A 57,671-nucleotide genomic window follows, 5' to 3' on the forward strand; every position below is an offset into this window, starting at 1 on the left:
AGTTGACTTTTAATCAATTGGTCGCAGGTTCGAATCCTGCACGACCCACCAATGTAGAAAGGCGCCCTAAAGGCGCCTTTTTGCTATCTGCGATTTGCCTAACCTCACAAAACCTTTGCAAACACTTAACGCTTTGTGTGCTCAAGCCGTTTTATCCCCTTGCCGATAACGATAATGGTCTATTGCAAGGAGAAAACCATGTCGACTATCTCAAGTGTTAGCAGTATCAGTACGGCGAGCAGTGGTGGCGGTTCAACATCACAAATTGCCAGCCTGAATAAACAGATTCAAAGCCTGACCCAGCAAGTCAAAGATCTTTCCAACGACGATACCCTGACAGATGAGCAAAAATCTGAACAGGAGCAGATGCTGGAGTCACAAATTCAGATGGTTGAAGCTCAAATTGCACAAATTGAGCAGCAGGCAGCTGAAAAGGCACAGCAGAAGCAGGAAGCCCAGCAACCCACCACGGAAAGTGCCACCAGCGCTCAAAAAGCCGATGGCATCAACCGTCCAACTGACACCAATCAAATCAACGTTTACGTTTAAAACGCCGGTTTGAGAGCACGTTGTTGCGCCAGCAAGCCTGCTTGTTGGCGCACCTCCTGCCAAATCGCTTCCGCGGCTGGCGTCAGGGAACGGTTTTTGCGTTTGATCAGCATGAGATTTCGATGAATTTCCGGATAGAGGCGTCGCACCGTCAGTTTCCGCCCCGCCGGCAGCGGTAACGCCAGAGCAGGTAAAATGCTGATGCCAATCCCTGCTTCCACCATCGGGAACAACGTGGCGGGATGGCCAATTTCCTGTACTACCTGCACCTGAATCGATAACTGCTGCAGCGCTGCATCCACCAGCAGACGGCTTCCTGAAGCATAATCCTGCAAAACCAGGTTGCGCCCCGCCAGCATCGTCCACTCCGCTTGCTCAATCCGGGCCAGTTCATCATCCGCATGGCACAACAGTAAAAACGGCTCCTGCAAAATCGCTTCGTAATCCAGATCGGCATCTCCTAACGGCCCGATGACAATGCCAAAATCGACTTCCGCATTGCGAACGCTTTGTAGTACGGATTGCTGTGCGCGATCGTGCAGAATGACGCGAATATCCGGATAACGTTGCTGGCTACTCGCCAGACATTGCGGCATCAGATTCGCCGAAGGTGTCTGGCTGGCGGCAACACGCACGGTGCCACTGCGCTGCTCGCCGTAACTGCGCACATCCAGCAGCGTGGTGTTTAACTCCTCCAGCAAACGCTCCAGGCGCGATGCCAGCTGATGCCCTGCTTCCGTCAGCATCACTTCGCGCGTGGTGCGGTCCAGCAAACGCACGCCCATCTCCGCTTCCAGCTCTTTAATACTGTGGCTGACCGCCGACTGGCTGAGCCCAATCGCCTGCCCTGCCTGGCTAAAACTGCCCTGCTGCGCCACGGCCACAAAGGTGCGTAACTGACGTAAGGTATAATTCATCGATATCGCTCATAGATTAATGCAATAAATCAATTTTATTTCTAAACCCAGCTGGCGCACAATCAGCACCATCTTTTTTATTTTAACCGGATTGTAACAATGGGCTTTTTACGACTCGACCCGATGATGGTCAAACTCATCATCACTGTGCTGTTGGCCAGCTTCATCCCGGCCAAAGGCGGGTTTGTCGATTTCTTTGAATACCTGACCACTGCCGCCATCGCCCTGCTGTTCTTTATGCACGGCGCTAAGCTGTCACGCGAAAAAATCATAGCCGGCAGCAGCCACTGGCGTTTGCATCTGTGGATTATGTGCAGCACCTTCGTGGTATTCCCGATTCTTGGCTTGCTGCTGGTGTGGTGGCATCCGGTGAACGTTGGCCCAGAGATTTACACTGGCTTCATTTACCTGTGTATTCTGCCTGCCACCGTGCAGTCTGCGATTGCGTTCACCTCCATGGCGGGGGGTAACGTTGCCGCTGCGGTCTGTGCCGCTTCTGCTTCCAGCCTGCTCGGCGTATTCATCTCACCGCTGCTGGTGAATCTGGTGATGAACGTGCACAGCGATGCGCCGAGCAACGGTCTGGAGCAGATTGGCAAAATCATGCTGCAACTGCTGGTGCCTTTTGTGATTGGTCATATGTCACGTCGCTGGATTGGCGGTTGGGTAGAGAAACATCGCAGCCTGATTGGTAAAACCGACCAGACCTCAATTCTGTTAGTGGTTTACTCCGCGTTCAGCGAAGCGGTGGTCAACGGTATCTGGCATCGCGTGGGTGTGGATACGCTGCTGTGGATTCTGGCGGGTAGCGTGCTGATCCTGTTTGTCGCGCTGGCGATTAACCTGGGTGCCTCGCGTCTGTTCGGCTTCAGCCGCGCCGATGAAATCGTGGTGCTGTTCTGTGGTTCGAAAAAGAGTCTCGCCAATGGCGTGCCGATGGCCAATATCCTGTTCCCGGCCAGCTCCGTGGGGATTATCGTGCTGCCGCTGATGATCTTCCATCAGGTGCAGTTGATGGTCTGCTCCTTCATCGCTCAACGCTATAAAGCGGGCAATGAGAAGCGGCTGGCGCAACAGCAAGTTGAAGTGCAGAAATCATAAGTAAAATGGCCCGCGATGGCGGGCCATTTTGTTATTCACTGCGTTTGAGTGGTTTAACTAACCCCTGCAATCCTTCAATTTTGATCGCTAAAGTCAGCTGCATCAGCTCGCCCAACTTCCCTGCCGGAAATTCGTTTTTACGCGCAAACCACAGCAGATACTCTTCTGGTACATCAATCAGCATGCGGCCTTTATACTTGCCGAATGGCATGGCGGTATTGGCGATTTCAACCAGCTGATGTTTGTCCACGTTAGGCTCCCAGAAGGCGAATCATTTCCGCTTCGTCGATCACGGGTATACCGAGCTCCTGCGCTTTCGCCAGTTTGGAACCCGCTGCTTCGCCAGCAATCAGTAAGTCTGTTTTCTTCGACACGCTGCCGCTCACTTTCGCGCCCAGCGCGACTAAACGTTCTTTGGCATCATCGCGGTTCATCTGTGACAGCGATCCGGTCAGCACCACGGTCTTGCCAGCAAACGGACTGTCGATCTCTTCAATATTCACCACTTCCACCTGCGGCCAATGCACGCCCACCTCTTCGGTGAGCTCGCGGATCACTTCGCGATTGCTCTCTTCTTCCATGAAGTTGCGCACATGCGCGGCCACCACTTTACCCACGTCCTGTACCGCAATCAGCGCATCCAGATCGGCGTTCATCACCTTCTCAAGATCGCCAAAATGATTGGCCAGATTGGCCGCAGTGGCTTCACCGACTTCACGGATGCCAAGGGCATACAGGAAACGAGGGAGCGTGGTGAGCTTGGCTTTTTCCAGCGCATCCACCACATTTTGTGCCGATTTCGGCCCCATGCGATCCAGCCCCGTCAGCTTGCCCGCCGTCAGACGGAACAGATCGGCAGGCGTGTGCACATACTCTTTTTCAACCAGCTGATCGATGATTTTGTCGCCCATGCCATCGACATCCATCGCACGTCGGGAAACGAAATGTTTGAGCGCCTCTTTACGCTGGGCACCACAAATCAGTCCACCGGTACAACGAGTAACGGCTTCGCCTTCCACGCGCTCGACATCCGAGCCACACACCGGGCAATGGCTGGGGAAGACGATTTCACGGGTATTATCCGGACGTTCGGATTCCACCACGTTGACCACCTGCGGAATCACATCTCCGGCGCGGCGAATCACCACTTTGTCGCCAATGCGCAGGCCAAGACGCGCAATTTCATCCGCGTTGTGCAAGGTGGCATTACTCACCACCACGCCAGCCACCTGCACCGGTTCCAGACGCGCGACGGGCGTAATCGCGCCAGTACGCCCCACCTGAAACTCAACATCGCGCACAAAGGTCATCTGTTCCTGCGCCGGGAATTTAAAGGCCACGGCCCAGCGCGGGGCGCGAGCAACAAAGCCTAACTGTTCCTGCAGCGCCTGCGAATCGACCTTGATGACCACGCCGTCAATATCGAATCCAAGTGACGGACGGTCTTGCTCAACCTGACGATAAAACTTCAGCACCTCTTCCGCCGTATGCGCGAGGCGAATACGGTCACTGACCGGCAAACCCCAGGCTTTAAATTGCTGCAGACGCTGCCAGTGACTGGCGGGCATATCACCGCCTTCCAGCAGGCCGAAACCGTAACAGAAGAAAGTCAGAGAACGTTTAGCGGTAATGCGCGGATCGAGCTGACGTAGCGATCCTGCCGCGGCGTTGCGCGGGTTGGCAAACACTTTCGCGCCGGTGCGACGTGCATCCTCATTGAGCTTCTCGAAGCCCGCTTCGGTCATAAAGACTTCACCACGTACTTCGACACGCGCAGGAATATTGTCGCCGTGCAGACGCAGCGGAATGGCATGGATAGTGCGCACGTTGGCGGTAATATTCTCGCCCGTTGTGCCATCACCGCGTGTCGCCGCACGCACCAGCAGCCCATCTTCATACAACAGGCTGACCGCCAGACCATCCAGCTTCAGTTCGCAACAGTAGGTCAAATCATCGCTGCTTTTCAGACGATCCTGCACGCGTTTATTAAAGGCCAGGAAACCGGCTTCATCGAAAGTGTTGTCGAGTGACAGCATGGGCACTTCGTGGCGAACTTGTTCGAAAGCGGCCAGCGGTGCTGCGCCCACGCGCTGAGTCGGCGAATCCGGGGTAATGAGATCAGGGTGTGCCGCTTCCAGTTCACGCAGTTGCTGCATCAGTCGGTCATATTCTGCATCCGGAATTTCCGGCGTATCCATCACGTGATAGAGGTACTCATGATGACGTAACGAGGTGCGCAGCGCGGTGATCTGCTCCTGAACCGATTTCATAGTGTTTTATCCGATAAAAAACCCCCGACATGCGGGGGTTGTTTCGTTAATATTTGATTTTGCTCGCAGCTATCAACCGATAACCTCGCGAATGCGTGCTTTGTAGGTTTCCAGCTTCTGCGGCGTCATCATGCGACGCTCATCATCCAGCACAACCCCGCCGACATCGTCCGCAATACGCTGGGCAGATTGCAGCATCAGCTTGAAGTTTTGGTTCGCATCGCCATAAGACGGCACCATCATAAAGATGGATATGCCTGGCGTGCTGAAATCGCCCATGGTGTCGGGATTAAATGACCCCGGTTTCACCATGTTCGCCAGACTGAACAGCACAGGACCGCTGCCCGCTGGACTCAGGTGACGATGGAAAATATTCATCTCACCAAACTGGAAGCCCGCTTGCAGAATACCCTGCAACAGAGCTTCACCGTTCAGTTCGCCACCGGCGTGAGCAGCAACATGCAGCACCAGTACCGCTTCATTTTTTCTCTGGGTAGAAGCAGCAGGCTGTTTTGGTTCATCATGTGCGACCGGCGCTTCTTCTTCGTATTCAGGCTCTTCAGCGGCCTGGAACTCAGGCGCAGGCTGCGTGGCAGAAAGTGGCTCGTTATCCAGTAAGGGATCGGCCTGAACGGATTGAGGTTGCGGTTGTGGCTGCGGCGCAGGTTTAACCACCGGCGGTTGTGGCGCAGGTGCAGGCTGGCGCACTTCCGGCTCATCATCCAGCAGCGGATCGCCCATCAATGGGGTTTCATGACGCGGGAATGGCTGACGTGCAGGTTCAGGCGCACGTGGCGCGCTGACAGGCTTAGTCACAGGTGCGTCGAATTCAGGTTCGACATGCGCGTCACGATTGCGACGGACACGCACTTCGCCGACACCATCATCATCTTCTTCGCTCAGCAGATCTTCATCCGCTTCTTCGCGCTGTTTCAGACGTTTGTGCGGGCGATCGCGAAACACGGAAGAGCGCTCTTTACGGCTGGTCCACAGTCCGTGAAGTAGCAACGCTATTATGGCGATCGCGCCAACAACGATTAATATCAGACGCAAATCCTGCATCATTGTATTCTCTGTTGTTCCAATACCTTGCCACCACGGCAAACTTTATCCTCTAACTGTATTTGCCCAGCTACACAAGTGCAAGTCTGTGCAGTATTTTCTGACAAATAAGATAGCTGCCCCACGCTTTTTTGCTGATTTTTCGCGCAAAGTGCGCCTGCCACCGACAAAAAGCCAGGTTATGATGTTTGCGCCGCCACATAAAGGAGAAAGGCTCGCTATGCCCGTTGAGAAATCGCCCTCATCATTAAATGGTATTCATTACTTTGCCGAAGGCTGGAGACTGGTGCGTCTGCCTGGCATCCGTCGTTACGTCATTATTCCTCTGCTGGTGAACATATTTCTGCTAGGAGGCGCCTTTATCTGGCTGTTTCAACGGCTCGGAGAGTGGATCCCGGCCTTGATGTCGCACATCCCTGATTGGTTGCAGTGGCTGAGTTATTTGCTGTGGCCGCTTTCCGTCATATCGATTGTGCTGGTATTCAGCTACTTCTTCTCCACCATTGCGAACTGGATTGCCGCCCCCTTTTGTGGATTGCTGGCCGAGCAGCTGGAAGGCCGCCTCACCGGTCACCCGCTGCCGGATAGCGGTTGGATGGCGATGTTTAAAGATATCCCGCGCATCATGAAGCGCGAATTACAGAAGCTTGGCTACTATTTACCACGCGCATTGGTGTTGCTGCTGCTTTACTTTATCCCCGGTTTTGGACAAACGGTGGCACCGGTATTATGGTTTCTGTTCAGCGCGTGGATGCTGTCGGTGCAGTACTGCGACTATCCCTTTGATAACCACAAAGTGAGTTTTCAGCAGATGCGCAGTGCGTTACGTCAGCATAAAACGGCGAACATGCAATTTGGCGCGCTGGTCAGTTTGTTCACCATGATTCCGATTCTGAACCTGGTCATCATGCCGGTGGCCGTATGTGGCGCTACCGCGATGTGGGTTGATCGCTACCGCCTACAGCATGCGCGTCATTAAAGCTTCAAAAAGCCTTATGCATTTTTGCGTAAGGCTTATGGTTGTGGGCTATATAGATATGCGATTTCTTTCCTTCCGCACACCGGAAGAACAGGTATGCTCTGAGGGTTCCCAATATTTCATACAGTTAAGGACGAGCTATGAGTAAGATCTATGAAGACAACTCTCTGACAATTGGTCATACGCCGCTGGTTCGACTGAACCGCATCGGTAATGGACGGATCCTGGCGAAGGTCGAATCGCGTAACCCGAGCTTCAGCGTCAAATGCCGTATCGGTGCCAATATGATTTGGGACGCAGAAAAGCGCGGAATTTTGAAGCCAGGCGTTGAACTGGTCGAGCCAACGAGCGGTAACACTGGCATTGCACTGGCTTACGTGGCCGCCGCTCGTGGTTACAAGCTCACGCTGACCATGCCTGAGACCATGTCTGTTGAACGTCGCAAGCTGCTGAAAGCACTGGGCGCGAATCTGGTGCTGACCGAAGGCGCAAAAGGCATGAAAGGTGCCATCGCCAAAGCCGAGGAAATCGTCGCCGGCGATCCGGATAAATTTGTGCTGCTGCAGCAATTCAGTAATCCAGCTAACCCGGAAATCCATGAGAAAACCACCGGCCCGGAAATCTGGGAAGACACAGACGGTGAAGTAGATGTGTTCATTGCGGGTGTAGGTACCGGCGGCACGCTGACAGGCGTAAGCCGTTACATCAAGAACACCAAAGGCAAAAAAGACTTAATTACCGTAGCGGTAGAGCCGACTGACTCTCCGGTCATCGCTCAGGCTATCGCTGGTGAAGAGATCAAACCGGGCCCGCATAAGATTCAAGGCATCGGCGCAGGTTTTATCCCCGGCAACCTTGACCTGAAACTGGTAGATCGGGTTGTCGCCATCACCAACGAAGAAGCCATCAGCACTGCGCGTCAGTTGATGGAAGAAGAAGGCATTCTGGCCGGTATCTCTTCAGGTGCGGCAGTGGCTGCTGCGCTGAAGCTGCAGGAAGATGAGGCATTCGCCAACAAGAATATCGTGGTGATTCTGCCCTCCTCTGGCGAGCGTTATTTGAGTACCGCTTTATTCGCCGACCTGTTCACTGAAAAAGAGCTGCAGCAGTAAACGCCTTAGTCTGAAAACGACGAAAAAAGCACCCGAATGGGTGCTTTTTTGTGGCGCAGATCTCACTTTTATCACCAGACAGATTGATTTCAATGACGCGGCTCTGGTATTTAAGCTCCCAATTATTTCGGTGCCTGAAATTAATCTGGCTTTGAAGTGGATCAAGCTGAATGGAATTACTGATTTGGCGAAACGGCGAATCACGGCATACTTAGCAAGGTGACCTTTTCGCACAGTTTTTGATCTGCTGCTGAAAGACACACATTATTCAGCGCATTTTTTGGTCAGCTTAATGCCATACCAGCGCACCTATACAGGCTAAAGTGACGGCTCCAGGCTAGACTTTAGATCCATAACACCAAACCTGATAAAGTTGGGGAAATAGAATGTTCCAGCAAGAAGTTACCATTACCGCACCTAACGGCCTTCATACCCGTCCTGCAGCTCAGTTCGTTAAAGAAGCTAAGGCTTTCCAGTCAGAAATCACTGTGACCTCTAATGGCAAATCTGCCAGCGCGAAAAGCCTGTTCAAACTGCAGACTCTGGGTCTGACTCAGGGTACGGTTGTTACACTGTCTGCTGAAGGTGAAGATGAGCAGCAAGCGGTTGAGCACCTGGTGAAACTGATGGCTGAGCTGGAGTAATTCCGCTCAGGCAAGCAACTAAACCGACTCCTTTGCCCCATTGAGTGCAAATATCTTGATCGCGGACAACCTGTCCGCGTTATTGCTTCCTTAGAGTACTGTTCCGCGACAGTGGCAACGCATTGGGTCAATGAGCCATCGTGATTAAAAGGTAGGGTTATGATTTCAGGCATTTTAGCATCACCGGGTATCGCTTTCGGCAAAGCACTTCTGCTGAAGGAAGATGAGATCGTCATCAGCCGTAAAAAAATTACTGACGATCAGGTTGAGCAAGAAGTTCAACGCTTCCTTGATGGACGTGGCAAAGCGGCAGTACAGCTCGAAGCCATCCGTGTCAAAGCCGGTGAAACCCTCGGTGAAGAGAAAGCGGCGATCTTTGAAGGTCACATCATGCTGCTCGAAGACGAAGAGCTGGAGCAGGAAATCATCGACCTGATTAAGAAAGATCACGCAACGGCTGACGCTGCGGCGTACTCTGTCATTGATGGCCAGGCCAAGGCGTTGGAAGAACTCGACGACGAATACCTGAAAGAACGTGCGGCTGACGTACGTGACATCGGTAAGCGTCTGCTGCAAAACATCCTCGGTCTGCATATTGTCGACCTGGGTGCTATCGCAGAAGAATCTATTCTGGTGGCGAAAGATTTAACGCCTTCAGAAACCGCACAGCTGAACCTGAAGAAGGTGCTGGGCTTTATCACCGATATCGGTGGCCGTACCTCGCATACGTCCATCATGGCGCGTTCTCTGGAGATCCCAGCGATTGTCGGTACCGGTAATGTCACCACGCAAATCAAAAACGGTGACTTCCTGATCCTTGATGGCGTGAATAACAAGATTTACGTTAATCCTACCGATGCAGAACAAGAAGAACTGAAAGCGATTCAGACGCAATACCTGTCTGAAAAGCACGAACTGGCGAAACTGAAAGATCTGCCCGCCATCACCCTGGACGGCCATCAGGTGGAAGTGTGCGCCAACATTGGTACCGTACGCGATGTCGCCGGTGCAGAGCGCAACGGTGCGGAAGGCGTGGGCCTGTATCGTACCGAATTCCTGTTTATGGATCGTGATTCACTGCCCACCGAAGAAGAGCAGTTCCAGGCTTACAAAGCGGTGGCGGAAGCCATGGGTTCTCAGGCTGTTATCGTGCGTACCATGGACATCGGCGGCGATAAAGACCTGCCGTACATGAACCTGCCGAAAGAGGACAACCCGTTCCTCGGCTGGCGTGCGATTCGTATCGCCATGGACCGCAAAGAGATTCTGCATGCTCAGCTGCGCGCTATCCTGCGTGCCTCTTCCTTCGGCAAACTGCGCATCATGTTCCCGATGATCATTTCGGTGGAAGAAGTGCGTGCACTGAAGGCCGAACTGGAGCTGCTGAAAACCCAGCTGCGCGAAGAAGGCAAAGCCTTTGATGAGACCATTGAAGTGGGCATTATGGTGGAAACACCGGCTTCAGCGGTGATTGCGCGCCATCTGGCGAAAGAAGTCGACTTCTTTAGTATTGGGACAAATGACCTGACGCAGTATACTCTGGCGGTCGATCGTGGTAATGATTTGATTTCACACCTCTATAACCCAATGACGCCATCTGTTTTGGGCCTCATCAAGCAAGTGATCGACGCATCACATGCCGAAGGGAAATGGACCGGCATGTGTGGTGAGCTGGCTGGTGATGAACGTGCTACACTACTGTTACTGGGAATGGGGCTGGACGAATTCAGCATGAGTGCCATTTCAATCCCGAGCATCAAGAAGATTATTCGTAATACTAATTTCGAAGATGCTAAGGCATTGGCGGAGCAGGCTCTGGCTCAACCCACAGCGGAAGATTTAATGAACCTGGTGAACAAGTTCATTAAAGAAAAAACGCTCTGCTGATCCACGAGACGCTGGCCCCAAATTACTGCTTAGGAGAAGATCATGGGTTTGTTTTCTAAACTTTTTGGCGAAAAATCAGAGAGCGCGTCAGGGACTATTGATATCGTTGCGCCTCTGTCAGGCGAAATCGTGAATATCGAAGACGTACCTGATGTGGTATTTGCTGAGAAAATCGTGGGTGATGGTATCGCCATTAAACCGACTGGCAACAAAATGGTTGCACCGGTTGATGGTACCATTGGCAAGATTTTTGAGACCAACCACGCCTTTTCAATCGAATCTGACAACGGCATCGAGCTGTTCGTCCACTTCGGTATCGATACGGTTGAACTGAAAGGTGAAGGCTTTAAACGCATCGCCGAAGAAGGCCAGAAAGTGAAAAAAGGCGACGTGGTGATCGAGTTTGATCTGCCATTGCTGGAAGAGAAAGCAAAATCTACGCTGACGCCGGTTGTGATCTCGAACATGGACGAGATCAAAGACCTGATCAAACTCTCCGGTCAGGTGACTGTGGGCGAAACCCCGGTTATCCGTATCAAGAAGTAAGCAGCGTTTTGATAGTAAAAACGGCACCCACTGGGTGCCGTTTTTGTTTGTGTCGCTGCCTGGAACCAAAGGGTGCGGTGGCGGTTAGTGCTAGATCGGTTGAATTGGGACGCGTGGCGGTGACGTCGGGCTAGTGTGGTGGTGTTGGGGCTGGTGCTGTGGTGTTGGGGCTGGTGCGGCGGAGTTGGGGCTGGTGCTGTGGCGTTGGGGCTGGTGCTGTGGCACTGGGGCTGGTGCGGCGGCGTTGGGGCTGGTGCGGCGGCGTTGGGGCTCGTTCTGTGGCACTGGGGCTGGTGCGGCGGAGTTGGGGATGGTGCGGTGGCGTTAGGGATGGTGCGGTCGGTCAGGACAACCGGGCAGATCGCAAAGACGGCATAAACCATCCCTGGGCCTCGGCCCTCGCCATCCATGGCGAGGGACGCTTTGCTCCTCTGCCCGGTCGTCCTGCCCTACTCCACATTGTGCGTGCTGCTTTTTGACTGTGTTAGATGTACGGCTTCGTGCGAACAGTTTCGTTGTATGGGTCGCAATGCATTGCGCGCTTGCCTGTGCCAACCGTACTGCATGGGCGCCCTGCTCTGGATTCACAAGAACGGGGGTAGATTGTGAGCGCTTTAAACCTTCAGTCTTGTTTCCAGCGCGGCAGCTTCAAGGTCAGCTCCAGACCACCTTCAGGGCGATTGACCGCCTGTACCTCACCGTGATGCGCCAGAATCACCTTACGCACGATGGAGAGTCCTAAGCCGTATCCCTTGCCCATCAGTGGCGAATTAACGCGTACGAAGGGATCGAAGATGCTGGAGAGCTTCTCTTCGTCAACGCCCGGCCCCTGATCGCGCACGCGAATCGCCAGCCACTGGTTCTCCGCCTGTAGCCTCACGCTGATATGCTGGCCTTTGTGCGAGAAACGCAGTGCATTACGCAGCACATTTTCCACACCACGACGAATCAACTCAGCATTGCCGTGCACGGTGTAATCGGCGTTCTCGTCCACCTGAAAATCGACTTTTACCCCCGGAATCTGAGCCTCATAGCGCACGTCCGTGACCACTGCGTGCAGCAGACCGGTGAGATCGAAATACTGCTCGCCCGGCATACTTTCGTGTTCCGCACGCGACAGCGTTAACAGCTCGCCAATCATCTTATCGAGACGGCGCGCTTCTTCATCAATGCGATTCAGGGAGGATTCGACGGACTCCGGCGTTTGCCGCGCCAGACCGGTCGCCAGTTGCAGGCGCGCCAGCGGTGAGCGCAGTTCGTGGGAGATGTCGTGCAGCAACTCCTCACGCGCCTTTACCAGCGTATCAAGACGCTCCACCATGGCATCGAAATCCTGCGCCACAATCGAAAGCTCATCGTGGCGCTTGCGCATTACAGGATAGAGCCGCACTGACAAATCACCACTGGAGACTCGCGCAAAACCTTCACGCAGCTGCCGCATCGGACGCGTCAGGTTCCATGCCAGCAATAGGCTGAACAGCAGACCGAGCGCGCCGGCAAAGGTAAACATCGGCTCCGGGATATTCAGAATCCGACGCGGCCCACCGCCGCCCATCGAGCTATCTTCTCGCAGCCCCTTCACGTCATAACGCAGCTCGTACTCTTTACCGTCCTGCCCTTTAACCCAGCGCACAATGACGTCGGGGAAAGGCCCATGGAACGGCTCATTGATGCTCTCGGGCGGCGCATTATTGGGGGTAGCCATAGGCCTGGAATGTTGAATCACGGAGAAGAACTGACGATCGTTGGGCTCCCAGTCAGCCATCATGTCATCCAATGAACTGGGACCACCACGTTCCAACACCGACACCGCAGAGGCCATCTGCAAATTCACAATACGCCGAATCGCCATCAGCTCTGGCGGTTCATGATGACTGCCGGAGAGCGTAAACCCCAGCCACAACATCTGGCTAATGATGACAAAAACGATCCAGAAGCCCAGCAATATCTTCCAGAACATGCGGCCACGGTAGCTGTATTTCATCGAATGCGGTAACCAATACTGCGCACAGTTTCAATGTTGATGCTGTCGGCGGTCAATGCGGCCAGCTTCTGACGAATGTTGCTGATATGCACATCCACGCTGCGATCGTAAGCTTCACGCGGGCGACCCAGCCCTTTCTCTGACAATTCGTCCTTCGACACCACGCGATCGGGCGCACGCAGCAGCAGATCCAGCAGGTTGAATTCAGACGCCGTCAGATCAAAGGCTTTGCCCTGCCATTCGGTGATGCGTGTGGCCGGATTCAGGCTCAACTCGCCCCAACGCAGTACTTCTTTTTTGTCCTGCACCGGTGCCTGATCTTCAAAACGACGCAGTACAGCACGCAGACGCGCCACCAGCTCACGCGGATAGCACGGTTTTGGCACATAGTCGTCCGCACCCATTTCCAGGCCAATCACGCGATCGATATTGTCGCCTTTCGCCGTCAGCATGATCACCGGTAAGCGGCTGTTCTGACGCACCTGCCGCAGCACATCAATACCGCTCATATCCGGCAGCATAATGTCGAGAATCATCGCGGTATAGTTGCCCGACAGCGCCCCTTCAATCCCGGCGCTTCCGGTTAAAACCAATTGCGTTTCAAAACCTTCCGCAATCAGGTACTGGCTCAGCATGGTGCCAAGTTCTACATCGTCATCAACAAGCAGAATTTTCATCTTTATCTCTCGTACAAAATTGCCGCTATTTTGGCCTGAGTTGGCAATGAGCGCAGCCGATTTTACTCGATCCTTACAGTGCCAACACCAGAGGATTATCAGGGAGACTATAGACAAAAATGGCCCGGTCGCACCACAACAGCGCAAGCAGGCCAGATAAAATGCGGGGAAGAGGAGATCAGTGGAACACGCCGGTTGAGAGATAACGGTCACCGCGATCGCACACTATCGCCACCACGATGCTGCCGGGATGGGCAGTGGCGATGCGCAGCGCGCCTGCCACAGCACCACCGGAACTCACGCCGCAGAAAATCCCTTCACGTTGCGCTAGCGCACGCATGGTTTTTTCGGCTTCCAGCTGTGCCATATCGATGACCTCATCCACTAACTCAGGACGGAAAATCCCCGGCAGATAAGCTTCAGGCCAGCGGCGAATGCCCGGAATGCTGCTGCCCTCCTGCGGCTGTAAACCAATGACTTTCACGGCGGGTGCAAACTCTTTCAGATAGCGTCCTACGCCGGTGATGGTGCCCGTGGTGCCCATACTGGAGACAAAGTGAGTCATGCGTCCCTGCGTCTGCTGCCAGATTTCCGGGCCGGTAGTGAGATAGTGGCCGAGTGGATTGTCGGGATTATTGAACTGATCCAACACCCTGCCCTCACCGCGATCGGCCATCTCTTGCGCTAAATCGCGGGCGCCTTCCATACCCTGTTCGCGCGTCACCAGGATCAATTCCGCGCCGTAGGCACGCATCGCGTCCTGCCGCTCCTGGCTCATGTTATCGGGCATCAGCAGGCGTAACTTATAGCCTTTCATCGCCGCGATCATCGCCAGGGCGATGCCCGTATTCCCACTGGTGGCTTCAATCAGAGTATCGCCGGGTTGAATGTCACCGCGCTGTTCCGCCTGATGAATCATCGACCAGGCAGCACGATCTTTTACCGAACCGGCCGGATTATTGCCTTCCAGCTTTAACCAGATTTCACTGCCGTTATCGGGCGTCAGGCGTTGCAGCCTGATCAACGGCGTATTACCGATGGTATTTTCCAGTGTGGTCACGGTTTGATTCCAGACAGAAGAGAGGCAAATAAATCGGGCGGGAAAGTCCCGCCCGAAGGAGTGTCAAAAATATCAGGCGCTTTCGGCAAAGGCAACCGGACGCAACGGCGCAGTGCCATGGTAAAGTCGTGCCTGTTGCAAGCCAACAAACAGACGTTCGCCACGGATCGGTGCAGTATGGTCGCCGTCATAGACCACCGAGAAGACATCACCCTGCCAGCCGCTTGGCTGCACCACTAATTGCCAGAAGTGACCGCGCGGGCTGATCTCCAGCACCTGCACCGGCAGCGGCGTTTCCAGGCTGCTCTGACGCGAGATATCCACTTCCCACGGACGCAGGAACAACTCGACCTCACCCTGATGTGCGGGCGTGTAACCTAATGGCCAGCGATGTGCACCCACATGGAATTGTGAACCGTGCACTTCACCGTCAAAGCGATTCACTTCGCCGAGGAACTCCAGCACAAAGCGGGTAGCCGGTTCCTGCCAGACTTCGTCAGGCGTGCCGACCTGTTCGATATTACCCTGGCTCATTACCACCACGCTGTCAGCGACTTCCATCGCCTCTTCCTGGTCATGCGTCACAAACACGCTGGTGAATTTCAACTCTTCATGCAACTGACGCAGCCAGCGACGCAGCTCTTTACGCACCTGCGCATCCAGCGCGCCGAAAGGTTCATCCAGCAGCAAGATCTGCGGTTCCACTGCCAGCGCACGCGCCAATGCCACGCGCTGCTTCTGTCCACCCGAAAGCTGAGCCGGGAAACGATTGGCGAGATGCGCCAGCTGCACCATCTCCAGCAGACGCGTCACACGCTGTTTAATTTCAACGGCGGATGGGCGCTCACGGCGCGGCAACACGGTTAAACCAAAGGCGATGTTATCGAACACGGTCATATGGCGGAACAGCGCATAATGCTGGAACACGAAGCCAACCTGGCGATCGCGCGCGTGAATGCGGCTGACATCTTTACCGTGGAAATGAATCTGCCCGCTATTCTGATGCTCAAGACCCGCGATGATGCGCAGCAGCGTGGTTTTGCCCGAGCCTGACGGCCCCAGCAGCGCCACCATTTTGCCGGTAGGAATATCCAGAGAGATATCGTTTAGCACCGGCGTATGGCCGAACGCTTTGTTAATGTGTTTAATCTCAATGCTCATGATTTTCCTCCTGTTGGCGCTTCTGCTGATGCTCTAATCGCCACTGCACCACACTTTTCAGAAACAGCGTCAAAATGGCCATCAGGGTTAACAGCGCAGCCGCGGTAAAGGCGCCAACGGTGTTGTAATCCTGATGCAGTAATTCAACCTGAAGCGGTAAGGTGTAGGTCTCACCGCGAATCGATCCCGAGACCACTGAGACCGCACCAAACTCGCCAATCGCACGCGCGTTGGTTAACACCACGCCGTACATCAGCGCCCAGCGAATGTTCGGCAACGTTACGCGGCGGAACATCTGCCAGCCCGAGGCGCCTAACAGCACCGCGGCTTCATCTTCATTGCTGCCCTGGCTCAACATCACCGGCACCAGCTCACGGACCACAAACGGGCAGGTGACAAAAATGGTGGCCAGCACCATGCCCGGCCAGGCAAACATGATCTGAATATTGTGCGCGTCCAGCCAACCGCCCGCCGGCCCGTTGATGCCCCAGAACAGCAGATACATTAGCCCCGCCACCACCGGTGACACGGCAAAAGGAATATCAAACAGCGTCAGCAGCAGTTGGCGGCCCGGGAAAGTAAAGCGCGTTACCAGCCATGCCAGCAGCGTACCGAACACCAGATTGACCGGCACGGTAATCAGCGCCACCAGAATCGTCAGCCAGATGGCGTGCAGCATGTCACCCTCTTTTAAATTAGAGAGCGAGGCAATAACCCCCTGGCTCAGGGCTTCCCAAAAGATGGAGATCATCGGGACCACCAGCAGCAGGAAGGAGACCAGCGCGCCCACGCCAATCAGCAGCCATTTACCCCAGTTCACTGGCTGACGCTCAGCGTGATTAATCTGCGAAATCTCCGCCATTAGTGGCCTCCTAAGCGACGGCCAAAGCGGCTCTGCAAGGTGTTAATCGCGAACAGCAACAGCAGCGAAGCGGCCATGATGACCGAGGCGATAGCACTGGCCGCCGGGTAATCAAACTCTTGCAGGCGAACAAAAATCATCAGCGAGGTGACTTCGGTTTTCCACGCGATGTTACCTGCGATAAAGATAACCGCACCAAACTCACCCAGGCTGCGCGTGAACGATAACGCCGTGCCCGCTAACAGCGCGGGCGCCACCTCTGGCAGCACCACACGGCGGAAACTTTGCCACGGTGTCGCACCCAGCGTTTCGGCCGCTTCTTCATATTCCGGGCCTAACTCTTCCAGTACCGGCTGCACCGTACGCACCACAAACGGGATGCTGGTAAAGGCCATCGCCACTGCAATGCCCAGCCAGGTGTAAGAGACTTTAATATCGAAATGGGCCAACCATTGACCATACCAACCACTCACCGAGAACAGCCCCGCCAGCGTCAGGCCGGCGACAGCAGTAGGCAGTGCAAACGGCAGATCCATCAGGCCATCCAGCAATGCGCGGCCAGGGAAACGGTAACGGGTCAGAATCCAGGCCATTAACATGCCAAAGAACGCATTGAAAATGGACGCCACACCCGCCGACAACAGCGTGACTTTATAAGCCGCAATCAGCTGTGGATTGGTGACCACATCCCAATATTGCGCCAGCGTCATGTTGGACAACTGCATCAGCAGCGCGCTGATTGGCAACAGCAGGATCAGGCAGGTAAATAGCAGGCTGGTGCCGAGGCTGAGACCAAACCCCGGCAGCACGCGCTTTTGCGCTAAAGCAAACATCAACCGCGCCCCGCTGCCAGTAATTTATCCAGCTCACCGCCGCTGGCAAAATGGGTTTTCATCACGTTATCCCAGCCGCCAAAGGCATCCTGCACATTAAACAGCGCGGTCTGCGGGAAGCGGTCTTTCTGTTCCGCCATCAGCTGTGGATTGTTCACGCGATAATAGAAACCGGTAATGATTTTCTGCGCCTCAGGGGAATAGAGGAAATTCAGGTAGGCTTTTGCCGTGTCTGCGGTGCCGTTGTGCTCGACGTTTTTGTCGACCCACGCCACCGGAAACTCCGCCAGAATATTGGTCTTAGGCACAATGACTTCGTAGTCATCTTTGCCGTATTGATTGCGGATGTTGTTCACTTCCGATTCGAAGCTGATCAGCACATCCCCTAAACCGCGTTCCGCGAAGGTGGTCGTCGCGCCACGGCCGCCGGTATCAAACACTTCGACGTTTTTCAGGAATTTCGTCATAAAGGCTTCGGTTTTGGCTTTGTCTTTACCATCCGCCTGATCGGCAGCGCCCCAGGCCGCCAGATAGGTATAGCGACCATTACCGGAGGTTTTCGGGTTCGGGAACACCAGCTTCACATTATCGCGCGCCAAATCCGACCAATCGTGGATTTGCTTAGGATTACCCTTGCGCACTAGAAACGCCATGGTGGAGTAGAACGGTGAGCTGTTGTTCGGCAGACGGGTTTGCCAGTCAGCCGGGATCAGGTTGCCTTTGTCATGCAGCACCTGCACGTCAGTGACCTGATTGTAGGTCACCACATCCGCGCGCAGCCCTTGCAGAATAGCCAGCGCCTGTTTTGATGACCCGGCATGCGATTGTTTAATCGTCAGCTTGTCATTGGGATGTGCTGCATTCCACTGTTGTTCAAATGGCGCATTCAGGGCAACAAACAGCTCGCGCGAGACATCATAAGAGCTGTTCAACAACTCTGTTGCCTGCGCTGCACCGGCTAACGCCAGTGACAAGGCGATTCCGCTCATCCATTTTTTCGCAATCGGAAGTGTCATGCTGCACCCTGCTAGTCGGCGAAATCGCCAATGCCATTAGATGCTGTCAGTGTATTTATAACTCAGGGCAAACCAGTAACGGTTTTATATATCGTTTGGGGATTTCAAAGTCTAAAAAGGCATAAGACGGCGGGAGAGTTTATGCGAAGAGCGGGATTAACCGTGAGCGGCGCAGAGGGCCGCTCACCCGCCTGTTACAGCGCTTGTAATGCGTCCAGTGAAGGCGCGAAGAAGTAGCTGCCGGTGACCGGTTTGGTGAAACGCAGCATCGCATCCATCTTGCCATCGCGCTCACCGAACATACTCAGCAACTGCTGCTCGATGTTATAGAGGCGGTTGCAATAGGAGATGAAGTACAGCCCGTGCGTGCCACTGGCAGTGCCGTACGGCAAGCTCTGGCGCAGGATTTTCAGCCCTTTGCCCTCATCTTTCAGATCAACGCGGCTCAGATGTGAGGTCACGGGACGTTGGTCGCCGGGTAACTCCTCGTTATCCACCTTGGTGCGACCCATAATCGCTTCCTGTTTCTCTACCGCCATGCGGTTCCACAGTTTGAGATTGTGCTCCCAGCGTTGCGTAAACACGTAACTGCCGCCCGCATCCGGCCCCTCGGCGATAATCGCCACCTGCTGACGTGCTTCGCCCTGCGGGTTTTCGGTGCCATCGACAAAGCCCGACAGATCGCGATCTTCAACCCAACGGAAGCCGTGCGTCTCTTCTTCAATCACGACCGCATCAGCAAAGGCGGCGAGTGCGGCCTGCGCCAGCGAGAAGTTCACGTCATGACGTAACGATTGGATATGGATGAGCAAATCACGCTGGGTCGCAGGCGCAATACCTTTACCCAGTGGCGCGAAAGCTTTCAATTCCGACGCGGAAGAGGCACCTTGCAGGTAGCGCCACAACGCATCACCAAAGGCGATCACCGCGCCCAATCCGGCCTCGGCAAATTTCTGTTGTAGCGCTTCAAATTGCTGCAGAAATGATTTGCTGCCCTGACGCAGCGCCTTGAGGTCACCCGTGACGCGGGCTTCAAGCCAAATGGCGAAACGGCGGTGTTCCAGCAGGATCCCGCTCTGAAATTGAGACATTGCACTGCTCTCCGGCATGATGAGTTAAGACGTTTTTTTCGCCTGTATCATACCGGAAAGCCACACTGAGGTTGTGCGTTAACGCAACTTTTTTTCGCTTAGCGCTGCCAAACGATCTTGCTGATTTTCCAGCTTTTTAAGGTATCGTCAGCGGGCATCAAACCCTCGGGGCCGTGTCCTTCTCCGCTGTAGATATAGGAGATGTGCTGGCTACCCGGCGCACGGCATTCCACATCGCGCGCATCTAATCCCGAGACCAGTTTGCAGTTATCGAAGGCTTTACTGAATTTGTCGCTAAACAGATCGCCGATTTTGCTGCCATCAGCGCTTTTGGCTGCGGTGTCCAAGACTTCAATACGCTCTACGCTGCTTTGACCATTGATCACCAGCTTCAGTTTGCCGTCATCCAATGCCTGCCAGAAATCCACCACCTGACCATTTTGCGTGCGCATCCCCTGACGCAGTTGGTAATCGTTGTTCAGCGCTTTACCAATCGCCGCTTCCGACATCGCCGTGGTGCTGCTGAGTCCAGCCACACCCTGCTCGGTTACGGTTAACGAACCGCCAAACCAGTTCATTGGATTCAGTGCCGACCAGTGATAGCTCAGCGGATTATACCAATGGCTTTCGCTCGCGCTGGAGGCGGAAGAGGAACCTGAACTGGCACATCCTGCCAGAATCATGGCGCTGACCAGCAGTGCGGGACGAACAACTTTCATGAATACTCCTTGATCTTCTGTGCCGATTGGCGTGCCTGTTGGAGTCGCAAATCGGCAAAAAGTTTATTCGAGATGCAGATGTTCCGGCAGAAAACAGTCGCGCAAGCGCTGATGGGTTTGCAGCCAAATCAACGCCAGCAGATCAAACAGCGTTAAAAGTAGCGGCCACGGAGCGTCCGGAAAAGCGCCCTGTACCAGCCCGTAGCCTTGCGACAACAGACTGATCAATAACGACACACTCAGCACCTGACGCCAACTCTGCCACAGGCGCGGCCAGCGTTGGCGATAGCCGGTCAGCAGCAAACCCGCTGCCGCCGGAATGCCCAGCGCCAATCCAATCCAAAAGCTCTGACGGTCGGGATAGAACAGCGCCAGCAGATCGTTACCCTGCTGACGGGACGCGCCCGCCATCACCAGTAACAGCCAGGTGCGCGCCTGCAATAACAGAATCAGCCAGAAAAGAAACGGCAGCCGTAGCTGCCCTTTTGCATCGTATTCGTCTGGCAAATATTTCAGCCCCATCATTGGCGGCTTAATACTCGCGGTCTTCGATTAAACGTTTACCCAGTAACACCGAGTCCACAGGCTCGTAATCGAGCTTTTCGTAGAAGGCGAGCACCTGGTCATTTTCTTCACGCACCATCAGATTGATTTTCGGACAGCCGCGCGCGATTAACTTCTTCTCCAGGCGGTTCATCAATGCATTAGCAAAGCCGCGCCCCTGATAATCGGGATGCACCGCCAGATAGTAGACCGATCCGCGATGGCCATCGTAACCGCCCATCACCGTGCCGACCACTTCGCCGCCCACTTCCGCCACCAGAAACAGTTCGGGATCGTGGTTCATTTTACGTTCGATATCCAGTTCCGGATCGTTCCACGGACGTAACAGATCGCAACGCTCCCAGAGCGTGATCACTTCTTCAAAATCTTCCTGGCGGAATGAGCGGATTTCCATCGGCGTTACCCTGCTGTTAGGCACAATTCGCTGATTATCACGCATTCTTTGCCAGGCGCAACCCTCACGCCGCGCAACGGCGGAAAAAAACGGCTAAATTGCTGTTAGTACCGTGTAATACAAAGTAATGCGCTGAAATGGTTGTGAAGTCGCCGCAGGGCAATTGTTACGATATAACACTGGGCAGGATTTCCTGTCAGGGACACTATTATGAATAAAATTTCACTGCTGAAGCGCCTTACTAATCGCCGCCAGCTGATTCTTTCTGGCCTGGCGCTGGCGGTGCTGTCACCCCGTGCGGTGATGGCAAAAGAAGAGAGCGCCGATTTGCGCGTCAGCAAAGGTCACACCCCGCCTAAACCGGCGACTAACGGTAAACGCATCGTGATGATCGATCCCGGTCACGGCGGCATTGATTCGGGCGCGGTTGGCGAAGAGGGCTCGGAAGAGAAACATATCGTTCTGGCAATTGCCAATACCGTGCGCACGCTGCTGCAAAATCACCCTAAAGTGGAAGTGCGACTGACGCGAGAAAGCGATCACTTTATTCCGCTCTACCAACGCGTCGAAATCGCGCATCAGCACGGCGCCAATCTTTTTATGTCGATTCATGCCGATGGTTACACCAGCCCGGATGCCAACGGCGCGTCAGTATTCGCGCTGTCGAACCGCGGTGCCAGTAGCGCCATGGCGCGCTACATGTCGCAGCGCGAAAACGATGCCGATAAAGTCGGTGGCGCGGAAGTGCAGGAGAAAGATAATTATCTGAATCAGATTCTGTTCGATCTGGTCCAGACCGATACCATCCGCAATAGCCTGACGCTGGGCAAACACGTATTGGATCAGATTCGCCCGGTGCATCATCTGCACAGCCAGCATACCGAACAGGCCGCGTTTGCCGTGTTGAAGTCGCCCTCGATTCCATCAGTGCTGGTCGAAACCTCCTTTATTACCAACCCGCGTGAGGAGCAACTGCTGGGTACCACTGCCTTCCGCCAGAAGATCGCCAGCGCGATTGCCGACGGTATCGTCAATTACTTCAACGAGTACGATCGTCGCCAGGCGTAGCGCTGTCCTGTGATAGAATCGCGGCAAATTTCCGGAACGAGTGACTCATGAGCAATCCCGATATTTCCCGCGTCAAAGCGTTTTTACTGACGCTGCAGGATGAAATTTGCGCCCAGCTGGCAGCAGCCGATGGCACAGCGACCTTCGCCGAAGATGACTGGCAGCGCCCCGGTGGCGGTGGCGGACGCAGCCGCGTACTGCGCAACGGCGCGGTGTTTGAGCAGGCAGGCGTGAACTTCTCTCATGTACACGGTGATCAGATGCCCGCCTCCGCCACTGCGCACCGCCCCGAACTGGCCGGCCGCAGCTTTGAAGCCATGGGCGTGTCACTCGTTGTGCACCCGGAAAACCCGTACATCCCAACCAGTCACGCCAACGTGCGTTTCTTCATTGCTGAGAAGCCGGGTGCCGATCCGGTGTGGTGGTTCGGCGGCGGTTTCGATCTCACTCCGTATTATGGTTTTGAGGAAGATGCGCTGCACTGGCATCAAACCGCGTTTGATCTGTGCCAGCCGTTTGGCGAAGACGTCTATCCGCGCTACAAAAAATGGTGTGATGACTATTTCCACCTCAAACATCGTAACGAGCAGCGTGGCATTGGCGGGCTGTTTTACGATGACCTGAATACGCCAGACTTTGATCACTGCTTCGATTTTATGCAGGCGGTGGGCAAAGGATATCTGGATGCCTATTTACCGATCGTCGCGAAGCGCAAAGCGCTGCCGTGGGGCGAGCGCGAGCGCCAGTTCCAGCTCTATCGCCGCGGGCGTTATGTCGAATTCAATCTGGTGTGGGATCGCGGCACGCTGTTCGGCCTGCAAACCGGCGGCCGCACCGAATCGATTTTGATGTCGATGCCGCCACTGGTTCGCTGGGAATATGATTACCAAACCGAAGCCGGCACGCCGGAAGCAGCGCTCTACAGCGATTTTCTGCCGGTGAAGGATTGGTTGGGATTGGGTGAATAGTTCTTTTGCAGGAAGGCACAAATGTTGATGGCCTCAGCCCCTCTGCTGCTGCAAGGGCTATCCGCAGCGCTGAGGCTTTTACGTTGGGCCAGGAGATTCACGCAGGGATGCGTGAATCAGTTCGGGGCCGACCAGGGATGGTCGATCACCGAACGATCTGTAGGCACGACGTGGAAGCCGAGGGCACCGCGTTAGCGGCGCGAGGACTGCCCGGCAGCAGCAGTGGGGCTAAGGCCCACACCAACCCCCTCCTGATCTTTAGCCACCTCATCACATCACAACGGCTCGGTTTGCGCCTCCACCACCGCTAATGCCACCATATTCACAATGCGTCTCACCGATGCAATCCGCGTCAGCACATGCACCGGCTTGCTAATCCCCATCAATACCGGCCCGACCGTCACTCCTTCCGAACACGACACGCGCAGCAGGTTATAACTGATACGTGCCGCCTCCACGTTCGGCATAATCAGCAGATTCGCGGTGCCTTTCAGCGGGCTGTCGGGCATCAGTTCACGCCGGATACTCTCCACCAACGCCGCATCACCGTGCATCTCACCGTCGATCTCCAGTTCTGGCGCACGGCTTTGAATCAGCGTCAACGCCTCGCGCATTTTACGTGCCCCCGGCGCATTAGACGTGCCAAAGCTGGAGTGCGACAGCAGCGCCACGCGCGGTTCAATACCAAAGCGACGCACCGTTTCGGCCGCCAGCAGCGTGATATCCGCCAACTGTTCCGCACTGGGATCTTCATTCACATAGGTATCTGCAATAAAAGTGTTACCGCTCGGCAGCAGTAACGCGTTCATTGCCCCAGCGACTTTCACGTCGTCGCGGAAACCAAACACCTTCTCCACCACATCGTAATGCTCGCGGTAATCGCCAATGGTGCCACAAATCAATGCGTCGGCTTCGCCACGATGCACCATGATCGCACCGATCAAGGTGGGATTACCGATCACTGCCCGCTGGGCCGTTTCCGGAGTGACCCCGCGCCGTTTCATGATCTGGTAATACTCGTTCCAGTATTCTTTAAAGCGCGGGTCGGACTCGTTGTTGACGATCTCAAAATCTTTACCCGCTTCAATTTTTAACCCTTGCTTCTGAATACGCATCGCAATCACGTTTGGACGACCAATCAGAATCGGCTTCGCCAGCCCCAGCGACACCAGCTCCTGCGTCGCATGCAGCACGCGCACCTCCTCCCCTTCGGCCATCACCACGCGTTTCGGATCTTTGCGTGCCTGCGAGAAAATCGGCTTCATAAACAGGTTGGTTTTATACACAAATTCGGTGAGCTGCTCGCGATAGGCATCAAAGTCAGCGATGGGCCGGGTCGCCACGCCGGACTCCATCGCCGCTTTCGCCACAGCAGGCGCGATCTGCACAATCAAACGCGGATCGAACGGTTTTGGGATCAGATATTCCGGTCCAAAACTCAGATCCTGATCATCATAGGCGGAGGCCACCACATCGCTCTGCTCGGCTTGCGCTAAGGCCGCAATCGCATGCACCGCAGCAAGTTTCATCTCCTCGTTAATGGCCGTCGCGCCAACGTCCAACGCCCCGCGGAAAATAAACGGGAAACATAGCACGTTGTTCACCTGATTCGGGAAATCCGAGCGTCCGGTGCAGATAATCGCATCCGGTCGAACCTCTTTCGCCAGCGGCGGCATGATCTCTGGTTCAGGATTGGCGAGCGCCAGAATCAGCGGGTTCTGCGCCATTTTCTTCACCATCTCTGGCGTCATCGCTTTCGGACCCGAGCAGCCGAGGAAGATGTCCGCACCGGCAATCACTTCATCCAGCGTACGCGCGCCTTTATCTTCTATGGCGTACTCGGCTTTGGTCGGCGTCATATTGGGTTCACGATCGCGGTAAATCACCCCTTTGGAGTCGCACACCACAATGTTGTGCTTCTGCATGCCGAGCGCCACCAGCAAATTCAGGCAGGCAATGGCTGATGCGCCCGCCCCAGACACCACTAGCCGCACATCTGAGATGGCCTTTTTAACGATGCTCAAACCATTGAGCACCGCCGCAGTACAGATGATCGCCGTCCCGTGCTGATCGTCGTGAAACACCGGAATCTTCATGCGCTCGCGCAATTTCTGCTCAATGTAAAAACACTCTGGCGCTTTGATATCTTCGAGGTTGATGCCGCCAAAGGTCGGCTCCAGCGCGGCAATCACCTCAATCAACTTATCCGGATCCAGCTCGTCCACTTCGATATCGAACACATCAATGCCGGCGAATTTCTTGAACAATACCCCTTTGCCTTCCATCACCGGTTTACCGGCCAGCGCACCGATATTGCCGAGACCGAGCACTGCCGTTCCGTTCGAAATCACCGCCACCAGATTGCCGCGTGCGGTGTATTTGTGCGCCGCCAGCGGATCGGCAGCAATCTCGAGGCAAGGTGCCGCCACACCCGGCGAATAGGCCAGCGCTAAATCACGCTGCGTCGCCAGCGGTTTGGTGGGGGAAACCTGAATTTTTCCGGGAGTGGGATATTGGTGGAAATCGAGCGCACTTTGCTTGAGTTGATCGTCCATTTGGCATCCTTTGACACGGCTGAAAAACCACCAGTATAGGAATCTGCGGCACAAAAGAGGGTGAAGGCGCTCAAAGAACGAGGGCACAGATTGCCACGGCTTCGCCTGCGGCTTTGGCGCAGCCTGCTATCCTTAATGATGGCAAAACACGTAGCTGAACCGATCAGGCACCCCCTTCCGTGACAGATGCCCTTCAGCGCCACAATCAGAGAAAACGCATTTTCTTCGTGCAACGTCTGTAGCACTGTGTTGAGCCACGACTCAACAGGAAAGGGCACGACCCGTTTGCCCACATTATTGCTAATCAAGGAGTTAAGCGATGAACCAGCTAGATGCATTGAAACAGTTCACCACCGTGGTGGCGGACAGCGGCGACATCGAATCTATTCGCCATTACCACCCGGAAGACGCGACCACTAACCCTTCGTTGATCCTGAAAGCTGCCGGTCTCGATGCTTATAAACATCTGATTGATGACGCTATCGACTATGCGAAAAAACAGGGCGGCAGCAAAGAGACGCAAATCATTAACGCCAGCGATAAAGTGGCGATCAACCTCGGTATGGAAATTCTGAAAAGCGTACCGGGCCGTGTTTCGACCGAAGTGGATGCGCGCCTCTCCTTCGATCGTGGCATGTGTGTCACCAAAGCTGAAAAACTGGTACGGATGTACGAAGAGAACGGCATTGATCGTTCACGCATCCTGATCAAACTGGCCTCAACCTGGGAAGGGATCAAAGCCGCTGAAGAACTGGAGAAAAACGGCATCCAATGTAACCTGACGCTGTTGTTCTCTTTTGCGCAGGCGCGTGCCTGTGCCGAAGCAGGCGTGTTCCTGATCTCCCCGTTCGTCGGCCGTATTTATGACTGGTACAACTCACGTAAACCGCTGGACCCGTATGTGGTGGATGAAGATCCGGGCGTGAAATCCGTGCGTCGTATCTACGACTACTACAAAAAGCATCGTTACAGCACCGTGATCATGGGAGCCAGCTTCCGTAAAGTTGAGCAGATTCAGGCGCTGGCTGGCTGCGACCGCCTGACCATCTCCCCTAACCTGCTGGAAGAGTTGGCAAACAGCGATGCACCGCTGGAACGTAAGTTAGAGCCTTCAACCGAAGGCTTCCATCAGCCTGCTCCGCTCTCTGAAGCCGAGTTCCGCTGGGAACATAACCAGGATCCGATGGCAGTGGAAAAACTGTCTGACGGCATCCGTCAATTCGCCATTGACCAGCAGAAGCTGGAAGACGTGCTGGCTTCTCGCCTGTAAATCACCACCCTTTTCATGTCGGACGGGCGTCTGCCCGTCCTCATTTGCCCAATCACAAGGGAGTACCCTATGTCTTCACGCAGAGAGTTGGCTAACGCGATTCGTGCTTTGAGTATGGATGCGGTACAGAAAGCAAATTCCGGACACCCCGGTATGCCGATGGGAATGGCCGATATCGCCGAAGTGCTATGGCGCGACGTTCTCAAACACAATCCCAACAATCCGGCGTGGGCTGACCGCGACCGCTTTATTCTCTCCAATGGCCACGGTTCGATGCTGCTTTACAGCCTGCTGCACCTCACCGGTTACGACCTGCCGATGGAAGAGCTGAAAAACTTCCGCCAGCTGCATTCCAAAACGCCTGGCCATCCGGAAATTGGCTATACGCCAGGCGTGGAAACCACCACCGGTCCGTTGGGACAGGGTTTGGCCAATGCGGTGGGCATGGCCATTGCCGAGCGCACCCTGGCGGCGCAGTTTAACCGTCCCGGCCACGATATCGTCGATCACTACACCTATGTGTTTATGGGCGATGGCTGTTTGATGGAAGGCATTTCACATGAAGTCAGCTCACTGGCCGGCACCCTCGGCCTCGGCAAACTGATTGGTTTCTACGATCATAACGGCATCTCGATTGATGGTGAAACCGAAGGCTGGTTCACCGATGACACGCACAAACGCTTCGAAGCCTACAACTGGCATGTCGTCGGCAGTGCGGAAGGCATTGATGGGCACGATCCGGAAGCTATCGCCGCCGCCATCAAAGAAGCGCAGAGTGTCACCGACAAGCCTTCGCTGATTATCTGCCGCACGGTCATTGGTTTTGGGTCGCCGAATAAAGCCGGTAAAGAAGAGTCACACGGCTCGGCGCTGGGCGAGCAGGAAGTGGCCTTAACCCGTCAAAAACTCGGCTGGCACTATCCACCGTTTGAAATCCCGAAAGAGATTTATCAACAGTGGGATGCCAAAGAAGCGGGCAGTCAGCGAGAGAAAGCCTGGGATGAGAAGTTTGCTGCCTATAAAGCCGCGCATCCCGATCTCGCCGCTGAGTTTAGCCGCCGTCTGGACGGGGGAATGCCGGCGAAATGGAGTGAGGCGACTCAGGCGTTTGTGGAAGATCTCCAGGCCAATCCGCAAAAAATTGCCAGCCGTAAAGCGTCGCAAAACACACTGGAAGTGTACGGCAAGCTGCTGCCAGAGTTGTTGGGTGGCTCAGCTGACCTTGCGCCGAGTAACCTCACTATCTGGTCTGGTTCGAAATCGATAAAAGAAGACATCGCCGGAAACTATATACATTACGGCGTGCGCGAATTTGGTATGACGGCGATTGGTAATGGCCTGGCGCATCACGGCGGCTTCATTCCGTACACCGCCACCTTCCTGATGTTTGTTGAATACGCGCGTAATGCGGTGCGTATGGCGGCGCTGATGAAGGCTCGCCAGGTGCTGGTGTACACCCATGACTCGATTGGCCTGGGCGAAGATGGCCCAACCCACCAGCCAGTGGAACAGCTTGCCAGCCTGCGCGTGACGCCGAATATGAGCGTCTGGCGTCCGTGCGATCAGGTAGAAACTGCCGTGGCATGGAAAGCCGCCGTTGAGCGCCACCATGGCCCGACCGCGCTGATTCTGTCGCGTCAAAATCTGCTGCAGCCAGAGCGCAGCAAAGCACAGGTGGCCGATATCGCCAAAGGCGGCTATGTGTTGCAGGATTGCGCGGGCACACCAGAAGCGATCATCATCGCCACTGGTTCTGAGATTGAAATCGCGCTGGGCGCGGCCGATAAACTCGGCGCCAGCGGCCACAAGGTGCGCGTGGTGTCCCTGCCCTGCACCGACGTGTTTGACAAGCAGGACACCGCCTACCGCGAATCGGTGTTGCCTTCCGGCGTCAAAGCGCGCGTGGCCGTTGAAGCGGGTATTGCCGATTACTGGTTCAAGTATGTCGGTCTGGATGGCGCGATTGTCGGTATGACCACCTTCGGTGAGTCTGCGCCGGCAGGTAAGTTGTTCCCGGAATTTGGCTTTACGGTGGAGAATATCGTGAGCCATACCGAAGCATTACTCAAGCCGCACTAATCGATCCGGCCCTGCGTCATTTGGCGTAAGGGCCGTTTTTTGATCACAGCCTGATACAGAAAAAAATCCTGTCTTCCCTCTTCACGCCTCGCACAAACTGATTACTATAAGCTTTCCTCCGAATCCTGTTGCGGACGCTTTCCCGTTGAAAAAACGTACTCCTTTTTTACTGGCCTTAATGGTTTCAGTGCTTCCATTAAAAAGCATGGCGCAGACGGTAGCCGATCCTCTGCTGGCCTCACAGATCGTTGATCGTTATGCCGAGCATATCTTCTATGGCAGCGGCGCAACCGGCATGGCGCTGGTGGCGATTGATGGCAATCAGCGCGTATTCGCTAGCTTTGGCGATACCAGCCCTGGCAATAACGTGCGCCCTCAGCTCGATTCCGTGATTCGCATCGCTTCGCTCAGTAAATTGATGACCAGCGAAGTGATGGTCAAAATGGCGGAACGTGGGCAAATTCGCCTGGATGACCCGTTAAGCAAGTATGCTCCGGCTGGCGCACGCGTCCCGAATTACAACGGTCAGCCGATTCGCCTGATCAACCTCGCCACCCATACCGGTAGCCTGCCGCGTGAACAGCCAGGCGGCAAACCGCATCGTCCGGTATTTGTCTGGCCAACCAAATCCGATCGCTGGCAGTGGCTGCAGGGTGCGCAACTGAAAGCCACGCCAGGAACACAGGCCTCCTACTCCAATCTCGGCTTTGATCTGCTGAGTGATGCGCTGGCTAAAGCGGCAGGCACGCCTTATCCCGCCCTGCTGCAACAGCTGGTGACGCGTCCGCTGGGAATGAAAGACACCACCTTTACGCCATCCCCCGATCAGTGCCAGCGCCTGATGATCCCTGAGAAAGGGGCCAGTCCGTGCAATAATACGCTGGCAGCGATTGGCAGCGGTGGCGTGTATTCAACGCCAGATGATATGGGCCGCTGGATGCAGCAATTCCTCAACTCGGCGGTCAATCACCGCACGCCGCAGGTTGATCGTCTGCAAACGCTGATCTATCGCCGTGACCAGCTGACCAAAGTGGAAGGTATGGATGTGCCTGGTCGTGCCGATGCCTTAGGCATGGGCTGGGTGTATATGGGGCCAAAAGAGGGACGTCCAGGGATTATCGAAAAAACCGGCGGCGGCGGCGGCTTTATTACTTACATGGCGATGGTGCCACAGAATAACGTCGGGGTATTTGTGGTGGTGACGCGTTCACCGCTGTCACGCTTCACACCGATGAGCGATGGCGTGAATAACCTGCTGGCGGAGTTGGTGGGCAATCAAAATGGTTCGCCGATGACGGTTAACGCCATCCGTTAAATCATGAGGCGTTGCGGCCGCCATCAATGGCGGCCCTGCATGGATAGAGGGCGCATTGATGCGTACTCAGCAGCCAGCGCGCCTTTAATCCGACTGAACGGCATTCTGAGTTTGGCTGACCCACAGCGTGGGCCAATGATCACTGCTATGCCATGCGTCACAGGTTTTCTCTTCAGCATACTCTGCCAGCACAAAGTCATTTCCGTCGTACTGCCAACGCGTTGCGACACCACAATCTCCCAGACCGCGGCCTTTACTGAAGGTGTAAAGCAAACCGCTGCTGGCATCGAATTCAGCATTCACCAACTCCATCTGATTGTCACTGCGTCCTGGTGGCGTGAATGGCAAGGTCAACGTCAGCCCGCGCGCCACGTAAGGCTGGTTACGCGTCACCTCAAAGGCCAAATCAATCACGTTATAGGCACCGGCTTCACAACTGATTAAAAGCAGCGCTTTGGTGTCGGTGAGCGGCGCCACACTCACTTCTCGCCTGAGCGGATCGAGTGAACAGTTGTCGGTGTTAACCCGCCAGGTACCGTAATCAATTAGACCGCTGGTTTCTTCCTGAGTTAACGGCGCTGGCTGCGGCAAGGGAGCGGGCAGTTGCGGTACCTGCGGCGCAGGGGGAACGTCCGATGGCGCGCGATCGCCCCGCTTCACCCAGGCACTGGCACCATTTACCCGCCCCTGAACGTCATCCATCAACAATAGCGCTGCTTTCATGCCGCTGAGTGGGATAGTGGCTTTAGCCTGATAGGTCAGTTGCAGAGTATGGGCATCCAGCGTTTGCGCCAGAAATTCGTCGATGGCAATGGCATTACTGGTTGCAAGATGATGTGGCTCGACGCTCCAGTGTTTGAGGTCCGGCGTCAGGCGACGCTGATCCAGCAGCAAATTATCCTTTAATGATCCACCGGGCAGCTCTCCACTGTACGCGCTGCCGTAATCAATACGCAGCAGCGGGCGATCGTTAACGCCAGCGCCGCGTGAGAGGGTCATCACTAATCCGTTGTCTCCCGGAAAGCTGCGTGCCACGCAAAAAGCCGCGTTGTTACAGGTGAGCTGCCAGTCAGAAAATGACTTTTGCAGTGGCTCAGCCTGAACGCACGCGACAAACACAAAGGGCAATAAAAGCAGCGACTTCATCCAATAAGACATCAAAAAAAAGGTCCCCAAATTCCTTGAAAAGAAATCATAGCGTAACGGAAAGGTCATCAGCAGGCCGAAACTGTGACCTGGCCCTAAAAGCGGTACTCACTGCTGAAAAAGCCGTCGCCTGAGGGCGATCTGAGGCTGGAGAAGCAAGAATTCCATCATCCGTTTCGACTGATTTCCGCTCAATCGGATTCGTCGGACTATGGCGTCATGTTTGTCTGAAAGCGTGTGTCTGGGTAAGACCTCCGTCCGCTCGACGTCATGCCGTCTAAGAGGGTTTGGCTAAAAACAATTTAGCGCACATCACAATTCGGTCAAATACACACAAACGGTCATACTCGGTCATGCTAAGGTGTTTTCATACGGTAATAATTGTTTGCTACCGATCCCTCGATTTAGCGCTAACACGCGTGTTTATGTGAATTAGATCTCTATTACATGAAAAATAGATATCTCATTCACATAAAAATCTGATCCACATCACTCTAACGTCGCCGGGCATTTTGACCACTGCGGACTCGTGCGCAGTCCACATTTTCCCGCTGCGGTATCCAGTACTTTATAGCCATCGGAGGGAAGTCATGTTGCCGATTGAAAGACAGCAGCGAATTATTGACGAACTAAATTTAAATGGTCGGGTTATTGTCGCTGAATTAGTCACGTTGTGTCAGGTTTCGCAAGAAACCATTCGCCGTGATTTAACTCAACTGGAGAAACGTGGGCTATTACAACGCAGCCACGGCGGTGCGGTACCAGCAAAACGACAAGCCGCTAACATTCAGGGGAATACGAGGGCTGTTAACGAGTATGAATTATCTTTCCGCCAGCGCATGAATGAACATGTAGATGCAAAGATGGCGATAGCCAAACGTGCACTCGATTTCATCAGCCCCGGCGATTGTATATTACTCGACAGTAGCACCACTTGCTGGTATTTAGCGCGACAGCTACCAGATATTGAATTAACGGTGTTAACCAACTCTATCAGAATTGTGCAAACCCTTGCGGCGCGGGGAAGTATCCGCACCATCTGCCTGGGGGGAGAATATTCTGACCGTTATGAAGATTTCCACGGTATTGTCGCTGAGCAGCCTTTACGGGAATTTCAGATTAATAAAATCTTTTTTTCCTGTAGCAGTTTAGGCAATGACGGTTATTTACGTGAAGGTAACGAAAACAACGCACATTTAAAACAACAGATGCTACTGGCAGCAGAAAGAAAACATCTGCTGCTGGACGCCAGTAAATTCCTGCGACCCTCATTCGCGCGTATTTGTCATTATCGCGATGTGGACTTTCTCATCACTGACCAATTAAAAGACAAAGAGCTGGAACAAGAATTAGCCTGGAACGGCGTCAATATTATTGATTGCTCGCAGCGCAACAATTCAATGCAGCTAATAAAAAATTAATCCGGAGTCTTTATGAAAAAACATCTTATCGCCTGTTCTCTGCTTGCCCTGTTTGCCGCCACCGGCGCGCACGCTGCTGACAAATTACGCATGGGCATCGTGGTGAAAATTGGCGGTATTCCGTGGTTTAACGCCATGGAAGCGGGCATCAAGAGTGAAGCGGCAAAACGCGGCATTGATGCATGGATGGTGGGCCCTACCGCCGCCGACCCTGCGCTGCAGGTGCGTGCGATTGAAGATTTGATTGCGCAGAAAGTCGACATCATCGGCGTGGTACCGAATGACCCGAAAGTGCTGGAGCCGGTGCTGAAACGTGCGCGTGAAGCTGGCATTCAGGTTATCACCCACGAATCACCGGATCAGAAAGGCGCCAACTGGGACTTCGAACTGGTAGATGCCCCGACGCATGGCATCAACCATATGAAAGCACTGGCGAAATGCATGCATGAAGAAGGCAAATACGCCATGTACGTTGGCAGCCTGACTGTGCCATTGCACCAACAGTGGACCGATGCCGCGCTGAACTACCAGAAAGAGCACTATCCAAAAATGCAGATGGTGACTGACAAGTTCGGCGTGGGTGAATCGCTGGATGACTCCATCCGCACCACTAACGAACTGATGTCCAAGTACCCGGATCTGAAAGGCATTATGGCGTTCGGCTCACAGGGCCCAATCGGTGCCGGTCGTGCGGTGATGAACCGCAACAAGATTGATCAGGTGTGCGTGATTGGCGCCTTCAGCCCAGGCCAGGGTGCTTCTCTGGTGCAGCGTGGCGCAATCAAAGGCGGCTATATCTGGAACCCGGAAACCGCAGGCGAAGTGTTCGTGCGTATCGCCGACATGATGCAGAAGAAAGAACCCATCACCGATGGGATGACCATCGACGGTCTGGGCAAAGTGAAAGTTGACGAGGCGACCCACACCATCCTCGGCAACAACACCGAAAGTCTGGATAAAGAAAACCTGCCAAAACTGGTGAAAATGGGGCTGTAATGATGAAAGAGGTGATCCCACAGACGTTAATCGCGCTCGACAACCTGTCGAAAACTTTTGGTGGCAACCGCGCACTGAGCGATATCTCGCTGAGCTTACTGGCGGGCGAAGTGCACTGCCTGGCTGGCACCAACGGCTGTGGCAAGAGCACCTTGATCAAAGTGATTTCCGGGGTGCACGCCCCGGACAGCGGCAGCCGCATCACCCTGGGTGATGGCCCGACCTTCCCGCGTCTGACCACCCGTCAGGCGCGTGATTTCGGTATCCAGGTGATTTATCAGGATCTGTCGCTGTTCCCGAATTTGAGCGTAGCCGAGAACATCGCTTTTGAGCACAACCTCAACGGCCTGCTCGGCTGGCACCGCAAAGCCAAACTGCGTGAAACGGCAGCGCGTATTATTGAAGAGCTAAAGTTCGATCTCGATCTGGATGAAAAAGTCTCGGCGCTGTCGATTGCCGCACGTCAGCAGGTCGCGATTTGCCGTGCACTGGTCGCCGATGCGCGTCTGGTGATCATGGACGAACCGACGGCTTCTCTGACCCGCACCGAAGTGAACCAGCTGCTGCGCACCGTGCGCTATCTGAAAGACAAAAACATCTGCGTAGTGTTCGTCAGCCACCGTCTGGACGAGGTGCTGGAGATTTCGGATCGCGTCACGGTGATCCGCGACGGGCGCAAAATGGGCTGCTGGCCCGCCAAAGAGATGACGCCGCATCATCTCACCGAGCTGATGACCGGTCTGAAACTCGATTATCAACTGAAAGCTCCAACGCGTAATGCCGACCGCGCCATTCTCGAAGTTGAGAATCTGACGCGTGCCGGTCAATATCACGACGTCAATTTCAAACTGTACCAGGGCGAAGTGCTGGGTCTGTGTGGCCTGCTCGGTTCGGGTCGTACCGAACTGGCGCTGTCACTGTTTGGCATGACCAAACCTGACAGCGGCAAAATCTGGCTCGACAGTAAGCCAGTACGTTTCCGCGGCCATGAAGATGCCATCAAAGCCGGCATCGGTTATGTCTCTGAAGACCGCTTAACTCTCGGTCTGGTGCAGCAACAATCGGTGGCCGACAACATGGTGCTGCCGATCCTCGACAAGCTGCAAAACCGTTTTCACATCATCGACGAGTACCGCAAAAACAAGCTGATCCTGCAATGGATTCAACAGCTCGGTGTGCGCGTGGCCGATCCCAATCTGGCGATCTCCACCCTCTCCGGCGGCAACCAGCAAAAGATCGTGCTGGCAAAGTGGGTACTGACTCAGCCGCGCATTTTGATTCTGGACTCGCCGACCGTGGGCGTGGATGTCGGTGCTAAAGCCAGCATCTATCAGTTGATCCACGAGCTGGCGAAAGAAGGTCTGTCGATCATTCTGATTTCCGATGAAGTGCCAGAGGTTTGGTACAACTGCGACCGCATTCTGCACTTCCGTGATGGCACCGTTCATGCCGAATACCAACCCGATACCGTTGAGCAAGAACAGCTGGCGGAGGTGATCAATGCCTGATTTTTCTCGTTTACGCCCGCACTCCAGTCAAGGCTGGCTGGCGTGGGTACTGCTGGCTTTCATCCTGTTCTTCTCGGTAGCCAGCGATCAGTTCCTCTCGGTACAGAACCTGCTGGATCTGGCCGAAAGCTACGCGGTGACCGGTATTTTTGCCCTCGGCCTGTTTGTGGTACTGGTGACCGGCGGGATCGATATCTCCTTCGCCGCCGTGGCGTCGGTGGTGCAATACCTGATTGCTTCGCTGTTTGTACAGTTCCAGTTTGATAACGCGGCATTGAGCATCTTACTGGCGATTGCCTGTGGCACCGCCTTTGGCGTGATTAACGCTCTGTTGATTACCTCGCTGCGCGTGGTGTCGATCATCATCACCATCAGTATGCAGTCGCTGCTGTTTGGCCTGTTGATGTGGGTGACCGGCGGCAAAAGTCTCTATTCATTGCCGGACTGGTGGATCACGCTGCGCAGCGTGCTGCCTTTCACCTGGCAAGGCAACAGCTTCCAGATTGGCCTGCCGCTGATCACCATGCTGGTGATTGCCGGACTGACCGCGCTGCTGCTCAACAAAACCAATCTCGGCCGCCAGCTGTATGCGGTGGGCGGCGATGCGGAATCAGCACGTCGTATCGGGATCCGCGTCGGCCTGATTCATGTCTTCGCTTACGGTTGGCTCGGTGCAATGGCGGCGATTGGCGGACTGGTACAGGTCTATCGCATGGGTGAAGTGGTGCCGAATGCGCTGGTGGGCGGCGAGCTGGATGTGCTGGCGGCCACGGTGCTCGGCGGGGCCAGCCTGATGGGCGGTAAAGGCACGGTGAGCGGCACACTAATGGGCGTGTTCCTGATCGCCATCCTGAAGAACGGCCTCAACCTGATTGGCGTTTCCAACTACTTCATGAACATCGTGGTAGGTGGCGTGATCATGGTGGCGATTGCCGTCACTCACTACAAAAAACGTAAAGAAACTGACGTCAGTTTCGTCTGACAGGAGCATTCACATGAAATCACTCTCTGCTCTGCGTCCGGACGGCACCAATATCGGCCTGATGCTGTTGATTGCGCTGGCGCTGGCGGTCTTCACCTTCATGCTGCCGGGCCGCTTTATGACCGACTCGACCTTTATGAGTATGGCGTTTCAGTTGCCGGAACTGGGCTTGCTGACGCTGGCGATGTTTATCGCCATCCTCAGCGGCGGCCTGAACCTGGCGATTATCGCCACCGCCAACCTGACCGCACTGTTTATCGCCTGGACGCTGATGAGCGCCCTGCCCGCTGATGCCGGCACCGGTCAGCAACTGCTGTGGCTGTTTATCGCTATCGTCGGCGCGATGCTGATTGCCGCTTTTATCGGTGTGATCACTGGCGTGATGGTGACGCGAATTGGTGCCCACCCCATTCTGGTGACGCTGGCGACCATGATGACGCTGAACGGCATCGGTATCTGGCTGACCAAAGGTGCCGCTGTCAGCGGCATGCCATCGGTGGTGCAAGCGCTGGGTTCCAACACGCTGTTGGGTATGCCGCTGCCGCTGTGGGTATTTCTGATTGCGGCCGCGCTTCTGGCGCTGTTCCTCGGCAAAACCCGCGCCGGTAAATGTATCTACATGGGCGGCAGCAACATCAACGCGACCTGGTTCAGCGGCATCAACACGCATCGCATGGTGGTGCTGGTGTACGTCATCTCCAGCCTGCTGTGCGTGTTAGCCGGATTGATCATGATGGCGCGCTTTAACTCAGCGCGTATGGGTTACGGCGATGCGTATCTGCTGCTGACCGTACTGGCGATTATTCTCGGCGGCACCGACCCGAACGGTGGCTTCGGCCGCGTCACGGGTGTGGTACTGGCGCTGATTGCCCTGCAAGTGCTCTCAACCGGTTTCAATCTGATGAACATCAGCCAGCATGTAAGCCTGGCGATGTGGGGCGCAGTGCTGATTGTGGTGTTGGCTTTCAAACAATTTAAAGCCCGTTTTAATGAACATCGTGCCGTCAAGCTGAGCAAGCTCGCTGCGGCCCTTAATCCTCTGACCGAAAAAAAGGAAGTCTAATGCGTATTCAAGTCTCCCCGTCGTTGATGTGTATGAATCTGATGGAGATCAAGCACCAGCTGGAAGTGCTGGACTCCCGCGCAGACTTCCTCCATATCGATATCATGGACGGTCACTACGTTAAGAACATCACGCTGTCGCCGTTCTTTATTGAGCAGATTCGCCCACACACCAAAGTGGCGCTGGATGTGCATTTGATGGTGGAACACCCGACCGACTTCATTGAAGTGATTGCCAAAGCGGGTGCCGACTACATCTGCCCACACGCTGAAACCATCAACCGCGATGCGTTCCGCGTGATCAACCTGATTCGCAGCTTTGGCAAGAAAGTCGGCGTGGTGTTGAACCCGGCCACACCGGTGTCGTTTATCCATCACTATATTCATCTGCTGGACAAAATCACCGTGATGACCGTGGATCCTGGCTATGCCGGACAGCCATTCATCCCGGAAATGGTAGCCAAAGTGCAGGAACTGAAAGCCCTGAAGCAGCAGCATGGCCACAAATATCTGATTGAAATCGATGGTTCCTGCAACACGCGCACTTACAACACGCTGGTCGGTGCAGGTGCAGAAGTGCTGATCGTCGGTACCTCGGGCCTGTTTAACATCCATGACGATCTGGCAACGGCCTGGGACATGATGCGTGACAGCATTGATGAAGCTCAGGGCCTGGCGAAGGTATCCGCATGATTCCACGCTGGCTGGGTATCGACATTGGCGGCACCGGCACACGTCTGCAGCTGATGGAAGAGGGACGCATCTGGTCCAGCTTCCGCAAGGTGCCGACGGCCAGCTGGGCGCAGCAGCCCGACGCATTGACGGCACTCGGGCAGTTAATCAGTGAAACACTGGAGCAGCAACCGGTGAGCGGCGTGATGCTGGGATTGCCCGGCATACTGAGTCGTGATCGTCAGCAGGTGATTTCGCTGCCGTTTATTCAGGCGCTGGATCATCAGCCGGTGGCGGCGATCCTCACCGAACGTCTTGGCGTGCCGGTGGCGATGGATAAAGATGTTAACCATCTGATGATGTGGGATTTAATGCAGCTGGAGCAGTTGCCGGATATCGCGGTAGGTTTGTATCCCGGTACCGGCATGGGCAACAGCTTGTGGATTAATGGCCGCTTCTATCACGGCCAGCACGGCGGCGCGGGTGAATTGGGCCATGTGCCGATCGCCGGTAACGATCTGCCCTGCCCGTGCGGCAACCGGGGTTGTGCGGAGACGGTGACTTCGGGCAATTGGTTGAGTCACTGGGCTAAGGCTCACGTGCCGAATACCGATATGTCGGCGCTGTTTACGCAACATGGCGACCATCCGGAGTTGCAGGCCTTTGTTTATCGTCTGGCGCAGCTGATTGCCACCGAAATGAACATCCTCGATCCCGAATACCTGATTCTGGGTGGCGGAGTGCTGGCGATGGCGGACTTCCCGCTGGCGCAGTTACGCAGTCAGATTCAGCAGCATCTGCGTCCACCGGCCACACGTGACAATTTGAAGATCGTGTTTAGTCAATCCACCGATCACACCGGCTGTCGCGGTGCCTGTTTAGCCGCCGAACGCCTGTTCAGGAGTGCATGATGAAAGGAAAAGTGTGTGTGTTTGGCTCGTTTAACCTCGACGTCGTCGCGGTGATGAACCGTTTTCCAATGCCCGGTGAATCACTGACTGCGCACAACAGCATGATGGGGCCGGGTGGCAAAGGAGCCAACCAGGCCACGGCGGCGCTGCGCGCTGGGGCTCGCGTGCACTACATCGGTAAAGTGGGTAACGATGATTTTGGCACCTTTGCCCGTCGTCACCTGGAGAAGACCGGTTTCGATGCGATCACGCTGTTTACCTGCAAAGAGAAGCCCACCGGCAACGCATTGATCTATGTGGCCGGGGATGATGCAGAAAACATGATTTCGGTGTTTCCGGGCGCGAACACCACTGTGACGGCGGCCGAAGTGTCGCGCTGTCAGCCCACCGTGGCGGCGGCCGATATTTTGCTGGTGCAGTTGGAGAACAACCTGAATGCCATTCAGCGCATGATCGATAATGCGCGTGCCGGGGGCACCTTTGTGATTTTAAACCCAGCGCCGTGGCAGAAAGTGAGTGATGCGCTGCTGGCGAAGGTGGATTTATTGACGCCCAATAGCACCGAAGCGATGCAGATCACCGGGGTGAAGGTCACGGATTTTGCCAGCGCACAGAAAGCGGCGGAAGTGCTGCACCGTAAAGGCGCGCGTCAGGTGATTATCACATTGGGGATGGCGGGTGCACTGCTGTCCAATGCGGAACAGCAGCCGCTGCGCATTCCGCTGTTCCCGGCGCAACCGCTGGATACCACCGGCGCGGGCGATGCGTTTAACGGTGCGCTGGCAGCACGTTTAGCCTCTGGTGATGAACTGCCACAGGCGGCCTTATTTGCCTCGGCGTTTGCTTCGCTGTGTGTCGAGCGATCTGGTGCGGCCAACTCTATGCCGTCTTACGCTGAAGCACTGGCGCGAATGCAGGCACATCCGGAATGCGTGCCGGAGCCGTTGGAAGTGATGGCTTGATTTGAGCTAACAGCGTATCGGTGATGTTAGTTGAACCAATCGTGATAACGCAGTCTGGGGCCGCCATGAGGCTGGCGTCCTCACGCCGTTCGTCTGCCTCATGGCGGCCCCTGCCTGCTCATAAACTTGATTGCGCGTTGTTAAAAAGAGCAAAACTGTTTGATGCCACAGGCAATTCGCCACCGTTTATTGACTCGTGGCTTAATGAGATTTTGAAAGTTTAAGCTCTCAGCCACCCCGCAATTTGCGCATATTGCAGCAGCATAATCGCTTTACCATCGAGGATGCGGCCGTCTTTCACCATCGCCAGCGCTTGCGGGAAAGGCAACTCCAGCACGGTGATTTCTTCATCTTCTACGCCACCACCGGCATTGGCGCGCATTGCATCGCTGTATTCTGCTGCGAAAAAATGGACGATTTCCGTCACGCCGCCCGGCGACATATAAGCTTCAAACAGCTTCTCGACCTTACCGACCTCATAACCGGTCTCTTCGATCGCTTCTTTGCGGATGCAATCTTCCGGCGTGTCGTTATCCAGCAGACCCGCGCAGGTCTCAATCAATTCACCGCTGGCATTGCCGTTAACGTAAGTCGCAATGCGGAACTGACGAATCAGCAGCACGGTGTTTTTATCGCGGTTATAAAGCAGGATGGTGGCGCCGTTGCCGCGATCATAGACTTCGCGTTTGTGGCGGATGACTTCGCCGTTGCTACGGGTCAGTTCGTAGGTGAAGTTACGCAGGATAAAGTAATTATCTGACAGTAACTTATCTTTAATGATGTTGATCTTTAACGACATGGCCGCTCCACCGCTTAATGAGGGAGCCTGAGATAATAGGCGCTAGCGGCGGGGAAAACTATCTGAATTGCATTGGCGAACCGGATACAGAGTGTTGTGGAGACCCGGCATTCACAGACGGCTCTCCCTCCATGGCGACCCTGCCATTTAATGCGGAGTCGCTGACCGAGTCCGCATCAATGACAATGACCTGTGTGTCCGGTTAACCTGTTACCCAGTTGCCCGGTTCGTTCCTGACCACCGGGCTGACTGGAGCGTCAAAAACCGTTCTTCTGCTCGCTCATATCCGGCAGGTGGTGCGCAATCCCTTTGTGGCAATCAATACAGGTTTGCCCATCCTCCACCGCTTTGCTGTGCATTTTTGCTGCCACCGTCTTCTGCGCGGTGAAATCCATATACTCGAAGTTGTGGCAGTTTCGGCACTCCTGCGAGTTATTGTTCTTCATCCTGCGCCACTCGTTCTGAGCCAGCTCGATACGTGTCTCTTCAAACTTTTGCGGCGTATCAATCAGGCCGAACACCTTCGCGTACACCTCTTTGCTGGCTTGCAATTTGCGCAGCATTTTCGGGCCCCATTCGTGCGGCACATGGCAATCCGGACAAGTGGCACGCACGCCGCTGCGGTTGTTGTAATGCACCGTCTGCATGTACTCCTGATACACGTTGTTGCGCATCTCATGGCAGCCAATGCAGAACTGCTCGCGGTTGGTCATCTCCATTGCGGTATTAAAACCGCCCCAGAAAATAATCCCACCGGCAAAACCCAAAATCAGCAGCGTGCCGAGTGCTAAGCGGCTGGGTCGTCGCCACCAGCGCCAGATGCGTAATAATCTTTCTTTCATTAATAACCTCACTGCCCAAAGCCATTGGCCGGTTTAAAGGTGTTCTCCACCACCGGTTTGGCATCGGTCTGCGGGACGTGGCACTGCAAGCAGAAGTAGCGACGCGGCGATACCGTGCTGCTCACCAGGCCATCGCGATCGGTAAAGTGTGTTGGGCTGACGCGCGGCGCACCGGTGGTCAGGTAACTTTGCGTGCCGTGGCACTGCAGGCAGCGGTTGACGTTTTTCGTCACCTGATAGCCATCGACGCTATGCGGGATCACCGGTGGCTGATTCACGTAGTTCAGCGGTTTGCGGCTCTGCTCTTTCGGCTGATGGATCGTGCCCTGCTGCGTGGCCGTGACTTCCGGGGATTGCGTGAGATCCACGCCATGACCCGCGTAAACCACGCCGCCCAGCGTCAGGGCGGCAACGGTGATAAGAGTAAATAAGGGTTTCATTGCATCCTGCCTTAAATTTTGACCAGCTTAACGGCGCATTTTTTGTAATCGGTCTGCTTCGATAGCGGATCGGTGGCATCCAGCGTGACGTTGTTGGCCAGCACGCCAGCATCAAAGAACGGCATAAACACCAGCCCTTTTGGCGGTTGATTACGTCCGCGCGTTTCGACAGTCGCCACGGTTTCCCCCCGACGTGACATCACGCGCACCTTCTCGCCACGGCGGAAACCACGATCTTTGGCATCCAGCGGATGGATATACAGCAGCGCCTGCGGCACGGCGCGATGCAGCTCCGGCACGCGACGCGTCATGGTGCCGGTGTGCCAGTGTTCCAGCACGCGGCCAGTGCAGAACCACAGATCGTACTCGGCGTCTGGCGCTTCAGCAGGTGGCTCATACGGCAGGGCAAAAATGGTGGCTTTGCCATCTGGTTTGCCATAGAACCGTACGCCCTCGCCCGCTTTGACATAGCTGTCAAAGCCTTCGCGATAGCGCCAGCGTGTCTCTTTGCCATTCACCACCGGCCAGCGCAATCCGCGCGCTTCATGATAGGCATCGAATGGCGCCAGATCGTGACCGTGTCCGCGACCAAAGCTGGCGTACTCTTCAAACAGGCCTTTTTGGATGTAGAAGCCGAAGTCGCGCGCCTCGTCGTTCAGTCGATCGTCGGCCACTTCGCTCAACGGGAATTGATTAACCTGGCCGTTGGCGTACAGCACGTCATACAAGGTTTTATCCCGCAGCGCCGGCTGTTGGGCGATCAATGCTTCCGGCCACACTTCGGTTACGCGGAAACGCTTAGCGAAATTCACCATCTGCCACAGATCCGATTTGGCTTCGCCCGGCGCTTTCACCTGTTGATGCCAGAACTGGGTACGACGCTCGGCGTTGCCGTAAGCGCCCTCTTTCTCCACCCACATCGCCGTCGGCAGGATTAAGTCCGCACACAAAGCACTGACGGTGGGATAAGGATCGGACACCACGATAAAGTTGCGTGCATCACGCCAGCCTGGCATGCGCTCCTGGGTCAGGTTCGGACCCGCCTGCATGTTGTTGTTACACATCACCCAGTACGCATTCAGCTTGCCGTCTTTCAGCGCGCGATCCTGTGCGACCGCATGCAGGCCGATTTTGGCGGGAATGGTGCCCTGCGGTAGCTTCCACAGTTTTTCAGCCGTCGCACGGTGCTTATCGTTATTCACCACCATGTCTGCGGGCAGGCGATGCGAGAAGGTGCCGACTTCACGTGCCGTGCCACAGGCAGAAGGCTGGCCAGTGAGCGAGAAGGGACCGGTGCCGGGGCGCGAGATTTTGCCGGTCAGCAGATGGATGTTGTAGCACAGGTTATTGGCCCACACGCCGCGCGTGTGCTGATTGAAGCCCATGGTCCAGTAGGAGACCACGTTGATGTTCGGGTCGGCATAGAGTTCGGCCAGCGCAATCAGCTGATCCTGCTCTACGCCACTCATCTCACTGGCTTTCTCTACCGTGTATTCGGCAACGAATTTGGCGTACTCGTCGAAGCTAATCGGCGTGGATTCGCCGCTATCCGGGTTTTTCGCCGAGGCCTGACGCGGATCGCTCGGGCGTAATCCATAACCAATATCCGTGTCGCCTTTACGCAGCGTGACGTGATTCTGCAGGAAAGCTTTATCGACTTTGTTGTTCTGAATGATGTAGTTGGCGATGAAGTTAAGAATCGCCAAATCGCTTTGCGGCGTAAACACCATGCCGTTATCGGCCAGTTCAAAACTGCGATGACGGTAGGTAGAGAGCACGGCGACTTTAACGTTGTCATCGCTCAGGCGACGGGCGGTCAGACGTGACCAGAGAATCGGATGCATCTCGGCCATGTTCGAGCCCCACAGCACAAAGGCATCGGCCACTTCGATGTCATCGTAGCAGCCCATCGGCTCATCCATGCCGAAAGTGCGCATAAAGCCCACCACGGCCGAGGCCATGCAGTGACGCGCATTAGGATCGAGGTTATTGGTGCGGAAACCGGCTTTCATCAATTTAGAGGCGGCATACCCTTCCCATACCGTCCATTGACCGGAACCGAACATGCCGATGGATTCAGGCCCGTTGGCTTTTAGCGCCGCTTTGAACTTCTGTTCCATGATGTCGAAGGCCTGATCCCAGCTCACCGGGGTAAACTCGCCTTCTTTGTCGTAGTGGCCATCGGTCATGCGCAGCAACGGCTGCGTCAGGCGGTCTTTTCCGTACATGATCTTGGGCAGGAAATAGCCTTTGATACAGTTCAGCCCACGGTTCACTTCCGCCTGCGGATCGCCCTGTGAGGCCACCACGCGTCCCTCCTGGGTGCCCACCAGCACACCACACCCGGTGCCACAAAAACGACACGGCGCCTTTTCCCAGCGGATCGGGGCGCCCAGTGCGGTCACGGCTTTGGTGACGCTGGGAATCGTAAGTCCTGCGGCCACTGCCGCCGCTGCGGCCGCATTGGCCTTCATAAATTCTCGACGACTGACTTTCATGATGCTTCCTTGTGACGATATTCCGTTTCGTCTTGCTGGTGATACACCAGAGAAACGGCCAATACATGCGGGATATTGCGGGTGGCTTCGATGTTATTCAGCAAGGCGCGACTGTCAGCGGCACCTAAGGTCACGGCCAGCGTGCCGCGTGCGCTGTCTTCGGCGGCGATTTCGCAATCAGAAAGCAACAGCAATGCCTGCTTTACTGCCGGGATGGCGTGGGAACGCGCCTGGATGACCAGACCGCATACGTGCCAACTGCTTTCAGGGAGAATGGAGTGCGTCATGCGCTCACCTCGTTTAGCCAGCTTGAGATGAGGCGTAAAATACCCTGATGTTTTGCAGGGCTATATCACCCGAAAGGTGTATATCCCGATGTGGGATCAAGGGAAGGACAATTGAAATGAAAACGGGGGCCAAAAGGCCCCCGTTGATGAGAATGGCTGCGATTAACGCGAGCTATCTTCCGCCAGCTTAGCTGCCCCATCATCCTGATCGTCATGATGATGGTCGTGCTCTTTCATGGCTTCGGCATGCACGCGTTTGCGCACGCCGAACCAGCCCAGCACCAGTACCACGGCAATCAGCGGGATGGACGCAATAGTGTAGGTACCGTTTGGATAATCAAACGCCATCAACACCAGCACACTTACCAGGAACAGCAGCGTTAACCATGAGGTGAACGGTGCCCACGGCAGCTTGAAGCCGACGTCTTCCGCTTTACCTTCTTTAATCGCTTTGCGCAGACGCATCTGGCACACCACGATAAAGCCCCACGAAGAGATGATGCCCAGTGAGGCCACGTTCAGTACGATCTCAAACACCTGAGAAGGCACATAGTAGTTGAGTACCACACCGACCACGTACACCGCGATGGTAACGAGGATACCGGCGAACGGCACCTGCTGTTTGCTCATCTTCGACATGAACTGTGGTGCAGAACCGCCCATCGACATGGAACGCAGAATACGACCGGTGGAGTACAAACCTGAGTTCAGGCTCGACAACGCCGCACTCAGCACCACGATGTTCATCACGCTCCCAATGTAAGGCACGCCCAGTTTGGAGAAGAAGGTCACAAACGGACTCTGCCCTGCCTGATAGGCGTTCCACGGCAGCAGCAGTACCAGCAGCACCACCGAACCGACGTAGAACAGACCAATACGCCAGATCACGCTGTTGATGGCTTTTGGCAGCATGGTTTTCGGGTCTTTACACTCCCCGGCCGCGGTGCCCACCAGCTCAATCGAGGCGAAAGCAAATACCACCCCTTGCACCAGCACCAGCGCGGGTAGCAAGCCGTGCGGGAAGAAGCCGCCGTTGTCGGTGATCAGATGGAAGCCGGTGGTATTGCCGTCCAGCGGTTTACCACTGCCGAGGAACACCACACCGACAATCAGGAACACCACGATCGCCAGCACTTTCACCAATGCGAACCAGAATTCCATTTCGGCGAACCACTTCACGCCGATCATGTTCATGGTACCGACAATCGCCAGTGCGCCGAGAGCAAACACCCACTGCGGCACATCACCAAACGCGCCCCAGTAGTGCATGTAGAGCGCGACCGCGGTGATATCCACGATACCGGTCATCGCCCAGTTAACGAAGTACATCCAGCCTGCCACGTATGACGCTTTTTCCCCGAGGAATTCGCGTGCATAAGAAACAAAGCTGCCGCTTGATGGGCGGTGTAATACCAGTTCGCCCAACGCACGAAGGATAAAGAAGGAGAAGATACCGCACACCAGATAAACCAGTGCCAGAGCAGGACCAGCCATCTGCAAGCGCGCGCCTGCACCAAGGAACAGGCCGGTACCGATGGCACCGCCAATGGCGATCATTTGTACCTGACGGTTACCCATTGCTTTGTGGTAACCGCTGTCGTGGGAATTGAGCCAGCGTCTTTTCGCAGCGCGTTGTTCGGCTGCGGTTTTTTTAGTTGAATTCATAGCTTTCCTGTTTGTCCTGACCATCAATCATCGCCTAACCAATCGTTTGCGTGCGGCGGTGCGAAATGGGGTAAAACCCGCTACCGATACGGCGGAACGATGTCGCGCGGTGAGCCGGGAATTTACGGCGATGAATCCTACCCGTTCTGCATGAACGAAGCAAAAAATACCGTTTGGTTGCACAAGTTGAATTGTAAGAATCGGTCGCGGTGCACAAAAAAACCGGCCAGTGAATGGCCGGTAAAGGGGTGGCTACAGGGAGGTATTGCGGGGGGGTATTAACGATAAATCTCTGCGGTACCGCTCCACAGGCTGGAGTCGCCTGGGTTTTGTACGCCAATGACACGGTAATGGCTGGCGCCCCTATCTTCCGCTTTCTGCGAAAGCTGACGTGTTGCATCATCGATGGAACCGCGAACACCGCTGATAGAAACGGTACCGCTGCTTTGCAGGTTTTCCGCCTGCTCAGCACTTAAAGGTTGCGCGGCAAAGGCCGTGAAACTTGCGGTGGCAAGCAGTGCAGCAGTCAGAATGGCAATGGGTTTCTTCATCATTTGCTCCTGTTGTCGTCCGTTTATAAAAGTGATTACGCTGCAAATTATCAGCGATGTAATGAAAAGCAGGCACAGCAGGCGGTAAAGCCGTTCAATAATTCGCCAGCTAACGATATGCAATCCAGGGAAAGGTAAAGAGAAGTGTACTTCTCTGCTAAAAGTAACCTGATGTGACGATTCAGGCTCGCTGTCTGTCTGACGCTGCCTTATAATCCCATGTTCTTATAAGGGTTTTATTGTGATAGTGAAACGTCCTGTTACCCGCACCATAGCCCGTGCCCTGAGCGCGATTGTGTTGTTATCGCTACTTACCACCGGCCTGGCGCTGTTAACGCTCTCCAGCAGTTTACGTGATGCCGAAGCGGTGAATGTCGCCGGTTCATTGCGCATGCAAATTTATCGTCTCGCCTGGGATACCACGCGTGATCCGCAGCTGTTAGTGCAGCATATTAAGATCTATCAGCAAACTCTCAGCTCGCCGGCTTTGCGGCATCTGGAACGCCCGTGGGTGCCGAAGGAAGTGGCCAGCCGCTATCGCTATCTGCGCGACAGCTGGCCGCAGTTGCAGCAAACGCTGCAACCCGAACGCGCGCAGATCTATCAGCAACGCGTTGCCAGTTACGTGAGTGAGATTGACCGCTTTGTGCTGGCACTCCAACATTACGCCGAACTGAAAATGCATCTGGTGGCGGCCAGCAGCCTGTTTGGTGTCCTGGCGATTGTGGCGCTGGCGCTATGGACCATCCGCTTTATTCGTCGCAACGTGGTGCGCCCGCTGGATTCACTGGTCACGGCCAGCCAATACGTTGAGCAGGCGAATTTCAGCTTTCCGCCGTTATCGGTTTCCCAACCCACAGAACTCGGCGTGTTAGCTCAAGCCTTTACCACCATGGCCGAACGGCTGCACTCGCACTATCGCCTGCTTGAGCTGGCGGTGCGCAATAAAACGGAAGACCTGACGCAAGCCAACCGCACGCTGAAATTACTCTATGAATGCTCGCAGGTCCTCACCAGCAGCCCACTTAATCCGGAGTTGTTCCAGGGATTGCTGCGGCTGGTTCAACGTCGTGAAGCGTTGACCCTATTGAGCATCACCAGCGACGGCATTGATTTTCAGACGGGCGTGGCGGAAGACGATCTCGAATGGCAGCGTTTGCCGTTGCAGCAAGAAGATCAGTTACTCGGCGAACTGTGCTGGCAAACGCGACGAGCGCCACCTGCCGATGAACTGATGCAAAGCCTGGCCAACATGCTGGCGCGTTCGTTATGGATTTGGCAGACGCAAAAACAGTACCAGCAGATGCTATTAATAGAAGAGCGATCCACCATCGCGCGTGAACTGCATGATTCGCTGGCGCAGTCGCTCTCTTTCCTGCGCATCCAGCTCACGTTGCTGCGCCGCAATGTCGATAATACTCAGCCTCAGGCACAATCGATTATTGCCGAGTTTGATCGCGCCCTGGCCGAGGCCTATCAGCAGCTACGCGAGTTGCTCACCACCTTCCGTCTGACCATCGAACAGGCAGATTTAGTACAGGCGATGCAGGCAATGATTGCCCCGCTACAGGAACAATCGCAGGCCGTGATCACCTTCGATTATCAATCGGGCCTGCAAACGCTGGATGCTCAACAGCAGGTGCATGTGCTGCAAATTGCGCGCGAAGCGCTGCTGAACGCTATTCGCCACGCGCAGGCGCAGAAAATCCATATTTTTTATCAGCGCGATGAAGACGCATTCCATTTGCTGACGATTGAAGATGACGGTTGCGGCATCCGCAGCCTTGAAGAGCCACCGGGCCATTACGGCCTGACAATTATGGCGGAGCGCGCTGCCCGGCTTTCCGGCAGCTTACTGATTACCCCGCAGACGCGTGGAACGCGCGTTACGCTGCGTTTCCCACCACGCCCGGCACACCGGCTGGCTTAACGCGATACACTTATGTTGAATGGACTTTGACTGGAGAATTTATGGCATCCCCTTCCCTGACTATTATGATCGTGGACGATCATCCGCTGATGCGTCGTGGTATTCGCCAACTGCTGGCACTGGAACCGCGTCTGGAAGTGGTGGCCGAAGCCAACAACGGCACTGAAGCGCTGGCTGAGGCGCGTCGCCTGTCGCCCGATGTGATATTGCTCGATCTGAACATGAAAGGGATGTCGGGTTTAGATACCCTGAAAGCCCTGCGCCATGAAGGGATCGCTGCGCGCATTTTGGTACTGACCGTTTCCGACGCGCGCAATGATATATACGCCATGGTCGATGCCGGTGCTGATGGCTATTTGCTGAAAGACAGCGAGCCGGAATTATTGCTGGCGCAGGTGATGCGCGGTGCATTGGGTGAGAATGTGTTTAGTGAAGTGGTGGCAGAATATCTGGCAACGCGCCAGCCGAGCGCCAATCCTTTCAAACAACTCACCGAGCGTGAACTGGATGTGTTGCAGGAAGTGGCGCGTGGGTTATCCAATAAAGAGATTGCCGCCACCTTGCATATTTCCGAAGAAACGGTAAAAGTGCACATCCGCAATCTGCTGCGTAAACTGGATGTCCGTTCGCGCGTCGCCGCCACCGTGCTGTGGCTAGAGAGCCGCAATGTGTAGCAGCGCACAGAAAACCAGCACCACATTTACACTTTCTCCATAATTTATCCACGATTCTCTAATTTGCGCCGCGTACAGTAGGCAGCAGCAGGAGTTTTCGGGATAGCACCTTGCACTCCGCCGACGTGAAGCCAACTGCGCTTCACGTTTTACATAATAAAAGTAAAAAATACGCAGCTGAGGAGTGTCGGTTCCATGTCGAATTTTTTTATCGACCGCCCCATTTTTGCCTGGGTTTTGGCTATTTTGCTTTGTCTTTGCGGCACACTAGCGATCATCTCCCTGCCCATTGAGCAGTATCCCGATCTCGCACCGCCTAACGTGCGTATTACTGCCAACTATCCCGGTGCCTCTGCAGAAACGCTGGAGAACACCGTTACCCAGGTTATCGAACAGAACATGACCGGCATCGATAATCTGATGTATATGTCCTCCAACAGCAGTAATACCGGTCAGGCGCAAATCACCCTCACCTTTACCGCTGGCACCAATCCTGATGAAGCCCGTCAGCAGGTACAAAACCAGCTGCAAACCGCACTGCGTAAATTACCCGCCGCCGTTCAATCTCAGGGCGTCACGGTGAATAAAACCGGTGACAGCAATATCCTGATGATTGCGTTTGTCTCTACCGACGGAAGTATGGACAAACAGGATATTTCAGATTATGTCGCCAGTAACATTCAGGATCCGCTGAGCCGCATCGATGGTGTGGGTCAGGTGGATGCCTACGGTTCGCAATATGCGATGCGTATCTGGCTCGATCCCAACAAGCTGATTGCCTATGCGCTCACTACCGATGACGTGGTGAAGGCGATTGAATCGCAGAACACACAGGTGGCCGTGGGTCAGGTTGGTGGCTTGCCGTCTGTGGATAAACAAGCGCTGAATGCCACTGTCAATGCACAGTCCATGTTGCAGACGCCAGAGCAGTTCAAAGCCATCACGCTGAAAAACAACAGTGATGGTTCGGTAGTGACGCTGGGCGATGTGGCTGATGTGGCGATGGGGGCGGAAAAATACGACTTCCTCAGCCGGTACAATGGCCAGGCGGCTTCCGGTCTTGGCATTAAGCTGGCGTCCGGCGCTAACGAAATGAACACCGATAAGCTGGTGCGCGCGCGCGTGGAAGAGCTATCGCGTTACTTCCCGCACGGGCTGGAAGCCAAAGTGGCTTATGAAACTACGCCGTTCGTAAAAGCCTCGATCACCGATGTGGTGAAAACGCTGCTGGAAGCAATTCTGCTGGTGTTCCTGGTAATGTATCTGTTCCTGCAGAACTTCCGTGCCACGCTGATTCCGACCATTGCCGTGCCGGTGGTGCTGCTCGGCACCTTCACCGTGCTGTATGCCTGCGGGTTCAGTATCAACACGCTCACCATGTTCGCGATGGTGCTTGCCATCGGCCTGCTGGTGGATGATGCCATCGTGGTGGTGGAGAACGTTGAGCGCATCATGAGTGAAGAAGGACTTTCACCGCGCGCCGCCACGCGAAAATCGATGGGCCAGATTCAGGGCGCGCTGGTCGGCATTGCACTGGTGCTGTCGGCGGTATTCGTGCCGATGGCCTTCTTCGGCGGCACCGTGGGCGCTATTTATCGTCAGTTCTCTATCACCATTGTATCGGCGATGGTGTTGTCGGTGCTGGTCGCGATGATTTTGACGCCAGCCCTGTGTTCGACGCTGCTGAAGCCATTGGAACAAGGCCACCATCATGGACGTCGCGGCTTCTTTGGCTGGTTTAACCGCACCTTCAACGCCAGCGCGGAACGCTATGAACGCGGTGTCGCACGTATTTTGATGAAGGGTGGGCGCTGGCTGGTGCTCTATCTCGGCATCATCGGCGTGATGGCGTTTCTGTTTATCAAGCTGCCGACCTCGTTCCTGCCGCTGGAAGACCGTGGTGTATTCCTGACGCAGGTGCAGTTGCCGCCGGGCGCGACGCTAGAGCAAACCTCCAATGTGGTGGCGAAGGTCGAAAACTATTACATGACCGCCGAAAAAGACAACGTGCTATCGGTGTTCTCAACCATCGGCGCCGGTCCTGGTGGTAACGGCCAAAACGTGGCGCGCCTGTTTGTGCGCCTGAAAAACTGGGAAGAGCGTCCAGGCAGCGATCGTACCTCGTTCGCTATCATCGACCGCGCCACCAAAGCCTTCCATAAGATAAAAGAAGGCCGCGTCATCGCCAGCAGCCCACCGGCCATCACCGGCATGGGCAGTTCTTCCGGATTCGATATGGAGCTGCAGGATCACGGCGGTGTCGGCCATACGCAGTTGATGGCGATGCGAGACAAATTGCTGGAGCTGGCTGACAGCAATCCGGCTTTATCTCGCGTACGTCATAACGGTCTGGATGACAGCCCGCAATTGCAGATCGATGTCGATCAGCGCAAAGCGCAGGCGCTCGGCGTATCGCTTGATACCATCAATGACACGCTGACCACCGCATGGGGTTCAACCTATGTAAATGACTTCCTCGATCGTGGGCGCGTGAAGAAAGTGTATGTGCAGGCCGGTGCGGAGTTCCGCATGCTGCCGGGAGATATCAATAAGTGGTACGTACGCAACAGCAGCGGCACAATGGTGCCCTTCTCTGCCTTCGCCACCAGCCGTTGGGAGACCGGTTCACCGCGTCTGGAACGCTACAATGGTTACTCTTCACTGGAGATTGTCGGAGAGGCAGCCAATGGCGTCAGTAGCGGTACCGCGATGGATGTGATGGAGAAACTGGTGGGGCAACTGCCGTTAGGCGTCGGCTTCCAGTGGACCGGAGCCTCTTATCAGGAACGTCTCTCCGGTTCACAGGCGCCTGCGCTGTATGCGATTTCGCTACTGGTGGTATTCCTGTGTCTGGCCGCGCTGTATGAGAGCTGGTCGATTCCATTCTCCGTAATGCTGGTGGTGCCGCTCGGCGTGGTGGGTGCACTGGTGGCAACCTGGATGCGCGGACTCGAGAACGACGTTTACTTCCAGGTTGGCTTGCTTACCGTGATTGGTTTGTCAGCGAAGAACGCCATCCTGATCGTGGAATTTGCCAATGAGATCAACAGTAAAGGACGCGAGCTGATGGAAGCTACGCTGGAGGCTTCACGTCAGCGTCTGCGCCCGATTTTGATGACATCGCTGGCCTTTATCTTCGGCGTGCTGCCGATGGCGATCAGCAGCGGGGCGGGTTCCGGCAGCCAGCATGCGGTCGGAACGGGCGTCATGGGCGGCATGATATCCGCAACCGTGCTTGCAATCTTCTTTGTGCCGTTGTTCTTTGTGCTGGTGCGTCGTCGCTTCCCATTGAAAGACAAGCCGCACGATTAAAACCTGAGTCATAAAAAAAGCCGCTACGGAGACATAGCGGCTTTATTGCTTTGTGTGGTTAGAATTACAGCAAGTTGGGAATGCCCTGCTTTTCTCTTCGCGTATTACTTAGTGCGTAACATCGCTTCGATGAATTCTTTCCAGTTTCCCATTTCGGTGTCGACCATCGTACCCTCTCTTATTGTAGGGGTGATTCTACGCCGTTTTTTTCTACAGGTGAATACGTTTCCACCACTTGTCACCATCGGTAAAAGCGCACAAAAGCGTCATTTTGCCGAAATTGCGTACTGACGCACATTTCAGCAACTCGTTATCACCAATGGAAAAAATCACTGATGTTATCAAAAGTCGCTTTTGCCAGATTAGGATAATTCTTAGCATCCTGATGATGCCGCTGGCGACTATTTATGACGTTAATGAAAACGTTTACTGGATCTAATAAGTAACTTTGATAACGCCAAAATAATCATGAAAAAACAAATAAATCGCTGTGCCCGCAGCCGTGAGGGTCACTGCCATGAAAGCGCTATGGTAAACTCGCGCTTTATTTTTCACAGGATGGGAACAGGCGATGACAGCGCAGTGGGTGATGTACGGAATTAAAAATTGCGACACCATAAAAAAAGCACGCAACTATTTAGCAGAATCCGGCACCGACTATCGTTTTCACGATTATCGCGTGGAGGGCATCGATGACGCGCTGCTGCAATCGTTTATCGATCAGCTTGGCTATGAAGTGCTGCTGAACACGCGCGGCACCACCTGGCGCAACCTGCCAGAAGCGGAGCGTGCAGCCGTCACCGATGCGGCCAGTGCGAAAGCAGTGATGCTCGCCCAGCCTGCCATTATCAAACGTCCGGTATTGTCTGCCCCTAACGGTGACTTGCTGGTCGGTTTCAAAGATTCCCTTTATCACGCGTTTATCCAGGAGAAGTCATAACATGTTCTGTCCGGTCATTGAGCTGGCTCAGCAGCTTATTCGTCGCCCGTCACTGAGTCCGGATGATGCCGGTTGTCAGGCGCTGTTGGTGGCGCGTCTGGAAGCGATTGGCTTTACGGTCGAACAGATGCACATCGGCGATACGCTGAACTTCTGGGCCACGCGTGGTCAGGGCGAAACCCTGGCGTTTGCCGGTCACACCGATGTGGTGCCGCCGGGTGATGCCAACCGCTGGATCAGTCCGCCGTTTGAGCCTTCAATTCGTGATGGCATGCTGTTTGGCCGTGGTGCCGCAGACATGAAAGGCTCGCTGGCGGCGATGGTGGTGGCCGCTGAACGATTTGTCGCCGCTAATCCGCAGCACAAAAGGCGTCTGGCTTTCCTAATCACTTCCGATGAAGAAGCCAGCGCCGTTAACGGCACGGTCAAAGTGGTAGAACGTCTGATGGCGCGCAACGAGCGCATGGATTATTGCCTGGTGGGCGAGCCTTCCAGTACCGAAATCGTTGGCGATGTGGTGAAAAACGGTCGTCGCGGTTCGATGACCGCCAATCTGACGATCCACGGCGTACAGGGACACGTGGCTTATCCGCATCTGGCCGATAACCCGGTGCACCGCGCGATGCCAGCCCTGAATGAGCTGGTGGCCACCGAATGGGATCAGGGCAACGAATTCTTCCCGCCCACCAGCATGCAGATTGCCAACGTGCAGGCCGGCACCGGCAGCAATAACGTGATCCCCGGTGAATTTTTCGTGCAGTTCAACTTCCGGTTCAGCACCGAACTCACCGATCAAATGATCAAAGAGCGCGTAGCCGCCCTGCTGGATCGCCATCAGTTGCGTTACACGCTGGAGTGGAATGTTTCCGGTCAGCCGTTCCTGACCTCACGCGGCAAACTGGTTGATGCCGTGGTAAATGCTGTCGCGCACTATAATGAAATTAAGCCACAGTTACTGACCACAGGCGGCACCTCAGACGGACGCTTTATCGCGCGGATGGGTGCGCAGGTTGTGGAACTGGGCCCGGTGAATGCCACCATTCATAAAATCAATGAGTGCGTGAAAGCGTCAGATTTGCAGATGCTGAGTCGTATGTACCAGCGCATCATGGAACAGCTGATCGCTTAAGTAAGCACGCTAAAGGAGCAATGGGATGGAATTCTTTAAAGAGTACTGGTGGATCTTAGTGATCCTGTTGATGGTCGGTATTTTAATGAACGTTTATAAAGACTTAAAACGTATCGATCACAAAAAGTTTATGGATAACAAACCGGATTTACCACCGCATCGCGACTTTAACGATAAATGGGATGATGACGACGACTGGCCGAAGAAAAAATAATTGCGGTTAATCTCCTCCCTGTAAACGTAGCGGCGTGATGCGCCGCGCATCGGATAGCGAATAGGCTACAAAAATGCGCGATTCATCTCGCCGTTACGTTAAAACGACTCTGGTTCGCTATCACATCATCATCACCACATCATCATCACCCGGTTTAGCGCCGCTCAGCGCCTCGTCGAAGTAGCGACGCGGGATGGTATAACGCAGGTGATTCAACGCCAGTTCCATGCTGCGATCGTCAATCGCGTGCGGCAAATCGTCCACCACATCGAGTGTCACATCACCGCCCAGCGCCGTTAAGCGCTGCATAGCGGCTTCAGCATGTTCCAGCGGAATCTGATCATCATAATCGCCGTGGATCAGATGGATGGTATTGCGAGAGCTGACGCGCTCCGGCAGCGTGCTGTAGCGGCCGCTGAACACAATCGCGCGTCCTGCCAGATCCGCATGGGCTTTGACGCCTTCCAGCACCATGGTGCCGCCCTGAGAGAAGCCTACCAGTGCGGTGGCCTCCGGCCGAACACCCGATGCCTGTTGCCAATGGCGCACCGATTCGACAAACATCGGCATCACCGCATTGACGCCCTGCTGTTCTGATCGGTCATGCGTGGGAATATCCGCATACCATTGGCGGCCCTGCGGTACGCTGCCAGGGTAAGGTGCACCCACCACCACCACCTGCGCTTCCGGAAACGCTTTCGCGAACCAGTTGCCGATTTGCGCCATCGAATCAGGATTGTCATTCACGCCGTGATAGAGCAAAAACAGCTGCGCAGCGTGCGTCGGTTGCTGAACAATTACATATCGTAGTGCCATAAGATCCTCCTCAAATCACTATACGCCGCTCAGGCGAGAGTGATATTGGGAAAATTTGAACGAGATAATAGATTTATTGCAACGATGCCAACTGCTGTCGCCACTGTTCCGCCTGGCGGGTATCGCACTGAATCAACGCCTCCGCCGTCTCCAGGCGTAAGCGTTGTATCAGGGCTTTACGACCACTGAGACCCGCTTGCTGTGTTGCGGCACTCAGCGGTTGTTTTTGCACAAGGATGGCTTCGAGTATCGGTTGTGGTGATGCGCGCACCAGGCGTTGCAACGCGGCATAACTCGCCTCATACGGCCGCTGCGCCCAGGCGAATCCTGCCAGTAGCGGCCAGTCATCATCATTGAGTGTCTGCGGGTGCTCGGTGGTCTCGAAAGGAAGATCAATAATGTCACGCAACCACACCGCGTCACGCGAAAATCGCTGTGCCGCTTGCTGCTGTAACTTTTCTCCGGCGGGCGTTAAGGCACGTATCGCCATCGCCGCATAGCAGCCACTGCTGGCTTCACGCTGTGAGCCAATGCGTACCAGAGTAAATCCACAGCGCTGCCAGAACTGCCACAGCGATTCGGTATAGCCAAAACTCACCGAAAGGAAATCGCATCCTTCCGCCTGCTGATGTGCCATGGCCACCAACGCGCTGCCAATACCGCGCTGGCGTTGTGCGGCTAACACGGCAATGCGGCTGATACGCTGCGATCGCAAGGTAGCGGCTTCTGCAAATCCCGCATGGGCTGCCAGTGACTGTGCGACCAGATTGCCGCGCGGACGGCGCAACCCCGCCCAGACGGCATCAGCCAGCGGCTTGTCTAACCCACCCTCTTCCACCAGCCACAGTGCGCCGACAATATTTTCTGGCGTTCCTGCCAGCCAGAAGCGCATGCCGGGGGCATCCAGCATGCGCCGCAGGTCAATTGGAGAAGTGCGATAGTGGGCGCTCGCCAGCAGACGATAGCCCGCTTCCAGTGCCCCTTGCTCTGGTTTAGCCGGAAAAACAGAGATCTCACCGTTAAATTCGCTTTCAGCGGCATCCTCAAACAGCAGCGCCTGGCTTAGCCACTGTTCCAGCGGATCGTGCGCTGACCAACGCAAGGGTTCATCGAGCTGGAAATGTTGCACCTGCGGCAAGGTGGCGCAGAAACGCAGCATAAAACCACGCCCGGTGCCTTCGTAACCCTGCACGGTGGTGATCATCAACACGCGAGGAAAACGCTGAATCAG

Annotated in this window: 55 protein-coding genes (1 of these 55 running past the window's edge); 28 read left to right on the top strand and 27 right to left on the bottom strand. The window is 55.0% G+C overall.

Annotation, left to right across the window (positions count from 1 at the left end):
* Together IAE30_RS30135 and IAE30_RS23045 are read left to right on the top strand one after the other, a co-directional pair.
* Positions 1-221 (top strand): hypothetical protein (locus IAE30_RS30135; RefSeq protein ID WP_234472848.1); only part of this gene is annotated, 221 nt, incomplete at its 5' end.
* Complete coding sequence (locus IAE30_RS23045) at positions 199-549, top strand: FlxA-like family protein (RefSeq protein ID WP_034825893.1); 351 nt, start codon at positions 199-201, stop codon at positions 547-549. The genes IAE30_RS30135 and IAE30_RS23045, both read left to right, overlap by 23 nt.
* Here IAE30_RS23045 and IAE30_RS23050 read toward each other — a convergent pair.
* On the bottom strand, positions 546-1,466 hold the full coding sequence (locus IAE30_RS23050; RefSeq protein ID WP_200681080.1) for a LysR family transcriptional regulator: 921 nt from the start codon (positions 1,464-1,466) through the stop codon (positions 546-548). The genes IAE30_RS23045 and IAE30_RS23050 overlap by 4 nt on opposite strands.
* A 99-nt stretch (positions 1,467-1,565) precedes the next feature.
* Here IAE30_RS23050 and IAE30_RS23055 point away from each other — a divergent pair, with 99 nt between their 5' ends.
* On the top strand, positions 1,566-2,567 hold the full coding sequence (locus IAE30_RS23055) for a bile acid:sodium symporter family protein (RefSeq protein ID WP_034825889.1): 1,002 nt from the start codon (positions 1,566-1,568) through the stop codon (positions 2,565-2,567).
* A 31-nt stretch (positions 2,568-2,598) separates the two neighbouring features.
* Here the strand turns inward: IAE30_RS23055 and IAE30_RS23060 are convergent, their stop codons facing one another.
* The 3 genes from IAE30_RS23060 to zipA form a co-directional block, all read right to left on the bottom strand.
* Positions 2,599-2,817, bottom strand: coding sequence for a DUF3820 family protein (locus IAE30_RS23060; RefSeq protein WP_038645584.1), 219 nt, complete (start codon positions 2,815-2,817; stop codon positions 2,599-2,601).
* 1 nt (position 2,818) lies between these two features.
* Positions 2,819-4,837, bottom strand: a complete 2,019-nt coding sequence (ligA, locus tag IAE30_RS23065; protein ID WP_038645581.1) for an NAD-dependent DNA ligase LigA — start codon at positions 4,835-4,837, stop codon at positions 2,819-2,821.
* A 72-nt stretch (positions 4,838-4,909) separates the two neighbouring features.
* Positions 4,910-5,902, bottom strand: a complete 993-nt coding sequence (gene zipA / locus IAE30_RS23070; protein WP_038645580.1) for a cell division protein ZipA — start codon at positions 5,900-5,902, stop codon at positions 4,910-4,912.
* A 217-nt stretch (positions 5,903-6,119) separates the two neighbouring features.
* Here zipA and cysZ point away from each other — a divergent pair, with 217 nt between their 5' ends.
* The 6 genes from cysZ to IAE30_RS23100 all read left to right on the top strand — a co-directional run bounded on the left by cysZ (position 6,120) and on the right by IAE30_RS23100 (position 11,546).
* Positions 6,120-6,878, top strand: a complete 759-nt coding sequence (gene cysZ, locus IAE30_RS23075) for a sulfate transporter CysZ (protein ID WP_200538133.1) — start codon at positions 6,120-6,122, stop codon at positions 6,876-6,878.
* Between the two features lie 140 nt (positions 6,879-7,018).
* Positions 7,019-7,990, top strand: a complete 972-nt coding sequence (gene cysK / locus IAE30_RS23080) for a cysteine synthase A (protein ID WP_038645575.1) — start codon at positions 7,019-7,021, stop codon at positions 7,988-7,990.
* A 386-nt stretch (positions 7,991-8,376) separates the two neighbouring features.
* Positions 8,377-8,634 carry a phosphocarrier protein Hpr gene (gene ptsH / locus IAE30_RS23085; protein ID WP_007889063.1) on the top strand — a complete coding sequence of 86 codons (258 nt, stop codon included), beginning with the start codon at positions 8,377-8,379 and terminating at the stop codon, positions 8,632-8,634.
* Between the two features lie 159 nt (positions 8,635-8,793).
* Positions 8,794-10,521, top strand: coding sequence for a phosphoenolpyruvate-protein phosphotransferase PtsI (gene ptsI / locus IAE30_RS23090; protein ID WP_034825874.1), 1,728 nt, complete (start codon positions 8,794-8,796; stop codon positions 10,519-10,521).
* 42 nt (positions 10,522-10,563) lie between these two features.
* Positions 10,564-11,067: a PTS glucose transporter subunit IIA gene (gene crr, locus IAE30_RS23095; protein ID WP_034825872.1), complete on the top strand. Its 504-nt coding sequence runs from the start codon at positions 10,564-10,566 to the stop codon at positions 11,065-11,067.
* A 161-nt stretch (positions 11,068-11,228) separates the two neighbouring features.
* Positions 11,229-11,546 carry a hypothetical protein gene (locus IAE30_RS23100; protein WP_200681081.1) on the top strand — a complete coding sequence of 106 codons (318 nt, stop codon included), beginning with the start codon at positions 11,229-11,231 and terminating at the stop codon, positions 11,544-11,546.
* A gap of 143 nt (positions 11,547-11,689) precedes the next feature.
* On the opposite strand, the gene IAE30_RS23105 is transcribed toward IAE30_RS23100, so the two are convergent.
* The 11 genes from IAE30_RS23105 to IAE30_RS23155 form a co-directional block, all read right to left on the bottom strand.
* The gene (locus IAE30_RS23105; RefSeq protein ID WP_200538131.1) at positions 11,690-13,051 is read right to left on the bottom strand and encodes an ATP-binding protein; all 1,362 of its coding nucleotides are present in this window, start codon (positions 13,049-13,051) and stop codon (positions 11,690-11,692) included.
* On the bottom strand, positions 13,048-13,728 hold the full coding sequence (locus IAE30_RS23110) for a response regulator transcription factor (protein ID WP_038645567.1): 681 nt from the start codon (positions 13,726-13,728) through the stop codon (positions 13,048-13,050). Before IAE30_RS23110 ends, IAE30_RS23105 begins: the two co-directional genes overlap by 4 nt.
* 178 nt (positions 13,729-13,906) lie before the next feature.
* Positions 13,907-14,788 carry a cysteine synthase CysM gene (cysM, locus tag IAE30_RS23115; protein WP_200538130.1) on the bottom strand — a complete coding sequence of 294 codons (882 nt, stop codon included), beginning with the start codon at positions 14,786-14,788 and terminating at the stop codon, positions 13,907-13,909.
* 72 nt (positions 14,789-14,860) lie between these two features.
* On the bottom strand, positions 14,861-15,949 hold the full coding sequence (gene cysA / locus IAE30_RS23120; protein ID WP_045814861.1) for a sulfate/thiosulfate ABC transporter ATP-binding protein CysA: 1,089 nt from the start codon (positions 15,947-15,949) through the stop codon (positions 14,861-14,863).
* Entirely contained in the window at positions 15,939-16,811 is an 873-nt protein-coding gene (cysW, locus tag IAE30_RS23125; RefSeq protein WP_038645560.1) for a sulfate/thiosulfate ABC transporter permease CysW, read from the bottom strand. The genes cysA and cysW overlap by 11 nt, the downstream gene beginning before the upstream one ends.
* Positions 16,811-17,644: a sulfate/thiosulfate ABC transporter permease CysT gene (gene cysT, locus IAE30_RS23130; RefSeq protein WP_034825859.1), complete on the bottom strand. Its 834-nt coding sequence runs from the start codon at positions 17,642-17,644 to the stop codon at positions 16,811-16,813. Before cysT ends, cysW begins: the two co-directional genes overlap by 1 nt.
* Complete coding sequence (locus IAE30_RS23135) at positions 17,644-18,660, bottom strand: sulfate ABC transporter substrate-binding protein (protein WP_200681082.1); 1,017 nt, start codon at positions 18,658-18,660, stop codon at positions 17,644-17,646. Before IAE30_RS23135 ends, cysT begins: the two co-directional genes overlap by 1 nt.
* A 194-nt stretch (positions 18,661-18,854) precedes the next feature.
* Positions 18,855-19,751 (bottom strand): Dyp-type peroxidase, encoded by an 897-nt coding sequence (locus IAE30_RS23140; protein ID WP_200681083.1) that lies wholly within the window; start codon positions 19,749-19,751, stop codon positions 18,855-18,857.
* A gap of 98 nt (positions 19,752-19,849) precedes the next feature.
* Positions 19,850-20,470, bottom strand: a complete 621-nt coding sequence (locus tag IAE30_RS23145; RefSeq protein WP_200538126.1) for an RpoE-regulated lipoprotein — start codon at positions 20,468-20,470, stop codon at positions 19,850-19,852.
* A 63-nt stretch (positions 20,471-20,533) separates the two neighbouring features.
* Complete coding sequence (locus IAE30_RS23150) at positions 20,534-20,995, bottom strand: DUF2919 domain-containing protein (protein WP_200681084.1); 462 nt, start codon at positions 20,993-20,995, stop codon at positions 20,534-20,536.
* 7 nt (positions 20,996-21,002) lie between these two features.
* Positions 21,003-21,428, bottom strand: a complete 426-nt coding sequence (locus IAE30_RS23155) for a GNAT family acetyltransferase (protein ID WP_034825851.1) — start codon at positions 21,426-21,428, stop codon at positions 21,003-21,005.
* A 210-nt stretch (positions 21,429-21,638) separates the two neighbouring features.
* On the opposite strand from IAE30_RS23155, the gene amiA reads away from it, so the two are divergent.
* Both amiA and hemF read left to right on the top strand, forming a co-directional pair.
* Positions 21,639-22,496 (top strand): N-acetylmuramoyl-L-alanine amidase AmiA, encoded by an 858-nt coding sequence (amiA, locus tag IAE30_RS23160; protein ID WP_038645549.1) that lies wholly within the window; start codon positions 21,639-21,641, stop codon positions 22,494-22,496.
* 47 nt (positions 22,497-22,543) lie between these two features.
* Positions 22,544-23,464 carry an oxygen-dependent coproporphyrinogen oxidase gene (hemF, locus tag IAE30_RS23165; RefSeq protein WP_045831582.1) on the top strand — a complete coding sequence of 307 codons (921 nt, stop codon included), beginning with the start codon at positions 22,544-22,546 and terminating at the stop codon, positions 23,462-23,464.
* A gap of 275 nt (positions 23,465-23,739) precedes the next feature.
* Here the strand turns inward: hemF and maeB are convergent, their stop codons facing one another.
* Positions 23,740-26,019 carry an NADP-dependent oxaloacetate-decarboxylating malate dehydrogenase gene (gene maeB, locus IAE30_RS23170; RefSeq protein WP_038645544.1) on the bottom strand — a complete coding sequence of 760 codons (2,280 nt, stop codon included), beginning with the start codon at positions 26,017-26,019 and terminating at the stop codon, positions 23,740-23,742.
* A 319-nt stretch (positions 26,020-26,338) separates the two neighbouring features.
* On the opposite strand from maeB, the gene tal reads away from it, so the two are divergent.
* The 3 genes from tal to ampH all read left to right on the top strand — a co-directional run bounded on the left by tal (position 26,339) and on the right by ampH (position 30,683).
* On the top strand, positions 26,339-27,289 hold the full coding sequence (gene tal / locus IAE30_RS23175) for a transaldolase (protein WP_045814871.1): 951 nt from the start codon (positions 26,339-26,341) through the stop codon (positions 27,287-27,289).
* A gap of 69 nt (positions 27,290-27,358) precedes the next feature.
* A complete protein-coding gene (gene tkt / locus IAE30_RS23180) occupies positions 27,359-29,368 on the top strand; it encodes a transketolase (protein WP_038645538.1) in 2,010 nt (669 codons plus the stop codon).
* Between the two features lie 145 nt (positions 29,369-29,513).
* Positions 29,514-30,683, top strand: a complete 1,170-nt coding sequence (ampH, locus tag IAE30_RS23185) for a D-alanyl-D-alanine-carboxypeptidase/endopeptidase AmpH (protein ID WP_200538121.1) — start codon at positions 29,514-29,516, stop codon at positions 30,681-30,683.
* Between the two features lie 84 nt (positions 30,684-30,767).
* Here the strand turns inward: ampH and IAE30_RS23190 are convergent, their stop codons facing one another.
* Positions 30,768-31,841, bottom strand: a complete 1,074-nt coding sequence (locus IAE30_RS23190) for a DUF1176 domain-containing protein (RefSeq protein ID WP_200681085.1) — start codon at positions 31,839-31,841, stop codon at positions 30,768-30,770.
* A 578-nt stretch (positions 31,842-32,419) separates the two neighbouring features.
* On the opposite strand from IAE30_RS23190, the gene IAE30_RS23195 reads away from it, so the two are divergent.
* The 8 genes from IAE30_RS23195 to IAE30_RS23230 are packed head-to-tail and all read left to right on the top strand — an operon-like array spanning position 32,420 to position 40,343.
* Positions 32,420-33,250 carry a DeoR/GlpR family DNA-binding transcription regulator gene (locus IAE30_RS23195; RefSeq protein WP_200681086.1) on the top strand — a complete coding sequence of 277 codons (831 nt, stop codon included), beginning with the start codon at positions 32,420-32,422 and terminating at the stop codon, positions 33,248-33,250.
* A gap of 12 nt (positions 33,251-33,262) precedes the next feature.
* Positions 33,263-34,246, top strand: a complete 984-nt coding sequence (locus IAE30_RS23200) for a substrate-binding domain-containing protein (protein WP_038645532.1) — start codon at positions 33,263-33,265, stop codon at positions 34,244-34,246.
* Positions 34,247-34,248: 2 nt separating this feature from the next.
* On the top strand, positions 34,249-35,754 hold the full coding sequence (locus tag IAE30_RS23205; protein WP_038649967.1) for a sugar ABC transporter ATP-binding protein: 1,506 nt from the start codon (positions 34,249-34,251) through the stop codon (positions 35,752-35,754).
* On the top strand, positions 35,747-36,736 hold the full coding sequence (locus IAE30_RS23210; RefSeq protein WP_045814874.1) for an ABC transporter permease: 990 nt from the start codon (positions 35,747-35,749) through the stop codon (positions 36,734-36,736). The genes IAE30_RS23205 and IAE30_RS23210 overlap by 8 nt, the downstream gene beginning before the upstream one ends.
* A 13-nt stretch (positions 36,737-36,749) precedes the next feature.
* Positions 36,750-37,799 (top strand): ABC transporter permease, encoded by a 1,050-nt coding sequence (locus IAE30_RS23215; RefSeq protein WP_038645528.1) that lies wholly within the window; start codon positions 36,750-36,752, stop codon positions 37,797-37,799.
* Positions 37,799-38,491: a D-allulose 6-phosphate 3-epimerase gene (gene alsE / locus IAE30_RS23220; RefSeq protein WP_038645526.1), complete on the top strand. Its 693-nt coding sequence runs from the start codon at positions 37,799-37,801 to the stop codon at positions 38,489-38,491. The genes IAE30_RS23215 and alsE overlap by 1 nt, the downstream gene beginning before the upstream one ends.
* The gene (gene alsK / locus IAE30_RS23225; RefSeq protein WP_038645524.1) at positions 38,488-39,381 is read left to right on the top strand and encodes an allose kinase; all 894 of its coding nucleotides are present in this window, start codon (positions 38,488-38,490) and stop codon (positions 39,379-39,381) included. The genes alsE and alsK overlap by 4 nt, the downstream gene beginning before the upstream one ends.
* The gene (locus IAE30_RS23230) at positions 39,381-40,343 is read left to right on the top strand and encodes a ribokinase (protein ID WP_200681110.1); all 963 of its coding nucleotides are present in this window, start codon (positions 39,381-39,383) and stop codon (positions 40,341-40,343) included. Before alsK ends, IAE30_RS23230 begins: the two co-directional genes overlap by 1 nt.
* A 220-nt stretch (positions 40,344-40,563) precedes the next feature.
* On the opposite strand, the gene nudK is transcribed toward IAE30_RS23230, so the two are convergent.
* From nudK to IAE30_RS23265, 7 genes are all read right to left on the bottom strand, one after another.
* Complete coding sequence (nudK, locus tag IAE30_RS23235; protein ID WP_038645520.1) at positions 40,564-41,142, bottom strand: GDP-mannose pyrophosphatase NudK; 579 nt, start codon at positions 41,140-41,142, stop codon at positions 40,564-40,566.
* Positions 41,143-41,399: 257 nt separating this feature from the next.
* Positions 41,400-41,984 (bottom strand): cytochrome c-type protein NapC, encoded by a 585-nt coding sequence (gene napC, locus IAE30_RS23240; RefSeq protein ID WP_038645518.1) that lies wholly within the window; start codon positions 41,982-41,984, stop codon positions 41,400-41,402.
* A gap of 8 nt (positions 41,985-41,992) precedes the next feature.
* Positions 41,993-42,424 carry a nitrate reductase cytochrome c-type subunit gene (napB, locus tag IAE30_RS23245; protein WP_045814877.1) on the bottom strand — a complete coding sequence of 144 codons (432 nt, stop codon included), beginning with the start codon at positions 42,422-42,424 and terminating at the stop codon, positions 41,993-41,995.
* A gap of 11 nt (positions 42,425-42,435) precedes the next feature.
* Positions 42,436-44,922, bottom strand: coding sequence for a nitrate reductase catalytic subunit NapA (napA, locus tag IAE30_RS23250; protein ID WP_200681087.1), 2,487 nt, complete (start codon positions 44,920-44,922; stop codon positions 42,436-42,438).
* Positions 44,919-45,209 carry a chaperone NapD gene (locus tag IAE30_RS23255; RefSeq protein ID WP_045814879.1) on the bottom strand — a complete coding sequence of 97 codons (291 nt, stop codon included), beginning with the start codon at positions 45,207-45,209 and terminating at the stop codon, positions 44,919-44,921. The genes napA and IAE30_RS23255 overlap by 4 nt, the downstream gene beginning before the upstream one ends.
* Before the next feature lie 162 nt (positions 45,210-45,371).
* Entirely contained in the window at positions 45,372-46,874 is a 1,503-nt protein-coding gene (gene ansP / locus IAE30_RS23260; RefSeq protein ID WP_038645511.1) for an L-asparagine permease, read from the bottom strand.
* A gap of 278 nt (positions 46,875-47,152) precedes the next feature.
* On the bottom strand, positions 47,153-47,425 hold the full coding sequence (locus IAE30_RS23265) for a YdgH/BhsA/McbA-like domain containing protein (RefSeq protein WP_200681111.1): 273 nt from the start codon (positions 47,423-47,425) through the stop codon (positions 47,153-47,155).
* A gap of 241 nt (positions 47,426-47,666) precedes the next feature.
* Between IAE30_RS23265 and narQ the strand changes: the two genes are divergently transcribed.
* From narQ to acrD, 3 genes are all read left to right on the top strand, one after another.
* On the top strand, positions 47,667-49,355 hold the full coding sequence (narQ, locus tag IAE30_RS23270) for a nitrate/nitrite two-component system sensor histidine kinase NarQ (RefSeq protein ID WP_200681088.1): 1,689 nt from the start codon (positions 47,667-47,669) through the stop codon (positions 49,353-49,355).
* Between the two features lie 41 nt (positions 49,356-49,396).
* Positions 49,397-50,029, top strand: coding sequence for a response regulator (locus tag IAE30_RS23275; RefSeq protein ID WP_200538114.1), 633 nt, complete (start codon positions 49,397-49,399; stop codon positions 50,027-50,029).
* A 195-nt stretch (positions 50,030-50,224) separates the two neighbouring features.
* A complete protein-coding gene (gene acrD, locus IAE30_RS23280) occupies positions 50,225-53,341 on the top strand; it encodes a multidrug efflux RND transporter permease AcrD (RefSeq protein WP_200681089.1) in 3,117 nt (1,038 codons plus the stop codon).
* 104 nt (positions 53,342-53,445) lie between these two features.
* Here acrD and ypfM read toward each other — a convergent pair whose 3' ends face one another.
* A complete protein-coding gene (gene ypfM, locus IAE30_RS30455) occupies positions 53,446-53,586 on the bottom strand; it encodes a protein YpfM (protein WP_200681090.1) in 141 nt (46 codons plus the stop codon).
* Between the two features lie 326 nt (positions 53,587-53,912).
* Between ypfM and IAE30_RS23290 the strand changes: the two genes are divergently transcribed.
* From IAE30_RS23290 to IAE30_RS23300, 3 genes are read left to right on the top strand one after another with little or no spacing between them, the layout of a single operon-like run.
* The gene (locus tag IAE30_RS23290; RefSeq protein ID WP_038645497.1) at positions 53,913-54,281 is read left to right on the top strand and encodes an ArsC family reductase; all 369 of its coding nucleotides are present in this window, start codon (positions 53,913-53,915) and stop codon (positions 54,279-54,281) included.
* A 1-nt stretch (position 54,282) separates the two neighbouring features.
* Complete coding sequence (dapE, locus tag IAE30_RS23295; protein ID WP_200681091.1) at positions 54,283-55,410, top strand: succinyl-diaminopimelate desuccinylase; 1,128 nt, start codon at positions 54,283-54,285, stop codon at positions 55,408-55,410.
* A 25-nt stretch (positions 55,411-55,435) separates the two neighbouring features.
* Positions 55,436-55,624, top strand: a complete 189-nt coding sequence (locus tag IAE30_RS23300; RefSeq protein ID WP_034825779.1) for a YpfN family protein — start codon at positions 55,436-55,438, stop codon at positions 55,622-55,624.
* Positions 55,625-55,744: 120 nt separating this feature from the next.
* Here IAE30_RS23300 and ypfH read toward each other — a convergent pair whose 3' ends face one another.
* Together ypfH and IAE30_RS23310 are read right to left on the bottom strand one after the other, a co-directional pair.
* Positions 55,745-56,440, bottom strand: a complete 696-nt coding sequence (ypfH, locus tag IAE30_RS23305; protein ID WP_038645495.1) for an esterase — start codon at positions 56,438-56,440, stop codon at positions 55,745-55,747.
* Between the two features lie 73 nt (positions 56,441-56,513).
* Positions 56,514-57,671: the 3' portion of a tRNA(Met) cytidine acetyltransferase TmcA gene (locus tag IAE30_RS23310; protein WP_200681092.1), read on the bottom strand. The gene runs 804 nt beyond the window's last position; the window shows 1,158 of its 1,962 coding nt (coding positions 805-1,962); its start codon lies off the right edge, out of view; it ends in the stop codon at positions 56,514-56,516.

This window comes from Pantoea sp. S61 (assembly GCF_016625145.1).
Classification (GTDB): domain Bacteria; phylum Pseudomonadota; class Gammaproteobacteria; order Enterobacterales; family Enterobacteriaceae; genus Pantoea; species Pantoea rwandensis_B.

Bases quoted from the DNA above. Each gene is read 5' to 3' on its own strand.
- IAE30_RS23045 (WP_034825893.1), top strand. From the start codon at position 199: ATGTCGACTATCTCAAGTGTTAGCAGTATCAGTACGGCGAGCAGTGGT.
- IAE30_RS23050 (WP_200681080.1), bottom strand. From the start codon at position 1,466: ATGAATTATACCTTACGTCAGTTACGCACCTTTGTGGCCGTGGCGCAG.
- IAE30_RS23055 (WP_034825889.1), top strand. From the start codon at position 1,566: ATGGGCTTTTTACGACTCGACCCGATGATGGTCAAACTCATCATCACT.
- ligA (WP_038645581.1), bottom strand. From the start codon at position 4,837: ATGAAATCGGTTCAGGAGCAGATCACCGCGCTGCGCACCTCGTTACGT.
- zipA (WP_038645580.1), bottom strand. From the start codon at position 5,902: ATGATGCAGGATTTGCGTCTGATATTAATCGTTGTTGGCGCGATCGCC.
- cysZ (WP_200538133.1), top strand. From the start codon at position 6,120: ATGCCCGTTGAGAAATCGCCCTCATCATTAAATGGTATTCATTACTTT.
- cysK (WP_038645575.1), top strand. From the start codon at position 7,019: ATGAGTAAGATCTATGAAGACAACTCTCTGACAATTGGTCATACGCCG.
- ptsH (WP_007889063.1), top strand. From the start codon at position 8,377: ATGTTCCAGCAAGAAGTTACCATTACCGCACCTAACGGCCTTCATACC.
- ptsI (WP_034825874.1), top strand. From the start codon at position 8,794: ATGATTTCAGGCATTTTAGCATCACCGGGTATCGCTTTCGGCAAAGCA.
- crr (WP_034825872.1), top strand. From the start codon at position 10,564: ATGGGTTTGTTTTCTAAACTTTTTGGCGAAAAATCAGAGAGCGCGTCA.
- IAE30_RS23105 (WP_200538131.1), bottom strand. From the start codon at position 13,051: ATGAAATACAGCTACCGTGGCCGCATGTTCTGGAAGATATTGCTGGGC.
- IAE30_RS23110 (WP_038645567.1), bottom strand. From the start codon at position 13,728: ATGAAAATTCTGCTTGTTGATGACGATGTAGAACTTGGCACCATGCTG.
- cysA (WP_045814861.1), bottom strand. From the start codon at position 15,949: ATGAGCATTGAGATTAAACACATTAACAAAGCGTTCGGCCATACGCCG.
- cysW (WP_038645560.1), bottom strand. From the start codon at position 16,811: ATGGCGGAGATTTCGCAGATTAATCACGCTGAGCGTCAGCCAGTGAAC.
- cysT (WP_034825859.1), bottom strand. From the start codon at position 17,644: ATGTTTGCTTTAGCGCAAAAGCGCGTGCTGCCGGGGTTTGGTCTCAGC.
- IAE30_RS23135 (WP_200681082.1), bottom strand. From the start codon at position 18,660: ATGACACTTCCGATTGCGAAAAAATGGATGAGCGGAATCGCCTTGTCA.
- IAE30_RS23140 (WP_200681083.1), bottom strand. From the start codon at position 19,751: ATGTCTCAATTTCAGAGCGGGATCCTGCTGGAACACCGCCGTTTCGCC.
- IAE30_RS23145 (WP_200538126.1), bottom strand. From the start codon at position 20,470: ATGAAAGTTGTTCGTCCCGCACTGCTGGTCAGCGCCATGATTCTGGCA.
- IAE30_RS23150 (WP_200681084.1), bottom strand. From the start codon at position 20,995: ATGATGGGGCTGAAATATTTGCCAGACGAATACGATGCAAAAGGGCAG.
- IAE30_RS23155 (WP_034825851.1), bottom strand. From the start codon at position 21,428: ATGGAAATCCGCTCATTCCGCCAGGAAGATTTTGAAGAAGTGATCACG.
- amiA (WP_038645549.1), top strand. From the start codon at position 21,639: ATGAATAAAATTTCACTGCTGAAGCGCCTTACTAATCGCCGCCAGCTG.
- hemF (WP_045831582.1), top strand. From the start codon at position 22,544: ATGAGCAATCCCGATATTTCCCGCGTCAAAGCGTTTTTACTGACGCTG.
- maeB (WP_038645544.1), bottom strand. From the start codon at position 26,019: ATGGACGATCAACTCAAGCAAAGTGCGCTCGATTTCCACCAATATCCC.
- tal (WP_045814871.1), top strand. From the start codon at position 26,339: ATGAACCAGCTAGATGCATTGAAACAGTTCACCACCGTGGTGGCGGAC.
- tkt (WP_038645538.1), top strand. From the start codon at position 27,359: ATGTCTTCACGCAGAGAGTTGGCTAACGCGATTCGTGCTTTGAGTATG.
- IAE30_RS23190 (WP_200681085.1), bottom strand. From the start codon at position 31,841: ATGTCTTATTGGATGAAGTCGCTGCTTTTATTGCCCTTTGTGTTTGTC.
- IAE30_RS23195 (WP_200681086.1), top strand. From the start codon at position 32,420: ATGTTGCCGATTGAAAGACAGCAGCGAATTATTGACGAACTAAATTTA.
- IAE30_RS23200 (WP_038645532.1), top strand. From the start codon at position 33,263: ATGAAAAAACATCTTATCGCCTGTTCTCTGCTTGCCCTGTTTGCCGCC.
- IAE30_RS23205 (WP_038649967.1), top strand. From the start codon at position 34,249: ATGAAAGAGGTGATCCCACAGACGTTAATCGCGCTCGACAACCTGTCG.
- IAE30_RS23210 (WP_045814874.1), top strand. From the start codon at position 35,747: ATGCCTGATTTTTCTCGTTTACGCCCGCACTCCAGTCAAGGCTGGCTG.
- IAE30_RS23215 (WP_038645528.1), top strand. From the start codon at position 36,750: ATGAAATCACTCTCTGCTCTGCGTCCGGACGGCACCAATATCGGCCTG.
- alsE (WP_038645526.1), top strand. From the start codon at position 37,799: ATGCGTATTCAAGTCTCCCCGTCGTTGATGTGTATGAATCTGATGGAG.
- alsK (WP_038645524.1), top strand. From the start codon at position 38,488: ATGATTCCACGCTGGCTGGGTATCGACATTGGCGGCACCGGCACACGT.
- IAE30_RS23230 (WP_200681110.1), top strand. From the start codon at position 39,381: ATGAAAGGAAAAGTGTGTGTGTTTGGCTCGTTTAACCTCGACGTCGTC.
- nudK (WP_038645520.1), bottom strand. From the start codon at position 41,142: ATGTCGTTAAAGATCAACATCATTAAAGATAAGTTACTGTCAGATAAT.
- napC (WP_038645518.1), bottom strand. From the start codon at position 41,984: ATGAAAGAAAGATTATTACGCATCTGGCGCTGGTGGCGACGACCCAGC.
- napB (WP_045814877.1), bottom strand. From the start codon at position 42,424: ATGAAACCCTTATTTACTCTTATCACCGTTGCCGCCCTGACGCTGGGC.
- napA (WP_200681087.1), bottom strand. From the start codon at position 44,922: ATGAAAGTCAGTCGTCGAGAATTTATGAAGGCCAATGCGGCCGCAGCG.
- IAE30_RS23255 (WP_045814879.1), bottom strand. From the start codon at position 45,209: ATGACGCACTCCATTCTCCCTGAAAGCAGTTGGCACGTATGCGGTCTG.
- ansP (WP_038645511.1), bottom strand. From the start codon at position 46,874: ATGAATTCAACTAAAAAAACCGCAGCCGAACAACGCGCTGCGAAAAGA.
- IAE30_RS23265 (WP_200681111.1), bottom strand. From the start codon at position 47,425: ATGAAGAAACCCATTGCCATTCTGACTGCTGCACTGCTTGCCACCGCA.
- IAE30_RS23275 (WP_200538114.1), top strand. From the start codon at position 49,397: ATGGCATCCCCTTCCCTGACTATTATGATCGTGGACGATCATCCGCTG.
- acrD (WP_200681089.1), top strand. From the start codon at position 50,225: ATGTCGAATTTTTTTATCGACCGCCCCATTTTTGCCTGGGTTTTGGCT.
- ypfM (WP_200681090.1), bottom strand. From the start codon at position 53,586: ATGGTGACAAGTGGTGGAAACGTATTCACCTGTAGAAAAAAACGGCGT.
- IAE30_RS23290 (WP_038645497.1), top strand. From the start codon at position 53,913: ATGACAGCGCAGTGGGTGATGTACGGAATTAAAAATTGCGACACCATA.
- dapE (WP_200681091.1), top strand. From the start codon at position 54,283: ATGTTCTGTCCGGTCATTGAGCTGGCTCAGCAGCTTATTCGTCGCCCG.
- IAE30_RS23300 (WP_034825779.1), top strand. From the start codon at position 55,436: ATGGAATTCTTTAAAGAGTACTGGTGGATCTTAGTGATCCTGTTGATG.
- ypfH (WP_038645495.1), bottom strand. From the start codon at position 56,440: ATGGCACTACGATATGTAATTGTTCAGCAACCGACGCACGCTGCGCAG.